Source organism: Pseudogemmobacter sp. TB195, from assembly GCF_058313095.1.
The window spans coordinates 112,045-162,701 of the sequence record NZ_JBZEGG010000014.1; the positions used below are offsets into that span (position 1 = coordinate 112,045).

54 protein-coding genes, 1 tRNA gene, 3 pseudogenes and 2 riboswitches are annotated in these 50,657 nt (G+C 63.2%); of the genes and pseudogenes, 29 read left to right on the forward strand and 29 right to left on the reverse strand.

The window, feature by feature from the left end; translation table 11 throughout:
• Positions 1 to 139: 139 nt before the first annotated feature.
• Both AC4FS3_RS15515 and AC4FS3_RS15520 read right to left on the reverse strand, forming a co-directional pair.
• Complete coding sequence (locus AC4FS3_RS15515) at positions 140 to 607, reverse strand: SRPBCC family protein (RefSeq protein WP_491021310.1); 468 nt, start codon at positions 605 to 607, stop codon at positions 140 to 142.
• Positions 608 to 691: 84 nt separating this feature from the next.
• On the reverse strand, positions 692 to 943 hold the full coding sequence (locus tag AC4FS3_RS15520) for a BolA family protein (protein ID WP_491021311.1): 252 nt from the start codon (positions 941 to 943) through the stop codon (positions 692 to 694).
• Positions 944 to 1,029: 86 nt separating this feature from the next.
• Here AC4FS3_RS15520 and AC4FS3_RS15525 point away from each other — a divergent pair, with 86 nt between their 5' ends.
• From AC4FS3_RS15525 to AC4FS3_RS15545, 5 genes are all read left to right on the forward strand, one after another.
• On the forward strand, positions 1,030 to 1,665 hold the full coding sequence (locus tag AC4FS3_RS15525) for a J domain-containing protein (RefSeq protein WP_198837482.1): 636 nt from the start codon (positions 1,030 to 1,032) through the stop codon (positions 1,663 to 1,665).
• A gap of 93 nt (positions 1,666 to 1,758) precedes the next feature.
• Complete coding sequence (locus AC4FS3_RS15530) at positions 1,759 to 2,208, forward strand: hypothetical protein (protein ID WP_491021312.1); 450 nt, start codon at positions 1,759 to 1,761, stop codon at positions 2,206 to 2,208.
• Positions 2,209 to 2,397: 189 nt separating this feature from the next.
• Positions 2,398 to 3,372 carry a cobaltochelatase subunit CobS gene (gene cobS / locus AC4FS3_RS15535; RefSeq protein ID WP_283177658.1) on the forward strand — a complete coding sequence of 325 codons (975 nt, stop codon included), beginning with the start codon at positions 2,398 to 2,400 and terminating at the stop codon, positions 3,370 to 3,372.
• 213 nt (positions 3,373 to 3,585) lie between these two features.
• Entirely contained in the window at positions 3,586 to 5,454 is a 1,869-nt protein-coding gene (cobT, locus tag AC4FS3_RS15540; RefSeq protein ID WP_491021313.1) for a cobaltochelatase subunit CobT, read from the forward strand.
• A gap of 69 nt (positions 5,455 to 5,523) precedes the next feature.
• Positions 5,524 to 7,317 carry an aminopeptidase P family protein gene (locus AC4FS3_RS15545; protein WP_491021314.1) on the forward strand — a complete coding sequence of 598 codons (1,794 nt, stop codon included), beginning with the start codon at positions 5,524 to 5,526 and terminating at the stop codon, positions 7,315 to 7,317.
• A gap of 13 nt (positions 7,318 to 7,330) precedes the next feature.
• Here AC4FS3_RS15545 and AC4FS3_RS15550 read toward each other — a convergent pair whose 3' ends face one another.
• Positions 7,331 to 7,735, reverse strand: coding sequence for a SufE family protein (locus AC4FS3_RS15550; RefSeq protein ID WP_491021315.1), 405 nt, complete (start codon positions 7,733 to 7,735; stop codon positions 7,331 to 7,333).
• Between the two features lie 152 nt (positions 7,736 to 7,887).
• On the opposite strand from AC4FS3_RS15550, the gene AC4FS3_RS15555 reads away from it, so the two are divergent.
• Complete coding sequence (locus AC4FS3_RS15555) at positions 7,888 to 8,340, forward strand: hypothetical protein (protein WP_491021316.1); 453 nt, start codon at positions 7,888 to 7,890, stop codon at positions 8,338 to 8,340.
• Positions 8,341 to 8,515: 175 nt separating this feature from the next.
• Here the strand turns inward: AC4FS3_RS15555 and rnd are convergent, their stop codons facing one another.
• Positions 8,516 to 9,673, reverse strand: coding sequence for a ribonuclease D (gene rnd, locus AC4FS3_RS15560; RefSeq protein WP_491021317.1), 1,158 nt, complete (start codon positions 9,671 to 9,673; stop codon positions 8,516 to 8,518).
• 274 nt (positions 9,674 to 9,947) lie between these two features.
• Positions 9,948 to 11,000 carry an RluA family pseudouridine synthase gene (locus tag AC4FS3_RS15565; protein ID WP_491021353.1) on the reverse strand — a complete coding sequence of 351 codons (1,053 nt, stop codon included), beginning with the start codon at positions 10,998 to 11,000 and terminating at the stop codon, positions 9,948 to 9,950.
• A 52-nt stretch (positions 11,001 to 11,052) separates the two neighbouring features.
• On the opposite strand from AC4FS3_RS15565, the gene AC4FS3_RS15570 reads away from it, so the two are divergent.
• The gene (locus tag AC4FS3_RS15570; RefSeq protein ID WP_491021318.1) at positions 11,053 to 11,388 is read left to right on the forward strand and encodes a DUF6476 family protein; all 336 of its coding nucleotides are present in this window, start codon (positions 11,053 to 11,055) and stop codon (positions 11,386 to 11,388) included.
• 35 nt (positions 11,389 to 11,423) lie between these two features.
• Here AC4FS3_RS15570 and AC4FS3_RS15575 read toward each other — a convergent pair whose 3' ends face one another.
• Positions 11,424 to 12,191: an alpha/beta hydrolase family protein gene (locus AC4FS3_RS15575; protein ID WP_491021319.1), complete on the reverse strand. Its 768-nt coding sequence runs from the start codon at positions 12,189 to 12,191 to the stop codon at positions 11,424 to 11,426.
• Positions 12,192 to 12,446: 255 nt separating this feature from the next.
• On the opposite strand from AC4FS3_RS15575, the gene rpoH reads away from it, so the two are divergent.
• Entirely contained in the window at positions 12,447 to 13,343 is an 897-nt protein-coding gene (gene rpoH, locus AC4FS3_RS15580; RefSeq protein ID WP_198837472.1) for an RNA polymerase sigma factor RpoH, read from the forward strand.
• Between the two features lie 224 nt (positions 13,344 to 13,567).
• Here rpoH and AC4FS3_RS15585 read toward each other — a convergent pair whose 3' ends face one another.
• Positions 13,568 to 14,302 (reverse strand): HAD-IA family hydrolase, encoded by a 735-nt coding sequence (locus tag AC4FS3_RS15585; protein ID WP_491021320.1) that lies wholly within the window; start codon positions 14,300 to 14,302, stop codon positions 13,568 to 13,570.
• A gap of 85 nt (positions 14,303 to 14,387) precedes the next feature.
• Between AC4FS3_RS15585 and glmU the strand changes: the two genes are divergently transcribed.
• Both glmU and glmS read left to right on the forward strand, forming a co-directional pair.
• On the forward strand, positions 14,388 to 15,737 hold the full coding sequence (glmU, locus tag AC4FS3_RS15590; protein ID WP_491021321.1) for a bifunctional UDP-N-acetylglucosamine diphosphorylase/glucosamine-1-phosphate N-acetyltransferase GlmU: 1,350 nt from the start codon (positions 14,388 to 14,390) through the stop codon (positions 15,735 to 15,737).
• A gap of 4 nt (positions 15,738 to 15,741) precedes the next feature.
• On the forward strand, positions 15,742 to 17,565 hold the full coding sequence (gene glmS, locus AC4FS3_RS15595) for a glutamine--fructose-6-phosphate transaminase (isomerizing) (RefSeq protein WP_491021322.1): 1,824 nt from the start codon (positions 15,742 to 15,744) through the stop codon (positions 17,563 to 17,565).
• Between the two features lie 28 nt (positions 17,566 to 17,593).
• On the opposite strand, the gene AC4FS3_RS15600 is transcribed toward glmS, so the two are convergent.
• The 10 genes from AC4FS3_RS15600 to thiD are packed head-to-tail and all read right to left on the reverse strand — an operon-like array spanning position 17,594 to position 24,936.
• Positions 17,594 to 18,322, reverse strand: a complete 729-nt coding sequence (locus AC4FS3_RS15600; protein ID WP_491021354.1) for an ABC transporter permease — start codon at positions 18,320 to 18,322, stop codon at positions 17,594 to 17,596.
• Positions 18,322 to 19,011: an ABC transporter ATP-binding protein gene (locus tag AC4FS3_RS15605; protein WP_491021355.1), complete on the reverse strand. Its 690-nt coding sequence runs from the start codon at positions 19,009 to 19,011 to the stop codon at positions 18,322 to 18,324. Before AC4FS3_RS15605 ends, AC4FS3_RS15600 begins: the two co-directional genes overlap by 1 nt.
• The gene (locus AC4FS3_RS15610; protein WP_283177648.1) at positions 19,011 to 19,688 is read right to left on the reverse strand and encodes a TenA family protein; all 678 of its coding nucleotides are present in this window, start codon (positions 19,686 to 19,688) and stop codon (positions 19,011 to 19,013) included. Before AC4FS3_RS15610 ends, AC4FS3_RS15605 begins: the two co-directional genes overlap by 1 nt.
• Positions 19,685 to 20,641 (reverse strand): ABC transporter substrate-binding protein, encoded by a 957-nt coding sequence (locus tag AC4FS3_RS15615; protein WP_491021323.1) that lies wholly within the window; start codon positions 20,639 to 20,641, stop codon positions 19,685 to 19,687. Before AC4FS3_RS15615 ends, AC4FS3_RS15610 begins: the two co-directional genes overlap by 4 nt.
• Positions 20,638 to 21,615: a HesA/MoeB/ThiF family protein gene (locus AC4FS3_RS15620; protein WP_491021324.1), complete on the reverse strand. Its 978-nt coding sequence runs from the start codon at positions 21,613 to 21,615 to the stop codon at positions 20,638 to 20,640. Before AC4FS3_RS15620 ends, AC4FS3_RS15615 begins: the two co-directional genes overlap by 4 nt.
• Entirely contained in the window at positions 21,612 to 22,208 is a 597-nt protein-coding gene (locus AC4FS3_RS15625; protein WP_491021325.1) for a thiamine phosphate synthase, read from the reverse strand. Before AC4FS3_RS15625 ends, AC4FS3_RS15620 begins: the two co-directional genes overlap by 4 nt.
• A complete protein-coding gene (locus AC4FS3_RS15630; protein WP_491021326.1) occupies positions 22,205 to 22,969 on the reverse strand; it encodes a thiazole synthase in 765 nt (254 codons plus the stop codon). The genes AC4FS3_RS15625 and AC4FS3_RS15630 overlap by 4 nt, the downstream gene beginning before the upstream one ends.
• Before the next feature lies 1 nt (position 22,970).
• Entirely contained in the window at positions 22,971 to 23,165 is a 195-nt protein-coding gene (gene thiS / locus AC4FS3_RS15635; protein WP_491021327.1) for a sulfur carrier protein ThiS, read from the reverse strand.
• Positions 23,162 to 24,139, reverse strand: coding sequence for an FAD-dependent oxidoreductase (locus AC4FS3_RS15640; protein ID WP_491021328.1), 978 nt, complete (start codon positions 24,137 to 24,139; stop codon positions 23,162 to 23,164). The genes thiS and AC4FS3_RS15640 overlap by 4 nt, the downstream gene beginning before the upstream one ends.
• Positions 24,136 to 24,936, reverse strand: coding sequence for a bifunctional hydroxymethylpyrimidine kinase/phosphomethylpyrimidine kinase (gene thiD, locus AC4FS3_RS15645; RefSeq protein WP_491021329.1), 801 nt, complete (start codon positions 24,934 to 24,936; stop codon positions 24,136 to 24,138). The genes AC4FS3_RS15640 and thiD overlap by 4 nt, the downstream gene beginning before the upstream one ends.
• Before the next feature lie 73 nt (positions 24,937 to 25,009).
• Positions 25,010 to 25,116: riboswitch (TPP riboswitch) on the reverse strand.
• A 140-nt stretch (positions 25,117 to 25,256) separates the two neighbouring features.
• Positions 25,257 to 25,471: riboswitch (cobalamin riboswitch) on the forward strand.
• A 127-nt stretch (positions 25,472 to 25,598) separates the two neighbouring features.
• Here thiD and AC4FS3_RS15650 point away from each other — a divergent pair.
• The 7 genes from AC4FS3_RS15650 (at position 25,599) to nrdF (ending at position 32,987) form a co-directional block, all read left to right on the forward strand.
• Positions 25,599 to 26,849, forward strand: a complete 1,251-nt coding sequence (locus AC4FS3_RS15650; protein ID WP_491021330.1) for an aromatic ring-hydroxylating oxygenase subunit alpha — start codon at positions 25,599 to 25,601, stop codon at positions 26,847 to 26,849.
• A gap of 2 nt (positions 26,850 to 26,851) precedes the next feature.
• Complete coding sequence (locus AC4FS3_RS15655) at positions 26,852 to 27,943, forward strand: FAD-binding oxidoreductase (RefSeq protein WP_491021331.1); 1,092 nt, start codon at positions 26,852 to 26,854, stop codon at positions 27,941 to 27,943.
• 105 nt (positions 27,944 to 28,048) lie between these two features.
• Positions 28,049 to 28,507, forward strand: a complete 459-nt coding sequence (locus tag AC4FS3_RS15660; RefSeq protein ID WP_283177639.1) for a PaaI family thioesterase — start codon at positions 28,049 to 28,051, stop codon at positions 28,505 to 28,507.
• A 647-nt stretch (positions 28,508 to 29,154) separates the two neighbouring features.
• The gene (gene nrdH / locus AC4FS3_RS15665; protein ID WP_092896774.1) at positions 29,155 to 29,379 is read left to right on the forward strand and encodes a glutaredoxin-like protein NrdH; all 225 of its coding nucleotides are present in this window, start codon (positions 29,155 to 29,157) and stop codon (positions 29,377 to 29,379) included.
• A gap of 11 nt (positions 29,380 to 29,390) precedes the next feature.
• Positions 29,391 to 29,828 carry a class Ib ribonucleoside-diphosphate reductase assembly flavoprotein NrdI gene (gene nrdI / locus AC4FS3_RS15670; RefSeq protein WP_491021332.1) on the forward strand — a complete coding sequence of 146 codons (438 nt, stop codon included), beginning with the start codon at positions 29,391 to 29,393 and terminating at the stop codon, positions 29,826 to 29,828.
• On the forward strand, positions 29,810 to 31,936 hold the full coding sequence (nrdE, locus tag AC4FS3_RS15675; protein ID WP_491021333.1) for a class 1b ribonucleoside-diphosphate reductase subunit alpha: 2,127 nt from the start codon (positions 29,810 to 29,812) through the stop codon (positions 31,934 to 31,936). The genes nrdI and nrdE overlap by 19 nt, the downstream gene beginning before the upstream one ends.
• Positions 31,937 to 32,027: 91 nt before the next feature.
• The gene (gene nrdF, locus AC4FS3_RS15680) at positions 32,028 to 32,987 is read left to right on the forward strand and encodes a class 1b ribonucleoside-diphosphate reductase subunit beta (RefSeq protein WP_491021334.1); all 960 of its coding nucleotides are present in this window, start codon (positions 32,028 to 32,030) and stop codon (positions 32,985 to 32,987) included.
• Positions 32,988 to 33,276: 289 nt separating this feature from the next.
• On the opposite strand, the gene AC4FS3_RS15685 is transcribed toward nrdF, so the two are convergent.
• The 3 genes from AC4FS3_RS15685 to AC4FS3_RS15695 all read right to left on the reverse strand — a co-directional run bounded on the left by AC4FS3_RS15685 (position 33,277) and on the right by AC4FS3_RS15695 (position 34,395).
• Positions 33,277 to 33,510 carry a hypothetical protein gene (locus tag AC4FS3_RS15685; protein WP_491021335.1) on the reverse strand — a complete coding sequence of 78 codons (234 nt, stop codon included), beginning with the start codon at positions 33,508 to 33,510 and terminating at the stop codon, positions 33,277 to 33,279.
• Between the two features lie 98 nt (positions 33,511 to 33,608).
• Positions 33,609 to 33,851 carry a hypothetical protein gene (locus AC4FS3_RS15690; protein ID WP_491021336.1) on the reverse strand — a complete coding sequence of 81 codons (243 nt, stop codon included), beginning with the start codon at positions 33,849 to 33,851 and terminating at the stop codon, positions 33,609 to 33,611.
• Positions 33,838 to 34,395 (reverse strand): phage portal protein, encoded by a 558-nt coding sequence (locus tag AC4FS3_RS15695; RefSeq protein WP_491021337.1) that lies wholly within the window; start codon positions 34,393 to 34,395, stop codon positions 33,838 to 33,840. Before AC4FS3_RS15695 ends, AC4FS3_RS15690 begins: the two co-directional genes overlap by 14 nt.
• Here AC4FS3_RS15695 and AC4FS3_RS15700 point away from each other — a divergent pair.
• Positions 34,364 to 34,447 carry a DUF4326 domain-containing protein gene (locus AC4FS3_RS15700; protein ID WP_491021356.1) on the forward strand — a complete coding sequence of 28 codons (84 nt, stop codon included), beginning with the start codon at positions 34,364 to 34,366 and terminating at the stop codon, positions 34,445 to 34,447. The two genes, AC4FS3_RS15695 and AC4FS3_RS15700, sit on opposite strands and share 32 nt — an antisense overlap.
• 129 nt (positions 34,448 to 34,576) lie before the next feature.
• Here AC4FS3_RS15700 and AC4FS3_RS15705 read toward each other — a convergent pair.
• Positions 34,577 to 35,452 (reverse strand): annotated as a pseudogene (locus AC4FS3_RS15705) (packaged DNA stabilization protein); the annotation flags it as partial.
• A gap of 58 nt (positions 35,453 to 35,510) precedes the next feature.
• On the opposite strand from AC4FS3_RS15705, the gene AC4FS3_RS15710 reads away from it, so the two are divergent.
• Positions 35,511 to 35,750 carry a hypothetical protein gene (locus AC4FS3_RS15710; RefSeq protein WP_491021338.1) on the forward strand — a complete coding sequence of 80 codons (240 nt, stop codon included), beginning with the start codon at positions 35,511 to 35,513 and terminating at the stop codon, positions 35,748 to 35,750.
• Positions 35,751 to 35,770: 20 nt separating this feature from the next.
• Here the strand turns inward: AC4FS3_RS15710 and AC4FS3_RS15715 are convergent.
• Positions 35,771 to 35,847, reverse strand: a tRNA-Pro gene (locus AC4FS3_RS15715).
• Positions 35,848 to 36,378: 531 nt separating this feature from the next.
• Here AC4FS3_RS15715 and AC4FS3_RS15720 point away from each other — a divergent pair.
• Positions 36,379 to 37,050, forward strand: a complete 672-nt coding sequence (locus AC4FS3_RS15720; protein WP_491021339.1) for a hypothetical protein — start codon at positions 36,379 to 36,381, stop codon at positions 37,048 to 37,050.
• Positions 37,051 to 37,265: 215 nt separating this feature from the next.
• On the opposite strand, the gene AC4FS3_RS15725 is transcribed toward AC4FS3_RS15720, so the two are convergent.
• The 3 genes from AC4FS3_RS15725 to pdxH all read right to left on the reverse strand — a co-directional run bounded on the left by AC4FS3_RS15725 (position 37,266) and on the right by pdxH (position 39,213).
• Positions 37,266 to 37,739: a DUF192 domain-containing protein gene (locus tag AC4FS3_RS15725; RefSeq protein ID WP_491021357.1), complete on the reverse strand. Its 474-nt coding sequence runs from the start codon at positions 37,737 to 37,739 to the stop codon at positions 37,266 to 37,268.
• A gap of 176 nt (positions 37,740 to 37,915) precedes the next feature.
• Positions 37,916 to 38,461, reverse strand: a complete 546-nt coding sequence (locus AC4FS3_RS15730; RefSeq protein WP_491021340.1) for a cold-shock protein — start codon at positions 38,459 to 38,461, stop codon at positions 37,916 to 37,918.
• Between the two features lie 113 nt (positions 38,462 to 38,574).
• Entirely contained in the window at positions 38,575 to 39,213 is a 639-nt protein-coding gene (gene pdxH, locus AC4FS3_RS15735; protein ID WP_491021341.1) for a pyridoxamine 5'-phosphate oxidase, read from the reverse strand.
• Between the two features lie 115 nt (positions 39,214 to 39,328).
• Here pdxH and fabI point away from each other — a divergent pair, with 115 nt between their 5' ends.
• The 6 genes from fabI (at position 39,329) to trpE (ending at position 46,157) form a co-directional block, all read left to right on the forward strand.
• Positions 39,329 to 40,150, forward strand: a complete 822-nt coding sequence (fabI, locus tag AC4FS3_RS15740) for an enoyl-ACP reductase FabI (RefSeq protein ID WP_092896745.1) — start codon at positions 39,329 to 39,331, stop codon at positions 40,148 to 40,150.
• A gap of 1 nt (position 40,151) precedes the next feature.
• Positions 40,152 to 40,763, forward strand: coding sequence for a LysE family translocator (locus tag AC4FS3_RS15745; RefSeq protein WP_491021342.1), 612 nt, complete (start codon positions 40,152 to 40,154; stop codon positions 40,761 to 40,763).
• Between the two features lie 13 nt (positions 40,764 to 40,776).
• The gene (gpt, locus tag AC4FS3_RS15750; RefSeq protein WP_283177631.1) at positions 40,777 to 41,286 is read left to right on the forward strand and encodes a xanthine phosphoribosyltransferase; all 510 of its coding nucleotides are present in this window, start codon (positions 40,777 to 40,779) and stop codon (positions 41,284 to 41,286) included.
• A gap of 188 nt (positions 41,287 to 41,474) precedes the next feature.
• Entirely contained in the window at positions 41,475 to 42,668 is a 1,194-nt protein-coding gene (locus AC4FS3_RS15755) for an aminotransferase (RefSeq protein ID WP_491021343.1), read from the forward strand.
• A gap of 103 nt (positions 42,669 to 42,771) precedes the next feature.
• Positions 42,772 to 44,652 carry a peptidylprolyl isomerase gene (locus AC4FS3_RS15760; RefSeq protein ID WP_491021344.1) on the forward strand — a complete coding sequence of 627 codons (1,881 nt, stop codon included), beginning with the start codon at positions 42,772 to 42,774 and terminating at the stop codon, positions 44,650 to 44,652.
• On the forward strand, positions 44,649 to 46,157 hold the full coding sequence (gene trpE, locus AC4FS3_RS15765) for an anthranilate synthase component I (protein WP_491021345.1): 1,509 nt from the start codon (positions 44,649 to 44,651) through the stop codon (positions 46,155 to 46,157). Before AC4FS3_RS15760 ends, trpE begins: the two co-directional genes overlap by 4 nt.
• 89 nt (positions 46,158 to 46,246) lie before the next feature.
• On the opposite strand, the gene AC4FS3_RS15770 is transcribed toward trpE, so the two are convergent.
• Entirely contained in the window at positions 46,247 to 46,690 is a 444-nt protein-coding gene (locus AC4FS3_RS15770; protein WP_491021346.1) for a GNAT family N-acetyltransferase, read from the reverse strand.
• Between the two features lie 161 nt (positions 46,691 to 46,851).
• Here AC4FS3_RS15770 and AC4FS3_RS15775 point away from each other — a divergent pair.
• Both AC4FS3_RS15775 and AC4FS3_RS15780 read left to right on the forward strand, forming a co-directional pair.
• A pseudogene (locus tag AC4FS3_RS15775) lies at positions 46,852 to 47,362 on the forward strand (helix-turn-helix domain-containing protein); the annotation flags it as partial.
• A 92-nt stretch (positions 47,363 to 47,454) separates the two neighbouring features.
• Positions 47,455 to 48,249, forward strand: a pseudogene (locus AC4FS3_RS15780) (helix-turn-helix domain-containing protein); the annotation flags it as partial.
• A 29-nt stretch (positions 48,250 to 48,278) separates the two neighbouring features.
• On the opposite strand, the gene AC4FS3_RS15785 reads toward AC4FS3_RS15780, so the two are convergent.
• Positions 48,279 to 48,848, reverse strand: coding sequence for a hypothetical protein (locus AC4FS3_RS15785; RefSeq protein ID WP_491021347.1), 570 nt, complete (start codon positions 48,846 to 48,848; stop codon positions 48,279 to 48,281).
• Here AC4FS3_RS15785 and moaA point away from each other — a divergent pair, their 5' ends adjacent.
• Positions 48,849 to 49,925 carry a GTP 3',8-cyclase MoaA gene (moaA, locus tag AC4FS3_RS15790; RefSeq protein ID WP_491021348.1) on the forward strand — a complete coding sequence of 359 codons (1,077 nt, stop codon included), beginning with the start codon at positions 48,849 to 48,851 and terminating at the stop codon, positions 49,923 to 49,925. It abuts the gene before it with no gap.
• A 189-nt stretch (positions 49,926 to 50,114) separates the two neighbouring features.
• On the opposite strand, the gene AC4FS3_RS15795 is transcribed toward moaA, so the two are convergent.
• Positions 50,115 to 50,285: a hemin uptake protein HemP gene (locus AC4FS3_RS15795; RefSeq protein WP_491021349.1), complete on the reverse strand. Its 171-nt coding sequence runs from the start codon at positions 50,283 to 50,285 to the stop codon at positions 50,115 to 50,117.
• Positions 50,282 to 50,404 carry a hypothetical protein gene (locus AC4FS3_RS15800; RefSeq protein ID WP_283177623.1) on the reverse strand — a complete coding sequence of 41 codons (123 nt, stop codon included), beginning with the start codon at positions 50,402 to 50,404 and terminating at the stop codon, positions 50,282 to 50,284. Before AC4FS3_RS15800 ends, AC4FS3_RS15795 begins: the two co-directional genes overlap by 4 nt.
• Between the last annotated feature and the right edge of the window lie 253 nt (positions 50,405 to 50,657).

Here is a 50,657-nt window from a genome sequence, read left to right on the forward strand (position 1 = left end):
CGATAAGGCTGCGGCGCTGTGGCGGCAGGGGATGCGGTGCTTGTGGCGATCCGCGCCCCGCGCGCCATGCCAGACGTCAGGTCAGACGCGGCCAGCCCCTGTTGTCTCCCTGTCGTCCCCGGGCTGTCACCGCCGGGGATTAAAGCGTCAGCGCAAGCGCTCCCAGCTGATCGGCGGCCGCGCCCCAGCCGTCGTGAAAGCCCATTTTCTCATGCTCTGCCTTTTGCGCCGCTGTGCGGTGCAGCGCATTGGCGCGGTAAAGCGAGCCCGCACCGTCGGGCAGCACCTCCATCACTGCGGTAAAGCCAAAGCTGCCCTCATTCGGGTGCCAGCCGCCACGCATCAGATCGGTCCAGACGAGGCGCCGCCCGGAAACCACCTCAAGCACGCAGCCATGACCCGGCATCTCGCCATGCCCCGGCACATCCATCACCGAACGGAAGGAACCGCCCGGTCGCAGATCCAGGCTGACATCGCGGGTGACAACGGGGCGCGGGGCGAACCAGGCCTCGATCAGGGCGGGCTCGGTCAGACAGCGCCAGATGCGGTCGGGCGCGGACTGAAAGCGGCGCTCGATCCGCAGATCGGTCTCGGGATTGAACTGCATGGCATCCTCCCTGCATATCCACGTGGAGAAAGCCTCGCATATCCGCAGCCGGGGCAGCAGTGCCCCCCGGCCCGTAAGCCGGTTTCAGCCGATATCCAGCGCCAGCGCGTGGATACGCCCCGGAATATCTTCAAGCGCCGCCAGCACCGCGCGATGCCTGGCGATCCGGCTCATCGGCGCGAAAACACCGGCGCGGATGCGCACCGCGAAATGCGTCTCGCCGGTGCCATCATCGCCGGAATGCCCGGCATGGCGATGGCTTTCATTCAGCACCTCCAGCTCATCCGGTGCGAAAGCCGCGCGCAGCTTTGTCTCGATTTCGTCAATCACAGGCATTTTCACCTACCCCCTCTTCAATCCGCCGCTAAATCACCTAAACTTGGCCGCCCGAGTCGGAAAGGCAGCATAAGGCCCTCTATCCAATGGTCAGTAAGAACCCATTCGAATTCGATCTCCGTGTTTCCACGGATAAGAAGCGTAAATCCGCCGGCCGCCGCGCCGGTGTCTCTGCGGCTGCAACCTCGACGCATCGCTGTGACTACCCTGATTGCGACAGAGGCGGCGAGTTCCGTGCGCCGAAATCGCGTGAGCAGCTCGACGAATTTTTCTGGTTCTGTAAGGACCATATTCGCGAATACAACCTGAAGTGGAATTTCTTTGACGGCACCTCGGATGAGGAATTCAGACGCATCGTCGAGAAAGACCGGCTTTGGGAGCGCGAGACCAAGCCGTTTTCCAAAAAGGATGACGGCAATGCCTGGGCCCGGATGGGGGTGAATGACCCGCTGGAGATCCTTGGCGAGAAAGGCACCCGTTCGGCGCCCTCGACCGCCTCGACCGGCGCCACGCGCAAATTGCCGCCGACCGAGAGGAAGGCACTGGAGATCCTAGATTCCCGCGACACCATGACCAAAACGGAAATCCGCAAGCAATACAAAGGCCTGATCAAGGTTCTTCACCCGGATATGAATGGCGGAGACCGCAGTCAGGAAGAGATGCTGCAAGAGGTGGTCTGGGCCTGGGACCAGATCAAGGACAGCCGGCATTTCCGCGACTGAGGCAGAGTTGAAAGCCATCGCCACAGGCTTTTGCGGCCGCAAGCCAAACAAGGACGGGCAGACAGAATGAGCCGAAAGCAGAATGCTGCGGTCATGGCGCTGGCGACCTTGCTTGCGCTGGCGATTCGCGTCGCCTTTTCGGAAGAACCGGCGCGGAATCTGCACTTGATTGGCCTCACCTCGACGCCCTGGTTTCTGATTGGCTTCGCGGCAGTTGCCGCGGCGCTTTTCACCCCGTTCTGGCGGCGGTCCGGCTGGTGGCCGAAGATCGCTTCAACGCTCATTGTCCCGGTTTACGGCGTCAGCGCCATGATCGCAGGGCTCAGCTTCGATCACCTTAGCGCGCCGCTGAGCGGGATGGGCCAGATTGGCGCGAAACTTGCGCCATCGCTGCCCACCGCCATTGCTGAACTGCTGATTGCGTTGCCGAATGCGGCGGCATCGCTCCTCTACCATGAAAGCCTGTCGCTGCTCGTGCTGATCGCCGCCGTTGCGATCTGTGAGTGGTGCCCGGCAGACAGAAACCGCGCTACGCCAGGCTGAGAAAAGGCCGGCGCCCATCTGCCATCCTCCGCTGGCGGGGTTTGCAGAGCTGACGCCTGGGCCATCACCGCTGACGCTTGCCCCAATGCCGGTTACAAGTCTCCCGACCAAAGCCGCTCTTGCACGTCTGTGCGTAATGTTCCATGAACTCGGGACCGCCTGAAATTTGCCCGAAATCTGGACGTAACCATGCCCGAGAATGCGATCAAGCCGACCGAAGAAATCTCTGTCCGCGAGGTGTTCGGCATCGATACCGATATGCGGGTCAAGGGCTTCGCCGATCGCACAGATCGCGTGCCCGAGATCGACAGCACCTATAAGTTCGACCCCGATACCACGCTCGCGATTCTGGCAGGCTTTGCCTATAATCGCCGGGTGATGATCCAGGGCTATCACGGCACCGGGAAATCGACCCATATCGAACAGGTCGCCGCGCGGCTGAACTGGCCCTGTGTGCGCGTCAACCTCGACAGCCATATCAGCCGGATCGACCTGATCGGTAAGGATGCGATCAAACTGGAAGACGGACGTCAGGTGACGAAATTCCAGGAGGGCATCCTGCCCTGGGCCCTGCGCAACCCGGTGGCGATTGTGTTCGACGAATACGATGCCGGCCGCGCCGATGTGATGTTCGTGATCCAGCGTGTGCTGGAGCATGACGGCAAGCTGACGCTGCTCGATCAGAATGAGATCATCACGCCGCATCCGTCCTTCCGCCTGTTCGCAACCGCGAATACGGTGGGCCTTGGCGACACAACCGGCCTCTATCACGGGGTGCAGCAGATCAACCAGGCCCAGATGGACCGCTGGTCGCTGGTCGCCACGCTGAATTACCTGTCACATGATGCGGAAACCGCCATCGTCCTGGCGAAAAACCCGCATTACAACACGGCCGAGGGCCGTAAAACCATGAGCCAGATGGTGACAGTGGCCGACCTTACCCGTACTGCCTTCATGAACGGTGATCTCTCGACCGTAATGTCGCCGCGTACCGTGCTGAACTGGGCCCAGAACGCGCAGATCTTCCGCAATGTGGGCTATGCATTCCGGCTTTCCTTCCTGAACAAATGCGATGAGCTGGAGCGTCAGACCGTCGCCGAGTTCTACCAGCGCTGCTTCAATGAAGAGCTGCCGGAATCCGCCGCCTCGATGGCCATGAAGTAAGAAGAAGACGGGGGGCTGCCTGCCCCCCGCGGCCTTCGGCCTCCCCCCGAGGATATTTTCAGACAGAAAATGAAAGCAGGTTTTCGCATATTTTCTGTCTTTAAATATCCTCGGGGGGAGGGCCGCGCAGCGGACCGGGGGGCAGACAGCCCCCCTCCCCGGTCTGCGGTATTTTCCTTGCATCTCCACCCGCGCCGGTGACAGGGTCCATCCATGAGCAAACCCGCCGATAATCCCGCCGATCCTTTTAAAAAAGCCCTTGCCGAGGCCACGAAAGTGTTGGCCGACGATCCGGAGATGACCGTTTCCTATTCGGTCGACCCGCCCGGCATGAACCGCGATGGCGTCCGGCTGCCGCAGGTTTCGCGGCGTATGACGCGGGATGAGGTAATGCTCGCCCGTGGCACGGCGGATGCTTTCGCGATGCGGCGCAAGTTTCATGATGAGAAGACGGCGGCGAAATATGCGCCGGTCGGACAGCTGGCCCGCGATATTTACGAGGCGATGGAGACCGCGCGCTGCGAGGCGATGGGCGCCCGGGTGATGCCCGGCACGGCCACCAATATCGATGCAAAGATCGGCCAGGAAGCGGATCGCAAGGGCTATTCGCAGATCGCTTCGGCCCAGGATGCACCTTTGCCGGTCGCGGCGGGCTACCTGGTCCGCGCGCTTGCCACCGGGCGGAAATTGCCGGGCGGCGCCGAGAATGTGATGTCGCTCTGGCGCGGCTTTATCGAGGAACAGGCCGGCGGCACGCTGGGGAACCTCGATGAGGTGCTCTCGGATCAGTCGGCTTTCGCGCGGCTGGCGCGCCAGGTGATCCAGGATCTCGGCTATGGCGATCAGCTGGGCGATGACCCGGATCGCCCCGATGACGACGAGGCCGGCGACGAGGCCGAAGAGGATCAGGACAGCCCCGATCAACAGGAGGGTGAAGAGGAGCAGGGTGAAGAGGCAGAGGCCTCGCCCGAGCGGTCCCAGGAAGAACAGCAGGACGAATCTCAGGCTCAGGTCCAGATGGACGACAATGCCGAGATGGAGCTTGGCGATGAGACCGAGATGCCCGAGGGCGAGGCGCCGCTGGAGCCGCCGCCTCCCGCCCCCCATTCCGATGCCGATCCGAATTACACCGTCTACACGACTCAGTTTGACGAAGAGATCCGCGCCGAAGAACTGGCGGAACCGGCAGAGCTGGAGCGCCTCCGGGCCTATCTCGATCAGCAGCTTGACCCGCTGAAAGGCGCAGTGGGGCGGCTGGCGAACAAATTGCAGCGGCGTCTGCAGGCGCAGCAGAACCGCTCCTGGCTGTTTGACCTTGAAGAGGGCGTACTGGATGCCGGGCGGCTTGCACGGGTCGTCGCGAACCCGACCACGCCGCTTTCGTTCAAATGGGAAAAGGATACCGAGTTCCGCGACACGGTGGTGACACTGCTGATCGACAATTCGGGGTCGATGCGCGGGCGGCCGATCTCGATCGCGGCGATCTGTGCCGATGTTCTTGCCCGCACCCTGGAGCGCTGCCAGGTCAAGACCGAGATCCTCGGTTTCACCACCCGCGCCTGGAAAGGTGGCCAGAGCCGGGAGAAATGGCTCGCCGAGGGTCGGCCGCAGCAGCCGGGCCGGCTGAATGATCTGCGCCATATCATCTATAAAAGTGCCGATGCGCCCTGGCGGCGGGTGCGGCCCAATCTGGGCCTGATGATGAAAGAGGGGCTCCTGAAGGAGAATATCGACGGCGAGGCGCTGGAATGGGCGCATCGCCGGATGCTGGCGCGCCCAGAGGCGCGGCGGATCCTGATGGTGATCTCGGATGGCGCGCCGGTTGACGATTCGACCCTGTCGGTGAACCCGGCGAGTTTCCTCGAGAAACATCTGCGCGATGTGATCGCGATGGTGGAAAAGCGCCGCGCGGTCGAGCTGATCGCGATCGGGATCGGCCATGATGTGACGCGCTATTATCAGCGCGCGGTCACCATCACCGATGTCGAGCAACTGGCGGGGGCTATGACCGAGCAGCTGGCGGGGCTGTTTGACAAGGATCCGCGCGCTGCCAAACGGGCGGGGATGCGGAAAACCGGGTAAGGGGGCGCTGCCCCCGTCCCGTTCCGGGACTCCCCCGGGATATTTAGAGACAGAAAATGGAGCCTTTCCATGTTTCAGAGCTTTGACAATCCGGCCTCACCGGAAGCGGGGCCGGGGCGGCTTGCTGCTTTGCGCGGGGAGATGGCGGCGGAGGGGCTTTGGGGCTTCATCGTGCCGCGCGCCGATGCGCATCAGGGGGAATATGTCGCCGATTGCGATGCGCGGCTGGCCTGGCTGACGGGGTTCACCGGATCGGCCGGGTTCTGTGTGGCGCTGACGGATCGGGCCGGGGTCTTCATCGACGGGCGGTATCGGACCCAGGTGAAGGATCAGGTCGATCAGGGCCATTTCACGCCGGTTCCCTGGCCGGAAATCCAGACCGGTGAGTGGATCCGGGGCACTGCTGTTGCTGGCGTGATCGGCTTTGACCCCTGGCTGCATACGCGCGATGAGATCCAGCGGCTGGAACGCGCGCTTGAGGGCAGCGCTGTGACGCTCAGGCCCTGTGGCAATCTGGTCGACCGGATCTGGGCCGACCGGCCCGGCGCGCCCTGTGTGGCAGCCTTCGCGCATCCCGAAGCGCTGGCCGGCGAAAGCGCCACCGACAAGCGCCACCGGATCGGGGCGGCGCTGGCCGCGCGCGGTGAGGCGGCGGCGGTGATCACCCTGCCCGATTCGATCTGCTGGCTGCTGAACATCCGGGGCGGCGATGTGCCGCGCAATCCGGTGGTGCAGGCTTTCGCCGTGATCTTTGCCGATGGCCGCCTCAGCCTCTTTGCGGAACCCGCGAAGTTTGATCCGGAGCTGCGGGCGATTCTGGGCCCAGAGGTCACGTTGCGCCCACCCGCCGCTTTCGCGCCGGCGCTGCGCCTGCTTTCCGGCCCGGTGCGGCTTGATCCGGGATCTGCACCGCTGGCGGTCTGGTCTGAGCTGGAGGAGGCTGGCATTGCGGTCAGCGCAGGTCCCGACCCCTGTCTTCTGCCGAAGGCGCGCAAGAACGCGATCGAAATTGCGGCCACCGCCGAAGCGCATCTGCGCGACGGTTCGGCGGTTTGCGAGTTTCTGTGCTGGCTCGATGCCAATGCCCCCGGCGATCTTACCGAGATCTCGGTGGTCGGAGCGCTGGAAAGCTTTCGCCGTGCGACCAATCTTCTGCATGATATCAGTTTTGATACGATCTGCGGCGCCGGCCCCGATGGCGCGATCATCCATTACCGGGTGACGGAAGATACCGACCGCGCTTTGAGCCATGGCGAGTTGCTGCTGGTGGATTCCGGCGCGCAGTACAAGGATGGCACCACCGATATCACCCGCACCATCGCGATTGGCGATCCGGGTAATGAGGCGCGCAATTGCTATACAGCAGTGCTGCGCGGCATGATCGCGGTCTCGACCGCGCGCTGGCCGCGCGGGCTTTCGGGGCGCGATCTCGACCCGCTGGCGCGGCAATTCCTCTGGACGCGCGGTCTCGATTACAATCACGGCACCGGGCATGGGGTCGGCGCGTTTCTTTCGGTGCATGAGGGGCCGCAGCGGATCTCACGGATCTCAGAAGTTCCGCTCGAGCCGGGGATGATCCTCTCGAACGAGCCGGGCTATTACCGCGAGGGGGCCTTCGGCATCCGGCTTGAAAACCTGATCGTGGTGACAGAGGCCCCTGCCCTTGGCGACAACCGTGACCAGCTTTGTTTCGACACGCTGACCCTGGCGCCCTTTGACCGAAGGCTGATCCTTGCCGCACAGATGTCAGCGGAGGAGCGCGCCTGGCTTGACCACTATCACGCAAGGGTGCTTGCGCTGATCGGGCCGCGCGTCACCGAACCGACCCGCGAATGGCTCAAAGCCGCCTGCGCGCCGCTCTGATACGCGGCGCTGATCAGCTGCCGGCAAGCAGGCGGATCCGTTCCACCATGGCGTGCAGCCCGTTAGAGCGCTGCGCGGAGAGGTTTTCCTTCAGCCCGATCCGCGCGAATTCCGCGAGCGCATCGACTTTGAGCACCTCGGCCGGCGTGAGGCCCGCGTAAAGCGCGTGCAGGATGGCGATCAGCCCGCGGACGATCATCGCATCCGAGTCGCCCTGGAAATCGAACCGCTCCGGGGTGATCTGCGGGCGCAGCCAGACCTGGCTCGCGCAGCCCTCGACCTTATAGGCGGGAACGTGGAAACTGGCATCCAGTGCCGGCATCGCCTTGCCCAGCTCAATGACATGGCGATAGCGCTCTTCCCAGTCGTCCAGGAATTCCAGGGTCTCGGCAATTTCCTCGAATGCGGGCGTGGCCATGGCGGTTCTCCTTCTGCCCGACTGGCCTAGCCGCGTGCGCGGGCAAGGTCCAGAGCGCTCATTGGACAACGATGCGGGCAAGGTTCTGCTGCGGCGGCTTTTCAAAGCGCGACTTTCGCGATACCGAAGGGATGGATGATGGAGAGTGACGGATGATCCGCAAAGCGACCGCTGTTTGCCTTTTGCTGACGCTAGCCGCCTGTGGCGGAATGAGAGACAGCCGGCTGAACCCGTTTAACTGGTTCGGGACATCAGAGCCTGCGGAAAAGGTGGTGATCGAAGAGACGCCTCAGGACCAGCGCGAACGGGTCCAGACGGTGCTTGATATGAAAATCGAGCAGGTCTCTTCGGGCGCAATCGTCCGGGCGACCGGGCTGACGCCGACCCAGGGCTGGTGGGAGGCGTCGCTGGTGCCGCAACCGGTAACGCCGGAAGGTGTCCTGGTGCTGGATTTCCGCATCTCGCCCCCGTTCAAGGCGCAGCCCGCCAATACGCAACGCTCGCGCGAGGTGACGGTGGCGCTGCACCTGTCGAAGATCAGGCTGGCCAATGTGCGTAAGATCGTGGTCCAGGGCGCGAATGACGCCCGTTCCGCCGGTCGCTGATCGCGGATGGGGGCTGCCTGCCCCCACGGCCTTCGGCCTCCCCCGGGGATATTTTCAGACACGTGAAAAGAAAGCGTCTTTCATCTGTCCCTAAGTATCCTCGGGGGGAGGGCCGCGCAGCGGACCGGGGGGCAGACAGCCCCCTTCTTCTTTTGTCGCAGTTCCAGGCCGATGATCAGATCCGGATCGTACGGATTTCGGTGCCTCTGGCGGTCAGAGCGATTTCGCCTTTGCACAGGCGCAGTGCCTCGTCACCGAAAACCTCGCCGCGCCAGCCTTTCAGCGCTTCGACATCGCGCTTACCTGCGGCAATTGCATCCAGATCCGACGCGGCCGCGATCAGCCGGGGCGCCACGCCCAGCTGTTCGGATTTTGCTTTGAGCAGCACCCGCAACAGATCAGCCAGCGCGCCGTTGGTCTGCGGCTGATCGGGTTGCTGCACCACCTTGGGCAGATCTTCGGTCCGCGCTTCCATCCCGGCCTGGATCGCTGCGAGGATTCCCTCGGCAATCTCAGGCTTTCTGCCCTCGCGCAGCAGGAGCCGCGAGCGCCCGAGTTCCTCCATCGAAGTCGGACGGGTCGAGGCGAGTTCCAGCAGCGCATCATCCTTCATCACCCGCGAGCGCGGCACGTTCTGGCCCTGCGACCAGCTCTCGCGGAATTTCGCCAGTTCGCGCACAATGGCCAGGAACCGCCCGGATGAGGTGCGGGTCTTGATCCGCTTCCAGGCCTCATCCGGATGCACCGTATAGGTGGCCGGATCGGTCAGCACAGCCAGCTCTTCCTCGACCCAGGGGGCGCGGCCGTTTTTCTGCAATTGCGCCGCCAGCCATTCATAGATCACCCTCAAATGGGTGACGTCGGCCAGGGCATATTCCTTCTGTGCCTCGGACAAAGGCCGGCGCGACCAGTCGGTGAACCGCGAGGTCTTGTCGAGATTGGCCCGCGCGATTTTCCTGACCAGCGTCTCATAGCCGACCTGCTCGCCGAAACCGCAGACCATGGCAGCGATTTGCGTATCGAACAGCGGCACCGGGAAGACACCGCCTTCGACGAAAAAGATCTCCAGATCCTGGCGCGCCGCATGGAAGACCTTCACCGTCGCCTCATGGCGGAAGAGGTCATAAAGCGGCTCCATCGACATCTCTTCGCCGATGATCGGGTCAACGAGGACCGCGTCTCCGTCCTTGCCCGGCAGCGCCATCTGAATCAGGCAGAGCTTTGACCAATAGGTACGCTCGCGCAGGAATTCTGTGTCGATGGTGACATAGGGGGCTGATTTGGCCGCTGCGCAAAATGACGCAAGCTCTTCGGTCGTGGTAATGGTGCGCATCTGTCCTCGCGTTTGCGGGGGCGTCCCGCCGGTGATCTGACGACAGGAACGGGGCCGGCCGCAGAATTTCGATCCGCGTTCCACTTGCCCCGGTCAGTCTGCTCCTGCCGCATTTTCTGCGCCAAAGCGTCAGTCTCTGGCCGGGAAAAGGCCTCAGGCGCAAAACCTGAAAGAAACCGGAATTTCCTTTTTCTAATCGCCGCAAACCTGATTGGAAAGAGGAATAGCATCCGCCTCCCACCGCCGGTTTTTTTTCGGGGATGCGGAGCCGCCCTCAGCCGGGCGCCCCCGCCGCACGCAGCGCCCCGAGCAGCGCCGCCATATCTTCGGGCAGGTCGGAGCGAAACTCCAGCCGCTCACCTGTCACCGGATGGTCGAACCCGAGGCTTGCCGCATGCAGCGCCTGGCGCGGAAAGGCGGCGGCGGCCTGCGCGGCCTCACCGAGAAGTTTCTCCGACAGTTTACGCCGCCCGCCATAGGTCGGATCGCCGATCAGACCATGGCCTGCCCAGGTCAGATGCACGCGGATCTGATGGGTGCGCCCGGTCTCGAGCCAGCAATCGACCAGGGCCGCCTGGCCTGAAAACCCCTCGACCACCCGGGTCCGGGTCACGGCATGGCGTCCCTCTGGCGGCCAGGTCACCGCCTGTTTCTGACGGTCGTTGCGGTGTCGGGCGAGGTTCGTCGCGATCCGGATCACGCCGCCGGGTTCAAAACTGACCCCGCGCGTGCCGCGCAGCCTCGGATCCGACCCTTCCGGCACGCCGTTGCAGATCGCGAGGTAATGTCGCGTGACCGTATGGGCTTCGAACTGCGCCGCGAGCCCGTGATGTGCCCGGTCGGATTTCGCCGCGACAATCAGCCCCGAGGTCTCTTTGTCGATCCGGTGCACGATGCCGGGGCGGCGTTCGCCGCCGATCCCCGAAATGCGGTCGCCGCAATAATGCAAAAGCGCATTGACCAGGGTGCCCGAAGGCGTGCCGGGCGCCGGATGCACCACCATCCCCGCCGGCTTGTCGATCACGATCAGATCGTCATCTTCCCAGATCACCGTCAGCGGAATCGCTTCGGCAAGGGTTTCCACCGCCTCGGCCGGGCCTATACGGATCTCCCAGACCTCGCCTGATGCCGTCTTCGCCTTCTGATCGGTGACCACCACCCCCGCGCGGCTCACAGCGCCCGCCTCGATCAGTCGCGCGAGCCTTGAGCGCGACAATGCCGCTTCCTCTGGCACAGCGGCGCTGAGCGCCTTATCAAGGCGCGGCGCGGCATCCGGGCCGAGGGTGACGGTGATCAGCCCGCCCTGAGCCGGGCCTTCCGGGGCCATACCCGCAAGATCGTCGTCGTCGAGGAAAGATTCAGGTGTGAAAGGTTCAGTCATGGCTCAGGCCCCGAAGGAGAATGCGGAAGAAATTGCGCTGCCGCCCTCGCTGCGTTTCCTGAAGGCGCTGGTGATCGTGCTGATGCTGAGCATGATCGCCGGTGTCATAACCGTGACCCTGCTGCTTGTCACGCGCCTGCGCGCGCCTTTATCCGATACGCCTGCGGTAACAGCGCCCCTGCCCGCCGCCTTGCAGCTGCCTGCGGGCGAGGTCGCGGCCTCGGTGGTGCCCGGCCCGGACTGGATCGGCGTTGTCACAGGCGCGGGCCGCATCCTGATCTTCAACCAGGACGGCAGCCTGCGCCAGGAGATCGAGGTCATGCCCGCCCCCTGACCGGCGCAACATGGCGCTCAGACGCGGCGAAAGGATCACGCCAGCCCCACCGTCTCAAGATAGAGATCCATATGCGGCTGCCACAGCGCGGGTTTGAACAGAGCCGCATGACCGGCCTTCAGGGCGAAAAACCGCCCCTGCCCGCCTGCGGCGCGAAAGGCCTCGAAATTGCGGCGGCAATGGGTGATGCGGTAATACTGGTCCTGAGTGCCATGCAGCCAGAGCGTCTCATGCGCCCCGCCAGCCCCGCGCGCGAACAGCATCGGGTTGACCTGGTCCAGCGCCGGACAGGCCCGCCCCAGCCAGCCGCCATTGAAATTGACCGCACCACGAAACAGGCCTGGCCGCATCCCGGCAAATGCAATCGCGAGGATACCGCCGCGCGATACGCCGCCCGTCACCATCCGCCCGGGGTCGATATCCGGCCACTGTGACAGCCCGCGCATCACCGCATCAAGGTCCTCAACCGCCCGCTCGAACCCCGCAAGCGCAACCTCTGCCTCACAGGAATAGCCCGAGCCATCGGCGGCAAGCCCCTCCGCGTAGCGCCCTCCCGATTTCCCACGGCCGCGCCGCTGTGGGAAGGCCACCATCCAGCCCCGGGCGGTGAAATAGCCACTGATCACCGCCGGGCTGACCGTGCGCCTGAACAGGACCGGGCTCTGCCCGCTGCCGGTCGAGCCATGATTGAACACCATCACCGGATACGGCCCGGGCCGCGATGGCCGTGCCACAACGACTTCCAGCGCCACCCCCGGCTCGCCTGCCGGCAGCATCACCTTTGACATGCGCGGCTTTTCCACTCTGACGGCTCCTTCCCTGTTTGCCGGGATTTTCTGACCCTGGTTCTGGCCCGGCGCGCCGCGCGACACCATCCCCCGCCCGCACCCTGACATTCCCGTGAACCGATCGACACAATTCTTTTTATCGGGATCCAAACGCCCCATCTCACGTTCATCTTCCACAGATCGCTCCCTTGTAAGGAGGGTCCCTGGATCATAAGTCAAATCATCCTCCGGGGGCTGATGGCACCGGAAGTGAAAACAGGGGGCAAATGCATGAGCACCTATACCAACCTTCCCGCACCGAGCCCGGAACAGGGTCTGAACCGCTATCTCCAGGAAATCCGCAAATTCCCGCTCCTCGAACCCGAGCAGGAATATATGCTGGCCAAGGCCTGGACAGAACGCCAGGACAGCAAATCGGCGCATCAGCTGGTGACCTCGCATCTGCGGCTCGCCGCCAAGATCGCCATGGGCTATCGCGGCTATGGCCTGCCGCAGGCCGAAGTGATCTCCGAGGCCAATGTCGGTCTGATGCAGGCGGTCAAACGCTTCGACCCGGAAAAAGGCTTCCGGCTGGCAACCTATGCGATGTGGTGGATCCGGGCCTCGATCCAGGAATATATCCTGCGGTCCTGGAGCCTTGTGAAAATGGGCACCACCTCGGCACAGAAAAAGCTGTTCTTCAACCTGCGCAAGGCCAAGGCCAAGGTCGGCGCGCTGGAAGAAGGCGATCTGCGCCCCGAAAACCTCGCCCAGATCGCAAAGGATCTCTCTGTCAGCGAAGATGAAGTGGTTCAGATGAACCGCCGCCTCTCGGGGTCGGACGCCTCGCTGAATGCTCAGATCGGCGGCGATGGCGAAGGTGCCACGCAATGGCAGGACTGGCTCGAGGATGAAGACAGCGATCAGGCCGGCGACTATGCCGAAAAGGATGAGCTCGACACCCGCCGCGAGATGCTTTCTGAGGCAATGTCGGTTCTGAATGACCGCGAGAAAGACATCCTGATGCAGCGCCGCCTCGCCGATGAGCCGGTCACGCTTGAGGAATTGTCGGAAAGCTACGGCGTCTCGCGCGAACGCATCCGCCAGATCGAGGTCCGCGCCTTCGAGAAACTGCAGGCGAAAATGCGCGATCTCGCCCGCGGCAAAGGCATGGCGATCCCCGCCTGACCTCTGGCCTCGCACTGAGCAAAGGCCCGGCCCCCGCGCCGGGCTTTTTTCTGCCTGAAACGCAGCCCTCCAGGATAGCCCCTGCCAAAAGACTGCGCTCGTCGGCAATCTTCCACAGCCCGCCCCCATTCCGGCAACATAAAAGCCGGCCCCTCCTCCCGCCTTTCATCTGTCCCTAAATATCCCGGGGGTGAGCGGCAAAGCCGCGAGGGGGCTGGCCCCCTCTACCCGATCAGCCGCGCCACGATCCCCGGCAGATCCTCATAGCGATCAAGCAGCGCATCCGGTGCCAGCCGCGCGATCCCCGCGCCCTCAGGTCCGAATGTCACCAGAACCGAAGGCACCCCCACCGCGCGCGAGGTTTTCAGATCGGTCTCGGTATCCCCGATCAGCAGCGAGCGCGCCACCACCCCGCCGGCCTGTTCCACCGCCAGATGATAGGGTGCCGGGTCGGGCTTTCGCACCGGCAAAGTATCGGCCCCCACCAGCGCGCCGAACAGATCGCGCACTCCAAGCTGGCGCAAAAGTTCTTCTGCCAGCGCGAAGGGCTTGTTGGTGCAAACCGAAACCTTATAGCCGGCCATGCGCAACGCCTCCACCGTCTCGACCGCGCCGGGATACATCCGCGTCTGCACCGCAATCGCCGCGCGGTAATGGCGCAAGAGCTCGGGATAGAGCCGCTCCATCGCCGCGTCTTCCGGCACCTCCCGCCCCAGCCGCCCGAACCCAAGCCGCAGCATCGCCCGCCCGCCATGAAACGCGGTCAGACTGTCGGCTGATGTCAGCGGCGCGCCTTGCCCCATTTCGGTGAAACAGGCATTGGCCGCGGCCAGCAGATCGGCGCTGGTATCGGCGAGCGTGCCGTCCAGGTCAAAGACCACGCAGGCGCCATCGTCACGCGTTCCATGCCGGCGGGCGCCTTCCGGCGTTTTCCCGGGCGAAAGCCGATCTTGCAACATGCCGCAATCCTCTGTGACCGCCGCCCCCCTTGGCGGGCCTGTCTGGCTTCGGTAGAACGGCCCTTAAACAAAAGGAAGGGGCAGAATGCAGGTCTCGCTCATCATCCTGGCGGCAGGCCAGGGCTCGCGCATGAATTCGGATCTTCCGAAGGTCCTGCATAAAGTCGCGGCGGCACCTCTTTTGCATCATGCGATGGCCGCCGGGGCCACGCTCTCTCCGGTCGCGACCATCGTCGTGGTGGGACATGGCGGCGATGAGGTCGCGGCATCGGCACTGAAATTCGACCCTGATGTGGTGATCACCCGCCAGGAAGAACAGAAAGGCACCGGCCATGCGGTCGACCAGGCCCGGGCAGCACTTGAAGGCCAGCCGGGCGATGTGATCGTGCTTTACGGCGACACCCCCTTTATCCGTGCGGAAACGCTCGAGGCGATGCTTGAGGCGCGGGCCAGGAATGCCGTGGTGGTGCTCGGCTTCCAGGCCGCAGATCCCGGCCGCTATGGCCGCCTGATCACCGAAGGCGACAGTCTCGAGCGGATCGTCGAATATAAGGACGCGAACGAGGCCGAACGCGCGGTCACGCTGTGCAATTCGGGCGTGATCTGCGCCTCGGCGAAAGACCTCTTCGCGCTGATCGCGGAAATCGGCAATGCGAATGCCAGCGGCGAATATTACCTCACCGATGTGGTGGCGATCGCGCGCTCGAAAGGCCTCACCGCCACCGTGGTTGTCTGCGACGAGGCCGAGACGCTCGGCGTCAATACCCGCGCGCAACTGGCCGCAGCCGAAGCCGCCTTCCAGTCCCGCGCAAGGGCAGAGGCACTGGAGACCGGCGTTACGCTCACCGCGCCCGAGACCGTGTTCTTCGCGCTCGATACCATCATTGGCCGCGATGCGATCATCGGCCCGAATGTTCTGTTCGGCCCCGGTGTCACCATCGAATCCGGCGCGGAAATCAAGGGCTTTTGCCATCTTGAGGGCTGCCATGTCTCGCGCGGGGCTGATGTCGGGCCGTTTGCGCGCCTGCGCCCGGGCGCCGAACTGGCGGAAGATGTCCATGTCGGCAATTTCGTCGAAATCAAAAACGCCATCCTCGACGAAGGCGTCAAGGTAGGCCACCTGACCTATATCGGCGATGCCGATGTGGGCGAGTTCACCAATATCGGCGCGGGCACCGTCACCTGCAATTATGATGGCGTGATGAAACATCGCACCCGGATCGGCAAACGCGCCTTTATCGGATCGGACACGATGCTGGTCGCACCGGTTACGGTGGGCGATGACGCGCTGACGGGATCGGGCTCGGTGATCACCGAAGATGTGCCCGCCGGCGCCGTGGCTCTGGGCCGCGCGAAACAGGTCAGCAAACCCGGTCTCGCCCTGAAGCTGATGGAAAAACTTCGCGCGATCAAAGCCGCGAAGAGCAAAGGATAATCCCATGTGTGGCATAGTTGGTGTTCTGGGCAATAACGAAGTGGCGCCGCTGCTGGTCGAGGGGCTGAAGCGGCTAGAATATCGCGGCTACGATTCCGCCGGGATCGCCACGGTGAACAGCGGGCGGCTGGACCGCCGCCGCGCGGTGGGCAAGCTGGTCAATCTCTCGGATCTGCTGGTGCATGAGCCGCTGGCGGGGAAATCCGGCATCGGCCATACCCGCTGGGCGACGCATGGCGCCGCGACGGTGGTGAATGCGCATCCCCACCGGGCGGGCGGTGTGGCGGTGGTCCATAACGGCATTATCGAGAATTTCCGTGCGCTGCGCAGCGAGCTGGCGGCGGATGGCTATATCCAGGAATCCGAGACCGATACCGAAACGGTTGCGCTGCTGCTGAAACGCAGCATGGACAAGGGCGCAACCCCCATCGAGGCCGCGCGTGAGACCCTGCCCCGGCTGGAGGGCGCCTTCGCGCTTTGTATGCTGTTTGAGGGCGAGGATGATCTGATCATCTGCGCCCGCAAGGGCAGCCCGCTCGCCATAGGGCGCGGCGAGGGCGAGATGTTTGTCGGATCGGATGCGATTGCGCTGGCGCCGATGACCGACCGCATCACCTATCTTGAAGAGGGCGACTGGGCGGTGCTGACCCGCAAAGGTGCCGAGATTTTCGACGCCGCAGGCCGCCGCGCCAACCGGGCCGAGACCCGCATCCAGCTCGGCGCCACCCGGGTGGAAAAGGGCGGCTACAAGCATTTCATGGCCAAGGAAATCGCCGAACAGCCGGTCGTGCTGGCCGATGCCTTGCGCCATTACACCGGATCAAGCGCCAGCCCGGCGCTGAACCTGCCCGAGGGTCTCGATTTCACGGGTATCGACCGGGTGGTGATGGTGGCTTGCGGTACGGCAAGCTACGCCACCCATGTCGCGAAATACTGGTTCGAACAGATCGCCGGCATCCCGGCGGAAATCGATGTCGCCTCCGAATTCCGCTACCGCGAGCCGGTGCTCTCGGACCGCTCGATGGCGCTGTTTGTCAGCCAGTCGGGCGAGACCGCCGATACCCTGGCCGCCTTGCGCTATGTGAAGGAAAAAGTGGCGCAGGTGGTCTCGGTCGTGAATGTGCCGACCTCGTCCATCGCGCGCGAAAGCGATCTGGTGCTGCCGATCCTTGCGGGCGCCGAGATCGGCGTCGCCTCGACGAAAGCGTTTTCCTGCCAGCTGATGGTGCTGGCGCTGATGGCGCTGAAGGCCGCCGCTGACCGGGGCCGGATCACGGGCGAGGAGCTGACCGCGCGCATCGTCAGCCTGCGCAATCTGCCAGGCCTCCTGAATGCGGCGCTGGCGCTGTCAGACCAGATCTCGGCGGTGTCGAATGAGCTGGCAGAGGCCCGCGACATTCTCTTCCTCGGGCGCGGGCCGATGTATCCGATGGCGCTGGAAGGTGCGCTTAAGCTCAAGGAAATCAGCTACATACACGCTGAAGGTTATGCATCTGGCGAGCTGAAACACGGGCCCATCGCGCTGATCGACGCCAATGTGCCGGTGATCGTGATGGCGCCCTCGGACCCGCTCTTCGACAAGACGGTGTCGAATATGCAAGAGGTGATGGCGCGGCATGGCAAGGTGCTTTTGCTGTCGGATGCGGCGGGCATTGCCCATGCCGGACAGGGCACCTGGGCGCAGCTGACGCTGCCCGAAGTCGACCCGGTCTGGGCGCCGATCCTTTACGCGGTGCCGGCGCAGCTGCTGGCCTATCATACCGCGATTGCGAAAGGCACTGATGTAGACCAGCCGCGGAACCTTGCGAAATCGGTGACGGTGGAATGACCGGCGGGGCCGAAAGCCCCGCCCTCTTTCAGCCGGCATATCGCTCCAGCCGGGCGGCAAGCTGCCCGGCGACCAGGCGCTGGAAGCCCAGCGACAAGGCGACGACCAGCGCGAGGCTTGCAAAGACAAGGTCGATCCGCATCCGGCCATTCGCGTGCAGCATGACCGCGCCAAGCCCCTCTGATCCGCCGACCCATTCGCCGATCACCGCCCCCACCGGCGCCAGCACAGCGGCAAGCCGCAGCCCCGTGGCCAGGTCCGGCAGCGCCGACGGCATCCGGATCCGGATCAGCATCGCCCATCGCCCCGCCCCCATCACCCGCGCCAGATCCAGCCGCGCCTGGGGCACGCGGGTCAGCCCGTCATGAAAGGCGCTTGCAACCGGGAAGAATGTCACCAGCGCCACCACCGCCAGTTTCGGCGCCATTCCATATCCCAGCCAGAGCGTCAGGATCGGCGCCAGCGCAAAAATCGGAATGGTTTGCGAGACCACGACCACCGGGCCAAGCCAGCGCCGCAGCCGCCCGGACGCCGCCATCTGCAGCGCGAGCCAGCACCCGATCACCGCGCCAAGCGCGAAACCCGCAAGGGTCTCGGTCAGCGTTTTCAGGAAAGCTGTCGCAAGTACCCCCTGATGGGTCCAGAGCGCCCGGGCCACCGCCCCTGGTGACGGCAGCAGAAAGGGCGGCAGGCCGGTGGCAAGGATCACCCCCTGCCAGAGCGCCAGCAGAACCAGAACGGTAACAGAAATCCGTATCATGCCAGCGCCACCAGCCGCCGGGTCAGCGCAGTCGCGGTATTCTGAACCTCTGGCGCGTCGCTCGGACGCGGTGTCCGACCTGCGGGGGCTGTGATGTCCTCAAGACCCGCCGGCGTCATCAGAAGGATCCGGTTCCCGAGCCGTGCGGCCTCGACCGGGTCATGGCTGATCATCATCACGGTCCGGTCGCGCAACAGGCGCGCCGCAAGATCCTGCATCCGGAGCCTCAACCCGATATCCAGCGCCGAAAACGGCTCATCCAGCAACACCAGCGGCCGGTCCTCCATCAATACCCGTGCCAGTGCCACCCGCTGCCGCTGCCCGCCCGAGAGCTCGGCCGGGCGCTTTGCCGCATGGGGGGCAAGGCCGGTCTGTTCCAGCACTGACGCGAGCCGCGCGCGGTCCGGCGTCTCGCGGCGCAGCGTTGCGCCCAGCGTGATATTCGCCGCCACCGTGGCCCAGGGCATCAGCCCCGGATCCTGTGCCATCAGCGCGACCGGCATGCGGCCCGTGATCTGACCGCGAAACTCCGCTCCGACCGGCAGCCCGCCGATCAGCCGCAAAAGCGTGGTCTTGCCCACGCCCGACGGGCCGAGCAGCACCAGCCATTCGCCCGCCGCAAGCGCCAGCCGCAAGGGCGGGAAAAGGCGCTCGCGGCCGATCCAGGCCTCGCCCGAAAGCCGCATCACGTAAGGCCCGCGCGCCAGAACCCCGCCTCAAGCCGCGTCGCAACACGGAAATGACGCTCTAGCTGGCGCCAGCGCGGCAGGGTCTGCGCGGCCTCGCCCAGCCGGTCGCGGAGGGCCATGTCAAAAAGCGCCCCCGCCTCGCGGCAGATCTGCTGATAGGTCTCGCCGCCATAGGTCCCGATCCAGTCGCGATAGGGCGTTTCACCAGCGGTTGCGATCAGCCGCGCGCCGATCTCGCCATAGCCCAGCACGCAGGGCAGCAGCGCGGCCAGCAGATCGAGGAAATCGCCGCTCAGCCCGGCATCCAGCACATAGCGGGTATAGGCCAGATTGCCGGTCGCCTCTTCGGTGGCGGCAAGATCTGCCGCCGATATCCCGGCTGCCGCGCAGAGCCGGATATGCAGCGCCATCTCGTGATGAAGAAGTCCGTGGACCGTCGCGCTGGCCGCCTGCATCTCGGCCAGATTGCCGGCCTTGACCACGGCAAGCGACCAGGCACGGGCGAAATGGATCAGGAAAACATAGTCCTGGCGCATATAGCTGAGAAAATCCGCGCGTGGCAGCGAGCCATCCTGCAGCGCGTCGAGAAAGGCGTGCCGCGTATAGGCGTTCCAGTCCTCGGGACAGGCGGCACGCAGGGCGGCAAATCCGGATCCGTAATCAGGAAGGCTCATTCTGCTGCCCCCGGGTCAATCGCCAGGCGCGAGACCGGCAGGATGCTGTCTGTCAGACCCGATTGCTGCAAAAACGCTTCGAATCTCGCATAGCGCCCATGATCCAGCGCCGCCGGTGAATGGGCGAAACGCGGCAATGTGTCGGCCCAAGCTTTGGTGTTGAGCGGGTCGGACAGATCCGGCGCGGTGGCGGCAAAAGCCTCGAATGCGGCCTCGGGGTGGTTGATCATATAGGCCGTCGCGCGCTCGATCGCGGTCAGGAAGCGGGTCACGCGATCCTGGTCAAACCCGGTACGGGCCACAAAGATCAGCTCATCATAAGCGGGGATCCCGGCCTCTTCGGGGTAGAAACAGCGCCCGTCGCCGCCGGCAAGCTGCATCTGCGTCAGTTCGAAATTGCGAAACGCCCCGATGACCGCATCAACCTGGCCGGTCAGAAGCGCGGGCGTCAGCGACCAGTTCACATTGACCAGTTCGACATCCCCCGCCGTCAGCCCGGCGCTGGCCAGCATCCCCGACAGCAACGCCGATTCGACGCCCGAAACCGAATAGCCGATCCGCTTTCCCTTAAGATCGCCAAGGCTCTGCACCGGCCCGTCTGCCGCCACCATCAGGCAATTGAGCGGGGTGGCAATCAGAGTGCCGACACGAACCAGCGGCAGCCCTTCATGGACCTGGAGATGCAGCTGCGGCTGATAGGAGACCGCCAGATCGGCCTGGCCCGCCGCGACCAGTTTCGGAGGCTCCGTCGGGTCGGCAGGCGCGATGATCTCGACCTCAAGCCCCTGCTCTTTGAAAAAGCCCTTTTCCCGGGCGATGATCACCGGGCCATGGTCCGGGTTCACATACCAGTCGAGGATCAGGGTCATACGGTCCTCTGCCCGGGCGGGCCCGGTCAGCGAGACAGCGGTCAGCGCGACAGCGGCCAGCAGGGCCAGGGCGAAACGGGTCATATCTCGGTCTCCGTCAGGGGCGGATCGGCGATCAGCGCGATCTCATTTGGAAAAATCGGGTGGAGCTGCGCCGCCGCGCGCCAGGCCCGGAGGCCGGAGCGGCAGGCGAGTACGATGCGCTCATGTGGCGCGGGCGTGGCCCCCGTGATCTGGTCAGGCGCGAAGCGATGGGCATCCGGGGTGACGCCAAGTGGCGCCTCGGCGCGGTCGCGCAGCTCGATCACGTAATCGCCGGGGCGGATCGCAGACCTGGCGATGAAAGGGAAAGCCGTCTCCGGCTCGGGTGCTGTGTCAAAGCGAAAGCTGCTGAACCGCCAGCCCGCCATGTCAAAGCGGATCAGCTGGCCAAGCGGCGATGGCGTGATCCCCGCCAGATGCGCCAGCGCCATCTGCGCCATGAGCGTGCCGAGCATCCCCACCACCGGACCAAGCACGCCGGCACTGGCGCAGGTCGCAAGGGTTTCCGGCAGGTCGGGGAACACCGCCCTGAGCGAAGGCGCACCGCCGCAAAACCCTCCGACATAGCCCGAAAGCCCCAGCGCCGAGGCCGATACCAGCGGCTTCCCGGCGCGGTGGCACAGGTCGGAGAGCAGATAGCTCGCGGCGAAACTGTCAGCGCAATCGAGGATCAGATTGGCCTCTGCCACCAGGTCGGGCGCATTTTCAGGATCGCAATGCGCGACCAGCGCCGTCACCTGACAGTCAGGGTTCAGCAGCCGCAGTGCATTTGCGACAAGTGCGGCCTTCGGCGCGCCGATCCCGCCTGCATAAAGCGGCTGGCGGTGCAGGTTGCTTTCCTCGGCGCGGTCCGGGTCGATCACGGTGATACGCCCGATTCCGGCGCCGGCCAGATATTGCAGCGCCGGCACGCCCAGCCCCCCGGCCCCCACGACCAGCAGATGCGCCTGGGCGAAAGCCGCCTGCCCCCCGGCCCCGATCCCGGGCAGCAGGGTCTGGCGCGCATAGCGGCTCATGCCGTCACCTCAAGCCAGTGCCGCACCTGTGCCTCAGGGTCGGGGTTCAGCGTGATATCGGTCACCACCGAAACCAGATCCGCCCCGGCGGCAAAGGCCTCTGCCGCGCGCGCAGGCGTCATCCCGCCGATCGCCACCAGCGGCATATCCCCGATCCGCGCTTTCCAGACGGCGAGCTTTTCCACCCCCTGCTGATGCCATTTCATCTGTTTCAGGATCGTCGGCCAGACCGGACCCAGCGCGATGTAATCCGGGCCCAGCGCCAGCGCGCGCGCCAGTTCTTCTTCATCATGGGTCGAGATACCGAGCCGCAGCCCGCCGCGCCGGATCGCTTCAAGATCGGCGGCATCAAGATCCTCCTGTCCGAGATGGATCCAGTCACAGCCTTCCTCGATTGCGAGCTGCCAGTGATCATTGACCACAAGGATCGCCTGATGCGCGCGGCACAAAGCCTGCGCTGCGCGGATCTCAAGGCGCGTCTCGTCAGCGCTGCGATCCTTGACGCGCAGCTGCACCAGCCGGACCCCAAGCGGCAGCATCCGCGCCACCCAGGCAGCAGAGTCGAAAATCGGATAAAAACGCGGCAGGGTCATGCGAGAAACGCCCTCCCCACCACCGGCGTCGAGGGCGCGGCCATATCGCGCGGCTCCATCGGCTGCGCGAGATAGGCCGCCCTGCCCGCCCGGATAGCGCCGGCCATGGCCCCGGCCATCCGCGCCGGATCACCGGCCTTCGCCACCGCCGTATTCAGAAGCACCGCATCAAAGCCCAGCTCCATCGCCCGCGCCGCATGGGAAGGCAGCCCGATCCCGGCATCGACCACCAGAACCTGATCGGGAAACTCTGCCCGCAGCACGCGCAGCCCATATTCGTTCATCAGCCCCCGCCCCGAGCCAATCGGCGCGCCCCAGGGCATCAGCACCTCACAACCGGCCTCGACCAGGCGCGCACAGACGCCAGGATCCTCGGTCGTATAGGGAAAGACCTTGAACCCGTCGGCAATCAGGATGCGGGCGGCTTCAACAAGGCCGAAGACATCAGGCTGCAGTGTATCGGTATGGCCGATCACTTCGAGCTTGATCCAGTCTGTCGCGAACAGCTCGCGCGCCATATGGGCCGTGGTCACGGCCTCTTTCACCGTATGGCAGCCGGCGGTATTGGGCAGAATCTTCGCGCCAAGATCTGCCACAAGCGCGCGGAAGTCACTGCCACCTCCCTGCTCGCGGCGCAATGAGACCGTAGCGATCCCGGCCTCAGAGCTGCGAAACGCCGCTTCCAGGATCTTCGGCGAGGGATATTGCGCCGTGCCCAGCATCAGCGAGCTTTCAACAGCAGTCCCGTAGAATACCGGCATCTCAGCCCCCCTGCATGGCGGCGAGAACCTCGACCCGGTCGCCCTCTTGTATTTCTGTTTCCAGCCGCGCGGCTTTGGCGATGAAGACCTCATTCACCGCAGTCGCCACGGCCGGGCCAAAGCCCTGTTCCTCAAGCAAAGCGGCCAGGGTTCTCGCCCCGGTCTGCCTTGCCTCTCCATTCACGAAAACTCTCATATCCTCACCTCATCCATGAACTCGGGCTGCGCGCCGGTCTCGATATGTTCCGCCACCATCCGCGCGCAGGCGGGGGAGAGCAGGAAGCCGTGGCGGTAGAGACCATTGGCAAAGATCACATCCCCCCGGCGCCGGATCCTGGGCAGGTTGTCGGGGAAAGCGGGGCGCGCGTCAGAACCGGTCGCGATCAGCTCGGCCTCGCCAAAACCGGGATGGATCGTCCAGGCCGCCGCCATCAGCTCCATCATCGACCGCAGCGTGACCGGCCCGCGCCATCCGCTTTCGATCATCGTGGCGCCAAGCATGAAATGCCCGTCGCCGCGCGGCACGATGTAAAGCGGGATACGCGGATGCAGCAGGCGGACCGGGCGCGACAGGCTCACGCCCTCGCAGCGGATCAGCAGCATCTCACCACGCACGCCGCGCAGATCGCCAAGACTGTCCCGAGCCGCCAGCCCCCGGCAATCGATGGTAACCGGCGCCCCTGACGGCTCGGACGTCACCACGATCCCCCGGGCCGCGAGACGGCGGGCCAGTTCGCCAAGCGCCGCGCGCGGGGCGAGATGCGCTTCGGTTCTGAAGAAGAGCCCCTCACGGAAACGGCCTGCCAGATCGGACTCAAGCTGCGCGATCCCGTCCCCGCCAATGGCCTGGTGCCCTTTGGTCAGCCGCGCAAAACGCGCCAGATCGCCCCGGTCACGCGGATCGGCCAGAACCAGCGTCCCGGCCCCGGTAACCAGCCCGGTATGGGATTGCCACCAGGCGGCCGCGCCGGCCCCAAGCCGTTCAACCGGTTCCTCTGCCGATTCCGCCTCGCAATATGGCGCCAGCATACCACCAGCCCACCAGGAACAGGCCTGCGGCCCTGGGCCGCCGGCCGGGTCAGAAATCGTGACCTCATGACCGCGCGCCGTAAGTTCGCTGGCCATCACAAGGCCCATGACACCGGCCCCGAGAATATGGACGCGGCTCATGATTGCGGCCAGAGCGCGTGGAAATGATGCACCGGCCCATGGCCGGAACCGATTTGCAGCGCATCCGCCGCCCGGATCGCCCCCTGGAGCCAGCGATGCGCCCGCGCCACCGCATCGGGGACAGCCATCCCCTGCGCCAGCCCGGCCGCAATCGCTGCGGCATAGCTGCATCCTGTGCCATGCGTATTTTTGGTCTGCTGGCGTTCTGCCGTGAACACATGGGATACAGGGCCGATCAGCAGATCGCGACACGCTGCCCCCCCGGCATGACCGCCTTTCATCAACACCCAGGCCGGCCCGAGCGACAGGAGCGCGCGCCCCTGCGCTTCCTGCGCCTCATGGCTGCTGGCCGGGGCCTCGCCCAGTAGATCTGCCGCTTCGGGCAGGTTCGGGGTCAAAACCGTCGCGAGCGGCAAAAGCGCCTCGCGCAGTGCTGCGACAGCCTCGGCCGCGAGCAACCGGTCACCGGATTTTGCCACCATCACCGGATCAACCACCAGGGCCAGATCACGCCCTTTCAGCGCCGCCGCCACGGTCGCGACCAGTTCCGGATCGCCCAGCATCCCGATCTTCACCGCACCCACGGCAAGATCATCGAACACCGCCTCCAGCTGCGCCCGGACCAGCCGCGCTGGCAGGGCCATCACCGCGGTCACCGCCCTTGTGTTCTGGGCCGTGATCGCGGTGATCACGCTGGCGCCATAGACGCGCATTGCCGCGAAACTTTTAAGATCGGCCTGAATCCCCGCGCCGCCGCCGGAATCAGACCCCGCTATGGTCAAAGCTATCGCCGTCATCATGCCCCCAATGACCGGCGAAAAGATTTGGGGAGACTGGTGCCCGGGCAGGCCGCAACGGGCCGCCAGAGACACAATCAGACCACCCGTTCCCTCCGCCGGTATGAACCGGATCAGGTTCGATGGGTTAGCCTTGCGGCCTCTCAGCCCCGGTTTCCCGGGACACCCCAACGAGTAAGTTGCCCAATCGTTAAGCGCCGCGTTTTCGTTTGGCAACCGGCAAAATCCCGCTTTCTGCGCGAATGAGGCTGCTTACAGGGCCGCTGTCTGTTCCGCTTTGCGACATGTCGCAAACAGACAATCCCGGCCGCCGCACTGTGATCAATTCAGCCTCGCAAGGTGCCGCTGGCGACAGCGGAGAATTGGGAAGCCGGTGCGGCCCTGCAAGGGGTCAAAGCCGGCGCTGCCCCCGCAACGGTAGAGGCTGAGAGGCGCGATAAGGACCACTGGGCGGAGGAGCCCGGGAAGGTATCGCGACCAGGGTTGAAAAGACCGCTCGCCAAGCCCGGAAACCAGCCTTGCACGAGATGTCGAGCCGCGGTGGGCGGCGAAGCGGCAACCGGCTCGCGGGTCCATCCCCGCGCGGGCCCTTCGCCGCCTGTTGTCCACCGCACGTCAAACCTGCCTGTGCGACCCGCCCGGGCTAACGCGAAGGACAGCAAATGCTGAGCCAGTCCGAAACCCTTTCCCGCCTGCTGGCACGCCGGAGCGGCTATGCCTTAGAGCGCGATTTATATTGTGATCCCGGGGTGTTGGAGGCCGATCTTCAACATCTTTGGTATCGTGAATGGCTCTTTGCCATTCCGGGCTGCGAGCTGGAGAAACCCGGCGCCTTTGCCACGCTGCAGATCGGCGCCTATCCGGTGGTGATCATCAAGGGCAAAGACAATCGCATCCGCGCGTTCCACAATGTCTGCCGCCATCGCGGTCAGCGGCTTTGCGCGAAGACCAATGGCGCGACCACGAACCTTGTCTGCCCCTATCACCAATGGACCTATGACCTCGAGGGCAAGCTCATTTTCGCCCGCGATATGGGCGAGGATTTCGACCCTTCGAAATTCGGGCTGAAGAAGGTGCACTGTGTCGATCTTGGCGGCATGGTCTTTATCTGCCTTGCCGAAGTGCCCCCTCCCATTTCCGACCTCGCGCCGAAGCTGATGTCGTATCTGGCCCCCTCGGGCCTTGCCGATGCAAAGGTCGCTTTCAGCTCGACCATCGTCGAAAACGGCAACTGGAAACTGGTGATCGAGAACAACCGCGAATGTTATCATTGCGGCGGCGCGCACCCGTCTTTGTGCCGGACCTATTCCGACAACCCGCGCATGACGGCGATGGAGGGGCCTGATTCGGCCTCGCCCGACATTATCGAACACTGGAAGCGCTGCGAGGCGGCCGGCCTGCCCTCGCGCTTCACCAACCATCCGCAGATGCAATGGCGGCTCGCCCGCATCCCCCTGCTGAACGGCGCCGAAAGCTATACGATGTCGACTAAGGCGGCGGTGGCGAAACGCATGGGCACCATGCCCTTCAACGATGCCGGCAGCCTTCTGTTCTTTCACTACCCGAACAGCTGGAACCATTTCCTCGGTGATCACGCCATCGTCTTCCGCATCCTGCCGATCAGCCCGACCGAGACGCAAGTGACCACGAACTGGCTGGTCCATAAGGATGCGGTCGAGGGCGTCGACTATGATCTCGAAACCCTCACCCGCGTCTGGCTCAACACCAATGACGAAGACCGCCAGGTGGTCGAGGAAAACCAGAAGGGCATTCTCTCTCCCGCCTATGAGCCCGGGCCCTATTCCCCGATCCAGGAAGAAGGGGTGATGCAATTCATCGACTGGTATGCCGGCATCATGACGGAACGCCTTGGCCCCGTTTCCGGCACCGGCCCGGCACTGGCGGCGGAATAAAAATGGGAAAGCAACAACTTAACTGGTCTGTGAAGCCCTGGGATGATGCAGAGCATCTTGAATGCGCCATGGTCGTGCCCGAGACGCCGGATACCGCCACCTTCACCTTCCGCGCGCCCTCGGGCGCCTGGTTTGACTATCAGCCGGGCCAGTTCGTGACGCTCGACCTGCCGGTTGATCCGAAAAAAGGCGCCAGGGGCAATGTCCAGCGCACCTATACGATCTCGTCTTCGCCGTCGCGTCCGCTGTCGATCTCGGTCACGGTGAAAGCCCAGGCGACGTCTGTCGGCACGCGCTGGATGCTTGATCACCTGAAGCCGGGGATGAAGATCAAGGCTTATGGCCCGGCGGGGATCTTCAGCTCGCACCGGCATCCGGCAAAGAAGCATCTCTTTATCTCGGCCGGATCGGGCATCACGCCGATGATGTCGATGACGACCTGGGCCTGGGATTCGGGCGAGATGCCCGATATCGTCTTCGTCCATGCGGCAAAGCGGCCATCCGAAATCCTGTTGCGCAAGCGGCTCGAAGGGTTTGCAGACCGTGTGCCGGGGCTGAAGCTGCGCTTTACCGTCGAGGAAAGCGACCCGTTCCAGACCTGGACCGGCTATCAGGGGCGGCTGAGCCAGATCATGCTTGGGCTGATGGCGCCGGATTATCTGGAGCGCGAGGTGTTTTGCTGCGGGCCGGAGCCGTTCATGCAGGCGGTGCGCGACATGCTGGTCTCGCTCGGCTTCGATATGGAACATTACCATCAGGAAAGCTTCGGCGCGCCGGTGTCGACGGAAGCCGACGCCCCGGTGATCGACGATGTGATCCCCGATTCCGAGGCCGGTGCGCAGATCACCTTCGCCGCCTCAAACGTGACCGCGCCCTGTTCCGAGACCGATACCGTGCTCGCGGTGGCGAAACGCGCCGGGCTGAACATCCCCTCGGGCTGTACCTTCGGCCTTTGCGGCACCTGCAAGGTGAAAAAGACCGCAGGCGATGTGCATATGGTCCATAATGGCGGCATTTCGGATGACGAGATTGCCGAGGGCTGGATCCTTGCCTGTTGCTCGAACCCGATGGGCAAGATCTCGGTCGAGGTCTGAGAGCCGCGCGGCCTCACAGAAAATAACGCATCGGCAGCCTTGCCGGTGCGTCTGAGACGGGTACTCTCCCCGCCGGTCACCACGCGCAGATATGGGAGAACACCGATGGCGAAACCGATCCTGATGGACAGAGCCGCGCTGAACGACTTTGTCACCCGCGATTTCGGCCAGGTGGCAGCGGATTTCACCGTCGATGCCGTAACCGATCAGGGCATCCGGTTGCGGCTGCAAGTGGCCGAGCGCCATCTGCGCCCGGGTGGCACCGTATCCGGCCCCACGATGTTCGCTCTTGCCGATGTGGCGGTCTACCTTGCCATCCTGTCGAGGATCGGGCCGGTGGCGCTGGCGGTCACCACGGGATGTTCCATCGATTTCATGCGCAAGCCGGCCGCCGGGCGCGGGCTTTACTGCGATGTGCGGCTTTTGAAACTTGGGCGCGTGCTGGCGGTGGCGGATGCGCTGATCTTCTCGGACGGGGTCGAGGATCCGGTGGCGCGGGCGAATATGACCTATTCCATCCCGCCCGCCCCCGCGTCCGCACCCCCGGCCGCCCCGGCTGCCTGAAACACCGCGAACCAGGAACCGGCCCCCGGCTCCTGCCCCCGGCCCTGCCGCCTTCGAATCAATCTGGTGACGACCCGGCGGGCGCGACCGGCGCCTGCAGTGCCTTCCGTTGGGTCAACCGGCTTATCCCCAGAGATGTGCACCATTCTGTCCACGACGCGGCACGATCAGGGGCCGCCCCTGCTCCTGGATATTGTGCAAGGCGAAATTTTGTGCAGCCCGAGTCTGTGGGTTTAGAGGCACACATTTCCCCCCCGCGCCCCCGGCAAAGCAACGATTTCCTCTGATTTCAGCGGCTTTTCAACTCTGAGTCGTTCCCGTCACGGGTAGCATTTCAATAACACAAGATGTTGACAGCAGAGCAAATCAGGGATCAATATGCAGATGTTCCGGGAACAAACCTGCAGCCTGCGACGCGTCCGAAATCCGGGGAAAACCGGGCATTTCCGGGCGCAGCCAGCGGCAGGAACGGCCAGGGGAAACTCCGGGGGGAAACCTCCGGGAAGACCATAGCCGCGGCAGGATCCCAGGGCAAAGTGAAGGCAACAAAACCGTGCGACGGGCGCGAGGACATCACCCGGCGGAGGCTTTCCGCTGGCCGTTTCTCAGCGAACCGCAGCCACATGGGACAGTAGAAGGATCAGGCAATGACCATCACCGTTTACTCCAAACCCGCATGCGTTCAGTGCACCGCAACCACCCGTGCGCTCGATGCCAAAGGCTTGTCCTATTCCATTATCGATCTGACCGAAGATGCCGATGCGATGAACCGCGTTGTGGCGCTCGGCTATCGCCAGGCCCCTGTCGTCATCGCCGGTGACGCGCATTGGGCGGGCTTTCGTCCCGATATGATCGGCCGCCTCGCCAGCTGAGGGGTTTGTCCGTGCCCGGGCTCGTCTTTTTCTCATCAGCCTCGGGCAATACCCTGCGTTTCGTCATGCGCTTAGAAGAGATCAGCGCCGGCCGCTATGGCACGACGCTGCGTATCCCAATATCCCCGCAGGATCCTATGCCGGATCCGGGCGGGGATTTCGTTCTGATCTGCCCGACATTCGCCGATGGCGAGGGGCGCGGCGCGGTCCCGAAACAGGTGATCCGCTTTCTCAATGACCCCGACCGGCGCGCCGGTCTGCGCGGTGTGATCGCCGGGGGCAACCGAAATTTCGGCCAGACCTACGCTCTTGCGGGCCGGGTTATCGCCAGTAAATGCAGTGTGCCGGTTCTCTACAGCTTCGAGCTGGCCGGCACGGAAACCGACATCGCCCGCGTCCGGCGCGGGCTTGATCTATTCTGGGGGATGGAATGCTCGACAATGGCGTGAAGCCGGCGCTGGACTACCATGCGCTGAACGCGATGCTGAACCTCTATGACGGAGAAGGCAAAATCCGCTTCGACGCCGACCGCATGGCGGCGAAGCAATATTTCCTGCAACATGTGAACCAGAACACGGTTTTCTTCCACAATCTGGATGAGAAGCTGCGCTATCTGGTTGATGAAGGCTATTACGAGCCCGATGTGCTGGATCAGTATTCGCGCAACTTCCAGCGCCAGATCTGGGATGCCGCCTATGAGAAGAAGTTCCGCTTCCCGACCTTCCTTGGCGCGTTCAAATATTACACCAGCTACACGCTGAAGACCCGCGACGGTCAGCGCTTCCTTGAGCGTTACGAGGACCGCGTGGTCATGGTCGCGCTCGCGCTCGCGCGTGGCGATGAGGCGCTGGCGATGTCCTTCATGGACGAGATCCTTTCGGGCCGCTTCCAGCCCGCGACGCCGACCTTCCTGAACGCAGGAAAAATGTCGCGCGGCGAGCTGATCTCGTGCTTCCTGCTGCGGCTTGAAGACAATATGGAATCGATCGGGCGGTCGATCAATTCGGCGCTGCAGCTGTCGAAACGCGGCGGTGGCGTGGCGCTGATGCTGACGAACCTGCGTGAGGCCGGCGCCCCGATCAAAGGGATCGAAAACCAGTCCTCCGGCGTCATCCCGGTGATGAAACTTCTGGAAGACAGCTTCTCCTACGCGAACCAGCTTGGCGCACGTCAGGGGGCCGGCGCGGTTTACCTCAACGCCCACCACCCCGATATTCTGCGCTTCCTTGATACCAAGCGCGAGAATGCCGATGAGAAGATCCGCATCAAGACGCTGTCTCTTGGCGTGGTGATCCCGGATGTGACATTCGAGCTCGCGAAGAACAACGAGGATATGTATCTCTTCTCGCCGCATGACGTGCAGAAGGTTTACGGCGTCCCCTTCTCGGAAATCTCGGTCACCGAGAAGTATGATGAGATGGTCGACGATAAGCGCATCAAGAAGCGCAAGATCAACGCGCGCGAGTTCTTCCAGACCATTGCCGAGATCCAGTTTGAATCCGGCTATCCTTATATCATGTTCGAAGACACGGTGAATAAGGCGAACCCGATCCACGGGCGCATCACCATGTCGAACCTCTGCTCGGAAATCCTGCAGGTCAACGAGGCGTCGACCTTCCACGAGGATCTGAGCTATGATCACCTCGGCACGGATATTTCCTGCAATCTCGGCTCGCTGAATATTGCGGCAGCAATGGACGGCCCGGATCTGGGCAAGACCGTCGAAGCGGCCGTGCGCGCCCTGACCGCCGTGTCGGAAATGTCGGCGATTGACTCGGTCCCGTCGATCCGCCGCGGCAATGATGAAAGCCATGCCATCGGGCTGGGCCAGATGAACCTGCATGGCTATCTGGCGCGCGAGCATGTGCATTACGGCTCGCCCGACGGTGTCGAATTCACCAGCGTCTATTTCGCTGCTGTCGCCTATCACGCGATCCGCACCTCGAACCTGCTGGCGCGCGAACATGGGCAAAGTTTCAGGGATTTCGACAAGTCGAAATATGCCGATGGCTCGTTCTTTGACAAATATACCGGGCGCGACTGGCTGCCGGTTTCGGAGAAGGTCACCGCGCTGTTTGAGGGTGTGACGCTGCCGACCCGCGCGGATTGGGAAGCGCTGAAAGCCGATGTCATGGCGAGCGGGCTTTACAACCGCAACCTCCAGGCCGTGCCGCCGACCGGGTCAATTTCCTATATCAACAACTCGACCAGCTCGATCCACCCGATTGTGGCGAAGATCGAGATCCGCAAAGAAGGCAAGATCGGGCGCGTCTATTACCCTGCCGCCTTCATGTCGAATGAGAACCTGGAATATTACCGCGATGCCTATGAGATCGGGCCGGAAGCGATCATCGACACCTATGCGGCGGCGACCGAACATGTCGATCAGGGCCTGTCGCTGACGCTGTTCTTCCCATCTGAAGCCACCACGCGCGATATCAACAAAGCGCAGATCTATGCCTGGAAGAAGGGCATCAAGACGATCTATTACATCCGGCTGCGCCAGACCGCGCTGGAAGGGACCGAAGTGCAGGGCTGCGTTTCCTGCACACTGTAAGGACTGGTTGAGCTGCGCGGGGGCCCTGCCCCCGGACCCCCGGGATATTTTCAGACAGATGAAAGGTTCTTCCGCGATGAAGGATCATGTGATGCCGAAGACCATTTTGAAAGCGATCAACTGGAACCGGTTGCAGGATGAGAAGGACCTGGAGGTCTGGAACCGTCTGACGGTGAATTTCTGGCTGCCAGAGAAGGTGCCGCTGTCGAATGATATACAGTCCTGGTCGACTCTGCGCCCCGAAGAGCGCGAGCTGACGATCCGGGTGTTCACCGGGCTGACGCTGCTGGATACGGTGCAGTCGTCAGTAGGGGCGATCTCGCTGATGCCCGATGTGCTGACGCAGCATGAAGAGGCCTGCCTGACCAATATCGCGTTTATGGAATCGGTCCATGCGCGGTCCTATTCCTCGATCTTTTCGACCTTGTGCTCGACAAAGGAGATTGACGATGCCTTCCGCTGGTCGGAGGAGAACCCGCATCTCCAGGCCAAGGCGCGTATTATCCTTGAGAAATACAAGGCCGGGGAAGATCCGCTGAAGCGCAAGATCGCGAGCGTCTTTCTCGAGAGCTTCCTGTTCTATTCCGGCTTTTATCTGCCGATGTACTGGTCGAGCCGTGCAAAGCTCACGAATACTGCCGATCTCATCCGCCTGATCATCCGCGACGAGGCGGTGCATGGCTATTACATTGGCTATAAGTATCAGCGCGGTCTGGAGAAGCTGACCGAGGCCAAGCGCGAAGAGCTGAAGGATTTCGCCTTTGCCCTGATGTTCGACCTTTACGAGATCGAGCAACGTTATACCGAAGAGCTTTATGACGGCATCGGTCTGACCGAGGACGTGAAGGCCTTCCTGCATTACAACGCCAATAAAGCGCTGCAGAACCTTGGCTATGAGGCCTTGTTCCCGCCCTCGGTCTGCGAGGTCAATCCGGCGATCCTTGCGGCGCTGTCGCCTGACAGTGAAAACCATGACTTCTTCTCGGGCTCTGGTTCGAGCTATGTGATCGGCAAGGCGGTTGCGACCGAAGACGAAGACTGGGACTTCTGAGACCGTGGTCTCAGGACGTCTGCCCCCGGCCCGGACATCCGAGGATGGGCCGGGGAGACAGCGATGGCGCGCGCGCGACCAGCGCCGGCTCGTGCATGACATCGACGTTAATGACCCACTCGGCCTGGTCGGCGGCCAGATCGCATCGGCCTTGGTCAGCGAGGCATCCGCCCCAAACAGGCATGGTTCATGCCCCGGCCCGAAAATGGCGCCAGAAGCGCAGTCGCCGCCCCGCCCATGAGCTGGTGAATGGTGGCGGTCAGGCCGCGATCGGGAGGGCGTAGATCAGTCAAAGGCGCCTCCTGCGCGTCGGGGGGGGTGCGAGGTTCAGCCCAGGCACCGCCGGCGCGGCCCGTGGATCATCCTCGATCACCGCATCGATGCGGTCTGGTCCAGCACAGGATACCGGGATGGCTTCCGGATCTACCGGCGGCTGCCAGACCGCGATCAGGGCTTGCGCGCGGGCGGCGCCGGGCACATCGGCGCCCCAGCCCGTCACCATGCGGAAGCGACGAACTTTCACGGAAGCGCAACTGCCACGCAGTGTGAAGCTGGCGGATAAGCATGGCAAGATAGCGGTACAGACCCACATCGTAATTGCGTTTGTCGCTCCCGCCTTGATCACCCACATTGTACCAGCAGAAACCGCAGTAGATGATTGGTTCGGCGAAAATCTCCAAGATCACGTTGAAAGGCATTAACCGAATCCTCGCCGATCACATCCAGAATGCTGATCGTATTGTCGCCAGTGGTGGCAGCCATGACGCCAGCATTCCAGCGATCGACAACACCGTGATCCAGTTCATAGGCGCAGACCTCGGGAAGTCGCGAGGCGCTTATCTGCGGCAGTTCACGCAGCGACATTGCCGCCCCCTTTCTGTGAGCCCAGCTGAGCGGGCAGTTCATCGCGATCAACCTTTGGCCAGTCGAAGGACTCGCGCGCCTCTTCAGGCGTTGCGATAGGCTGCTGCCCGCCGGAGCCGAGAGCCTTCGCCCAGAAATCCATCTGCGCCGTCATCGACCCGCGCAGCAGGCCGCCGGGGTTGAACTTGGCCTGATAGATCTCGGCCTCAGCATCGGTCAGCAGATCGCGCTCAATCGCCTGCTGCCACGCCTCGAACCATGGATTGAGGCCATACTGCACAAACATCTGGCCCAGAACGTCGATGCCTGAACCCCATGATGTGTCATCGACGCTGAGCAGAGGACGCGGGACGCCAAAGGGGCGCGCAATCTCCTCTATCTGCATCTTGCGCTGCTCGACCGTCTGCGAATCCCGCGCTGTATTTGCAGCGGTCCCGAGCTTCATCCCCTCTTCGAGAACCACCGACTTGCCCGCGTTTTCCGCGCCTTCGCGCGATGCCAGGCTGCCCGCGCTGCGAGGTCGCAGCTTCGCCTGCTGGTGCAAGCCGGGGGAACCTTGCCACGCCGAGACGCTGATCGAGATCGCCAATGGCTGACCTCACTTACGCCGTCCTGACCCGGATGATCTGGATCGATGCGCGCCTGATCGGCGCTGGCACCATTGGCGGCAGGATCTGGTCACTGCCTTCGGCATCAGCCAGTCTCAGGCTGCAATCGATTTCCGGTCATACCGCGCCATCAACCCTAGCCGCCTTACCCATGACCGCCAGGTGCGGACCTATCGCGCTGTGCCGGGATCGCTTCCGGCCTATCCGACCGCGTTGCGCATACCCGAGAAGGCGCTCATCATCATCAAGGATCGCCCCGCCATCGCTCTGCCGGTCCTGCCCGACGCGGGGGAACAGCTCGAGCCGGCTCACCACAAAGGGACGGCTGTTCGCCACCGGCAGGGACCGGGCCCGGCGGATCAGGGGTGCTTCGAAATCGGCACAGCGCGAAACCGGCCGCGCGATCTTGCCGGTATCGGTTCCGACATACCAGTCGCCGCCGAATTTCACCGAGACGCGGGCCTGCCATGCCGCATCATCCGCCCCGCGCTCGTGCCATTCACCGGTTGCCAGATCATAGCACCATGCCGGCGCATTGCGGAAAATCACGCAGATCAACCCGTGCCCGCGGCGCTCGTAGAAGAACATGCGCTCCGGGCTGCTTTCGGTCAGCGCCACTTCAACCGGCGGGGTCGAGATCGGCACCAGACTGCCGCCCCAAAGGTAAATCCGGCCATCAGATGACACGAAAGACAGACCGTTCGGCAGCAGCGTCACCAGCCCGTAATCCGCCAGACCGGTTTCAATATCCCCGCCGGGGATCCGCTGAAACGCATATGGGCCCGCCTGCCCCGTCCGCGCCCATTGCTCAAGGCTGTCCTCTTTGAACAGCATCAGGATATCGCGCCACACCACGCCCCGAATGATCTGCTTGTCTGTGGTCTCGGCCGAGGCGAAATCCAGCCCGTTAAAGCTGGAAGGGTTCACCAGCGCCGACCACTGGAACCGCCGGCCGTTCCGCTCCGTCAGGATCGTGTAGCCGCCGAGATACGAGACAGCCCTACACGCACGAGAATTATCTCGGTGATGCCGTCAGCGAATGGCGCGAAAGATGGGGCTGAGAAAGGACCTCAGGCTCTACGATGCGCGAGGGACGGCTGCAACGAGACTTCTTGAAGCCGGCGCAGATCTCAAAGAGATCGCGACCCATATGGACTGGTCAATAAAGCACGCTGCCGAGGTGATCGAGCGCTACGTCGCGCTATCTCCGAACATGACAGATGGGCTTGCAGAGAAGCTGCGCGAGGCCGAAGCGCGAACGAAAGTGCAAACCGAGGTGCAAACCGTATAGGCTTGGAGGGTGCTAAGTGCTGGTCGGGGCGGAGAGATTCGAACTCCCGACCTACGGTACCCAAAACCGTCGCGCTACCAGACTGCGCTACGCCCCGAACTGGCAGTCAGATAGCGGTTTCCCACCGGCAGGGAAAGCCCCGATTGCGATAAAAATGCGTTTTGCACCATCAGCTTCGGATCTGTGGCGCAAGTCATGGCACAGGAAGGCTGACGGCCGCACCTCTTTAGCCGAAACAATGCGCACAGGAAGCTCTGCATGCACCTGTTGGAAGCCTGCTCATACAGCAATACGCGTAAACCTTCATTTCCCGCACCACCAGACGAGATCGAAATATAAGATACTGAATATATGAGATAATATCCTCAGCTCGGGGCCTTCTTCATGTTGCAGGCGACCTGACAGGCAGCTGTTTCAGTCCGGCGCTGAGCAGGTTGTTTTATACTGTATCAGAACCTCCGACCGCTCATCTGCCCCGGCTGCCGGGTTTGGCCTGCACGAAACGCTACCTTCCGTTTATGCTGCGAGCAGTTGCTGCAGTCTGGCCATATTTCCTGCGGCCAGCGGCATGCAGAAGTGAGCTCTTGCGCATTAGACGCCGCGAAAGGCAGTTTGAGCAGCACCTGCAATGGCTTTTGCCTTGCCGAAAGCCTTTACTATCCGTTTGCTGTGCCGGATGAGCATGGAGAACAGTTCGGTGGTGCTGACCGCTGACGAACTGACGAGTGCCAAGGTCACGCCCGACACTCTGCACGAGCACCTTGGTCCCTGCATCCCAGGGGTGGATCCTGGGGCCGCCGCTCCATTGGAGGCGGCAATGCACTGGCCTGAAACGGGCAGGCCTGCTCTGGGCACGTTTCCGTGCAAGCCCCGCCCTGAGGATCGGAGCGGCGCGGATTGCTTGGTCGGGCGCTATGTTGAAGTGCAAAGGTGGAACGAACTGTCCGTTTCGGGCGAGAACACGGTTCCGCCGGGGCCCTGGCAGTGGATCGCGGCTTACCCGGCCTATCGGTTCAGCCTGCGCGAAGTGGTCCGGACCGTCGAGCTGCATGGCGAATGGCGTACGCCTCTGGCGCCCATGGCAATGAGGTTTGGAAAGGCAAGGGCTGGCAAGGCAGTGACAGCTCACGGCCAGGTGGAACACATCCTGATCAACCATGCCGCCCCCTTTGGCCGCGTCGGGCGCAGGATTTCGCTGCGGTCTGACAACTGCCTTCGCCACCGGATCCGAACAGAAGGCGCCTTCGCTTTTCAGATCCGCTGCGAAAAGCCCGCGCCGGTCGCGGCTACACGGCACTGAAAGAACAGCGCCCTCATCGCCTCCGCTTCGACGCGCCGCCGCAGGCGGCTCGGGGCGGATCAGGATCTTCAATACACCGCCGCCCGGATCGGGCTGATGCCGCATGCAAGCCGGCAACGTCACTCAGATTTTAAGGCAGGCCTCGCAGATAACTCTGCTACGCGTGCGGGAAAGACGGTGCGTGCGGGAAAGACGGGTCTGAGGCTGCGACACGGTCAGCGGCAGGGCCAGGCACCAGCGCGGATCAGCGGATGGCGCATCTCGCTGCCCGGAACGATTCCGGCCTTCTTTGCCAGACCACCATTGATCTCGAGCACATAGAGAACATTGTCACCGCCCGGAATCGGCGTCTCATCGCCCGGGACGGCGTTTTCATGCACCACCGTCACCCGCCCCTGAGCATCTGCGAAAATGATGTCCAGCGGGATCAGCGTGTTCTTCATCCAGAACTCGGCGCGACGCGGTGTCTCATAGATGAAGAGCATCCCGGCCTCGGGCGCGAGGCTTTCGCGATACATCAGACCCTGAGCGCGGCTGGCGGCCGTGTCGGCGATTTCAACGGAAAAACTCTGGCGTTCCCCCTGCCCTTCTTTCGCAGGCGGGCGCAGGTCGATGCGCGACAGGGAACAGCTCTGCGCCGCTTGGGCTGCGCCGGCAAAAGGCAGGCCAGGTAAGGCCTGACCGCTCAAAATCACCCCGGCCAGGATGGCCGAAAGCACAGCACGGGAGATCCCGCGACGCCTGTGACCAGACGCGTCGCACCCCGGCGCTGCAGCCAGATTGTTGTCCGAATTTTTCAGGGGGATATTCGTGGATTGCGACAAGACTGTCCAGCAGGGCGGCAGCACCGCCACCGCCCCCGCCGTCATCCGGCTTCGCCCGCCTGGGCGACGATTGCACGTTCCCAACTCAGCACCTGCACTGCCATTCTGCCGCGCCGGCCCTCAATTACCTTGAGCGCCACCGCCTCGCCTGACATCAGATCCGCAAAACCAGAGACCCGCAAGACCTCGATATGGATGAATATGTCTTCCGCCCGCCCGAAAGCATTGGCGAAGCCAAATCCTTTGGCCTTATCGAACCATTTTACACGTGCAGGCTCCATCGGCAGAACGGATAAATCCGCTGCCGAAAGTTCACCCGCCAGCTCCCCCAGGGGCACAACAGGCCCTTCCGGAGGTTCAATCGCAAGAACTTCAACCGCTTGTACACCGCGTGGTGTAGTCTGGATCCTGACTGTGACCCCTGCTCCATCCGCGACTGAACTCTGCCCAAAGTTGCGCAGAACATTCGCGTGCAACAGGATATCGGCATTGGTAATATCGCTGACGATGAAGCCAAAGCCTTTAGCCGGATCAAACCACTTCACCCGGCCCTGCAACACCTGCGTGGCCTTATCTTCTTCAGTCATAACAAGGACTATCTCCCCAGATTAAGCCCTTTTCGGTTGATGAAGGCTTAACCCCGCCTGATCAAGAGGAAATCGTATGATCAGACAGAATTGTTTACCTTTTCCCGCGATTATCAGGGGTTGAGCCTGAGGACTGTCCAATCGCCTGAACCGCTTGCAACCTTTTCGCCGCCCTCCACATCGCCCCCCCCGATGCGGCTCCAGCGGAACCGGTCATGCAGGCGGAAGGCGCCATCTGCCCAGAATTCGATCTCCAGCGGCGTGATGCGAAATCCGCCCCAGAATGGCGGGCGCGACGGAATCGGCCCTTTCGTCACGGTAACCTTTGCCACTTCGGCCATCAGTGCCTCACGCGAGGACAAGGGCTGTGATTGCCGGCTGGCCCAGGCGCCAAGCCGGCTCGTCAGGCTGCGGCTCCGGTAATAGTCATCGGCCACCCTGCCTTCCTCGCGCGTGACCGTGCCGCGCACGCGGATCTGCCGGCGCAGGCTTTTCCAGTGCATAACGAAAGCCGCCTTGCCCGAAGCCTCGATCTCGCGCCCCTTTACCGAAGTATAATTTGTATAAAAGACAAAGGATTCGGCCGCGATCTCCTTCAGCAGCACCATGCGCACATCCGGGAGCCCGGCCTCGTCGACAGTCGCCAGAGCAATCGCATTTGGATCATTCACTTCTGACGCTTCGGCCTCGGCCAGCCAGCTGCGCGCGATCGCAAAAGGATCGTCGCCTTTGAATATTCCGGTCCGTTCCATCGATGCCCGCTCCTGTTCTTACGTCAACGGTAACGGTCTCCCGCCCTTGCGGCAGGCCGCCTTTCCGCCTAAACGTCAACGCTATCAAACCGTAAAGGTGTGCGAGGGACCAGGAATGTCAACCGGACTGATGGCTGGCAAACGCGGGCTGATCATGGGCCTTGCCAATGACAAATCGATTGCCTGGGGCGTGGCCCAGGCACTGGCGGGAGCGGGGGCAGAACTTGCCTTCTCTTACCAGGGTGAAGCGCTTAAAAAACGGGTTGAGCCACTGGCTTCCAGCCTGGGTGAACCGCTTCTGTTCGAATGTGATGTGGCAAGCGAAGAATCGCTCGATGCTTTGTTCGACGGGCTTAAGGCAAAATGGGGCACGATTGATTTCGTGGTTCATGCCATTGGCTTTTCCGACAAGAATGAATTGCGCGGGCGTTATGCCGATACAAGCCGCGCCAATTTTGCAATGTCGATGGATATTTCGGTCTATAGCTTTACCGCTGTGGCCCGGCGTGCGGGGGCAATGATGGGACGGGGCGGCGCCATGCTGACCCTTACCTATTACGGCGCCGAAAAGGTGATGCCGCATTACAATGTGATGGGCGTGGCCAAAGCGGCGCTGGAGGCATCGGTGAAATATCTGGCCGAAGATTTCGGCCGCGACGGGATCCGCGTCAATGCGATCTCGGCCGGGCCGATCAAGACGCTGGCGGCTTCCGGCATTGGCGATTTCCGCTATATCCTGAAATGGAACGAGCTGAATTCGCCCCTGCGCCGCAATGTGACCCAGGAAGAGGTCGGGAAATCCGCGCTCTATCTGCTGTCGGATCTGGGCAGCGGCACCACGGGCGAGAACCTGCATGTCGATGCGGGCTATCATGTCGTCGGCATGAAGGCGATTGATGCGCCCGATATCGACGTTGTGACCGGCAAGAAGGACTGAGATGGGCCTCAGCGCATTCCTCGCAGCCTATGTCCTGCATCTGATCGCCGCGGCCTCTCCGGGCCCGGCGGTTCTGATGACGGCGCGAACGGCTGTGACCGAAGGCATGCGCACGAGCTTCTTTCTCGCCTGCGGCATCGGCTTCGGGGCGGTGTTCTGGGCACTGGCAGCGCTTTTCGGGCTGGCGGTGCTGTTCAGGCTCGCCCCGGCGCTGTTTTGGGGGTTCAAGATCCTGGGCGCGCTGTTCCTTCTATGGATCGCGTTCAATATGTGGCGTCACGCGCCCGAACCCCTGGGCGATAACAGTGATCATCCACCGCGTGGCGCGCTGGCCGCGCTCTGGCTTGGGCTTGCCACCCAGTTCTCCAATCCCAAGGCCGCGGTGTTTTTCGGCGCGATCTTTGTCGGCACCGTGCCGCCGGGCACCACCTGGCCCTGGCTGACCGCGCTTTTGATCGCGGTCTTCCTTAACGAGGTGCTCTTTAACCTTCTGATCGCGCGGCTCTTCTCGCTTGAGCGGACCCGCCACGCCTATGCCCGGCTGAAAACCGTGATTGACCGGTGTTTCGGTGGCATACTCGCCCTTCTCAGCTTTAAAATCGCCGCTACCTGACCAGAGGACGCCAATGGCCGCTGACCGCCTGCCACATGAGAAAGGGTTCCATATCAGCTGGGACCAGATTCACCGCGATGCGCGGGCTTTGTCCTGGCGGCTGGATGGCAAGGGCCCGGGCGAAGGCGGCCAGTGGCGCGCCGTGGTCGCGATCACACGCGGCGGGCTGGTGCCGGCCATGATCGTGGCGCGCGAGCTCGATATCCGCGTGATCGATACGATCAGCGTGAAAAGCTACAACCACCAGGCGCAGGCCTCGGCGGTGGTGACCAAGTCACCGCAGCCCGAGCTGATGCAAGACGGCTCCGGCATCCTTGTGGTCGATGATCTCGTCGACAGCGGCAAGACGCTGGAGCTGGTGCGCAGGCTTTACCCGAAAGCGCATTTCGCCACCGTCTATGCCAAACCGCATGGCAAGCCGCAGGTCGACACCTATGTCACCGAGGTCAGCCAGGACACCTGGATCTTCTTCCCCTGGGATATGGCACTGCAATATGTGCAGCCCTATCGCGGCACCGACTGATCGGGAACGGGGGCGTTCCGCCCCCTCTGGCGCCTGAAAGGCGCAATTCACCCCCTGAGAGTATTTGGATCAAGAGGAAATCCAGCCTCTTCCTCTTGATCCAAATACTCCCCTGGGGAGGCCCGAAACGGGCCCGGGGGGCAGGCAGCCCCCCGCTCCATATCAGCCAGCAGGCACAGGAGCCGGCCATGTCTCTTCCCCTCAATCCAAATCTGGGTGCAACCGAACTGCCGCCGGTGATGGAGGCGCGGCGCTGGATCCAGGGCAAGAGCTTTCCCGCGAACCGCCCGCTGATCAATGTAAGCCAGGCCGCGCCACTGGAGATCCCGCCGCTGGAATTGCGCCAGGCCATCGCCGATGCCGCGCTGAATGACCCTGACGCGCATCTCTATGGGCCAGTTCTGGGCATGACGGCGCTGCGCGAAGAGATCGCGGGCCAGTTTTCCCGCGCCTATTCCGGCACGATTACTGCGGACCAGGTTGCGATCACCCAGGGCTGCAACCAGGCTTTTTGCGCCACCCTCGCCGCGCTTGCCGGCCCGGGCGACGAGGTCATCCTGCCCACGCCATGGTATTTCAATCATAAAATGTGGCTGGATATGAGCGGCGTGACCACCCTTGTGCTGGAAACCGGTGCCTCGCTGATCCCCGACCCGGCAGCAGCTGAGGCGCTGATCGGGCCGAAGACCCGTGCCATCGTGCTGGTCACGCCGAACAATCCCGGCGGTGTCGAATATCCGTCGGCCACACTCAGGGCCTTTTATGATCTTGCCCGCGCGCATGGCATCGCGCTGGTGATCGACGAGACCTATCGCGATTTCGACAGCCGCCATTCGCCGCAGACCGGCGGACGCCCGCATGATCTTTTCGAAGATCCCGCCTGGGGCGAGACGGTGATCCAGCTTTACAGCTTTTCGAAAGCCTACCGGATGACCGGCCACCGGGTTGGTGCGATTGTCGCCTCTGCAGCACTTCTCACGGAGATCGAGAAAATGCTCGACACCATCGCCATCTGCCCGAACCAGCTGGGCCAGACCGGCGCGCTCTGGGGGATGCGCAACCTTGGCCCCTGGGTCGAGGGCGAGCGTCAGGAGATCCTGAAACGGCGCGCAGCCATGGTCGAAGGCTTCAGCGCCCTGACCGACTGGGTGCTGATGGGATGCGGCGCCTATTTCGCCTGGGTGGAACACCCGTTCGATCTCGCCTCGGATGATCTGTGTCGCCGGCTCGTGGATGACTGCGCCATCCTGATGCTGCCCGGCACCTTCTTTACGCCCAAAGGGTCCGAGGCCGGCCGCCGCCAGATCCGCATCGCTTTCGCCAATATCGACTGCGACGGCATCGCCGAAATGTTCCGCCGGCTGCGCGACTTCAGACCCTGACACGCCCGATTAACGCCTCCCGCGAAAGCGTGACGCCCCTGCCCTTGCCCCACACCCCGCTTGCCCTTAGACAGGCGCAAATGTTCTGACCGGAGCCCGCGACATGGCCAAAAGCCCTGATGATCAGCCGAAGAAGAAGAACAAGGGCACCTCGGCCCTGACCTGGCTGATGACCGGCATGCTGATCCTCGGGCTTGGCGGCTTTGGTGTCAGCAATTTCGGCGGCACCATCAATTCCATAGGCTCGGTCGGCAAGATCGACATTCCGGTGCGCGATTACGCCCAGGCCGTGCGCGACGAGGCGGCAAAGCTGTCGCAGCAATTCGGCACGCAAATCCCGGTGCAGCAGGCGATCGGCTTTGGCATCGACCGCCAGGCGCTTGCGGGCCTCGTGACCCGTGCAGCTCTGGACAATGCGGCGCTTTCGGCAGGGCTCTCGGTGGGCGACGCGACTGTCGCGCAGGAAGTCATGAAAGAACGGGCCTTTATCGGCAGTTCCGGCACCTTTGACCGTAGCGTCTACCGCGAGGCGCTGAGCCGTGCCGGCTGGCGCGAGGCCGATTTCGAGGAAAGCCTGCGCCGTGACGCAGCCCGCGCGCTTTTGTCCGGCGCGGTGACCGGCGGCTTTGCCGCGCCCGGGGCCACCACCGATGCGATCTATAAATGGGTGGCAGAGCGGCGCGGCTTCTCGCTGATCCGGCTGACGGAAACCAGCCTCACCACCCCTTTGACCGACCCCGATGAGGCGGCGCTGAAGGCCTGGTATGACGCCAATATCGCCGATTTCACCCGTGGCGAATCAAAGCGGCTGCGCTATGCGGTTTTGCTCCCGGAAACCATCGCCACTGGCCTGCCGGTCGATGAGGCTGCGATCCGCAAGATGTATGATGCGCGGATTTCGGAATTTGTGATCCCGCCGCGCCGGCTTGTCGAGCGGCTGGTCTATCCCGATGAGGCGGCGCGCGAAGCAGCCCTGGCGCGGCTGACGTCCGGCGAAGCCACTTTCGAGGATCTCGTCACCGCGCGCGGCCTGTCGATGGATGCGGTCGATATGGGCGATGTCTCGGAGACCGAACTCGGTTCGGCGGGGGCCGAGGTCTTTGCCGCAGCCGAAGGCGCAGTTATTCCGGCAGAAACCTCGCTTGGCCCGGCCCTCTTCCGCATCAACGGCGTGCTGCCGGGCGAAGAGACCACATTTGAAGAAGCGCATGACGATCTCGCCCAGGAAGTGAAGCTGGAAGCCGCACGCCTTGAGATCAATCATAAGATCGACGAGATCGACGACCTCCTTGCCGGCGGTGCCAGCCTTGATGAGCTTGCCACCCAGACCGGGATGGAACTCGGCCAGATCGATTATGTCGCCACCGGTCCGGGCGCGCAGACCGGCAACAAGCTCGAAGGCTACCAGGCCTTTCGCGCATCTGCCGGTGCCCTGAAGCAAGGCGATTTCCCCGAAGCGGTGACGCTGGACGACGGCGGTGTCGTGGCGCTGGAATTCGTCGAGATGGTGCCGCCGACCCCGATCCCCTTTGACGAGGCGCGGACTGAAGTGCTGGCGGCGCTGCAGCAAAGCAACCTTCGCGCCGCACTGGATGCGCGCGGGCTGGAACTGAAAACCGCCGCCGAAAGCGGCACTGATTTCGCGACGCTGGGCACGGTCGAGACCGTGGCCGAGACCTCGCGCGACGGGGCCACGACGGAAAACATTCCGGCCTCGGTGCTGGAAGCCGCCTTCGCGATGAAGGCCGGCGATATCCGGCTGATCGAGGAAGGCAGCTTTATCGGCCTGTTGCGGCTCGATCACGTGACCGCGGCTGCGGAAACCGGCGATGAGGCCGAAGCGCTGAAAGCCGCGATCTCGTCGCAGCTGGAACAGGCAGTCGCGCAGGATGCTTTCACCGCCTTCACCACCAGTGTGGCGGATAAAGCGGGCATGACCCTTAATCAAAACGCCATCAACCAAGTGAATTCGGGCCTGCAATGAAACTGGAACCCTCTTTCGACGCCTTCGAGAAAGCCTGGGGAGAGGGGAAAAACCAGCTGATCTGGGCCCGGCTTGCTGCGGATCTGGATACGCCGGTCTCGCTGATGCTCAAGCTGGGCGAGGCGCGCAAAGACACGTTCATGCTGGAATCGGTGACCGGCGGCGAGGTGCGCGGGCGCTATTCGATCATCGGCATGAAGCCCGATCTGATCTGGCGGTGCCGGGGGGAAGCCTCCGAGATCAACCGCTCGGCGCGGTTTGATCCGGATGGGTTCACCGCGCTGGAGGGCCATCCGCTCGACACGCTGCGTGCCCTGATCACCGAATGCCATATCGACATGCCCGATGATCTGCCGGCGGCATCTGCCGGGCTCTTTGGCTATCTTGGCTATGACATGATCCGGCTGGTGGAACATCTGCCGGATGTGAACCCGGATCCGCTTGGCCTGCCCGATGCGGTGCTGATGCGCCCCTCGGTCGTGGCAGTGCTGGACGGGGTGCGCGGCGAAGTGATCGTGGTGGCGCCGGCCTGGTATGAAAAGGGCGTCACCGCGCGGGCGGCCTATGCCCAGGCGGCTGAGCGGGTGATGGATGCGCTGCGCGATCTTGACCGGGCGCCTGCCGTACAGCGCGAGATCGACGGTGTGGCGATTTCGGGCGAGCTGACCTCGAATTTCAGCCATGACGGCTATAAAGCAGCGGTCGCGAAAGCGAAGGATTATATCCGCGCCGGTGATATTTTCCAGGTCGTGCCGTCGCAGCGCTGGACGATGGATTTCCCGCTGCCACCCTTCGCACTTTACCGCTCGTTGCGGCGCACGAACCCGTCGCCGTTCATGTTCTTCTTCAATTTCGGCCCCTATCAGGTGGTCGGTGCCAGCCCCGAGATCCTGGTGCGACTGAGGGATGGTGAGGTGACGATCCGCCCCATCGCCGGCACCCGCAAGCGCGGCGCGACGGTGGAAGAGGATAATGCGCTGGAGGCCGATCTGCTGGCCGATCAGAAAGAGCTTGCCGAACATCTGATGCTGCTGGATCTGGGGCGCAATGATGTGGGCCGTGTGGCGCAGATGGGGACCGTGCGGCCGACCGAGAAATTCGTGATCGAACGCTATTCGCATGTAATGCATATCGTCTCGAATGTGGTGGGCCAGATCCGCGAGGGCGAGGATGCTTTATCTGCCTTGCTGGCGGGGCTGCCTGCAGGCACGGTCTCGGGCGCGCCGAAAGTGCGGGCGATGGAGATCATCGACGAGCTGGAGCCGGAAAAGCGCGGCGTCTATGGCGGCGGCTGCGGCTATTTCGCGGCCAATGGCGAGATGGATTTCTGTATCGCCCTGCGCACGGCTGTCCTGAAGGATGAGAAGCTGTATATCCAGGCCGGCGGCGGCGTGGTCTATGACAGCGACCCCGAAGCGGAATACCAGGAAACGGTGAACAAATCCAACGCCCTGCGCCGCGCCGCGCAGGATGCCGGGCTGTTCACGCGGCGCGGCAACGGCTGAGCCTGTGGCTGATGGCAGAGGCGGGGGGCCAGCCCCCCGCGCGCGTTCCGCGCTCCCCCGGGATATTTCAGGACAGAAAATGAGGCTCTTCAGCGCGAATAGCGGATGAAGGGCGTGACTTTTGCAATGCGGTCATAGAGCTGGCGGGCGGTGGTATTGAACTCCTGCGTCAGCCAGTAGACGCCGGGGGCGCCTTTTTCATCGGCGATCCGGTAGACCGCTTCGATCAGCTTGCGCCCGAGGCCGGTGCCGCGCGCCTCGGGGGAGACATAGAGATCCTGCAGATAGCAGACATTCTCGATCTTCCAGCCATGGCGGTGGAAGAGGAAATGCGTGAGCCCCATCGGCCTGCCATCGACCAGCGCGATCAGGCCCGAGAAATCCTGCGGATCATCGCCGATGAGGCGGTCAAAGCTGGATCGGTACACCTCTTCCGGCACCGAGGTTTCGTAGAAACTCAGGTAATCGGCCCAGAGGCGGCGCCACTCGGGTTCATCAGAGGCGCGGAGCGGGCGGATTTCGATCTGTGCCATGGGCTGGGTCCTCGCTGGAATTCACCCGCCCACCCTGCCCCTGCCCGCCCTGCGATGGGCAGCGCCAGATTCTGCGGGATGATAGCGCCAGCAGCCGGCGAATCCGCTTGACCACCAATCTTTGCAAATGGATCTTGCGATTTGCAAATACGGAGCCCGATATGGCCACGCAAAAACTCTATGCCGGGGTCAAGCTGCGCGAGATCCGCGGGCGGCTGAGCCTGACGCAAAAGGCCTTTGCCGACAAGCTTGGCGTTTCGCTGCCCTATCTGAACCAGATGGAGAACAATCACCGCCCGGTTTCGGCGGCGGTGGTGCTCGCGCTGGCGCAGGAATTCGGGCTTGATGTCACCGAGCTGACGGTGGGCGAGAGCGAGCGGCTGGTTTCCGATATGCGCGAGGCGCTGGCGGATCCGGTCTTTACGGCGTCAAATCCCCCGCTGGCGGATCTGCGGCTGGCGGCCTCGAATGCGCCGGCTCTGGCGCGGGCTTTTCTCGACCTGCACCGTGCTTACCGGCAAAGCCATGAGCGGCTGGCCTCGCTTGATGAGGCATTGGGGCGCGAGGATATCGGCCTGAAACCGAGCCCCTGGGAAGAGGTGCGTGACTTCTTCCATTATTGCGACAATTATATCGATGCGGTCGACCGGGCCGCCGAGATCTTTGCCGGATCAGGAGAGCCAAAGCGCGACGTGGTACGGCTGGCCCAGGATCTGCTGCGCCAGCGCGGCGTCTCGCTGCATTATGAGACTGGCGTGCCGGTGCGCCATTACAACCCGTCAACGCGGCGGCTGGTGATCTCGGGCCAGGCCCAGGATGCGACACAGCGGTTTCAGCTTTTGCACCAGCTGGCGCTGATCACCCAGAATGACCTGCTGGAGGCGACGCTGGATCTGGCGCGGTTCTCGACACCCGAGGCGCGCGATATCGCCAAGATCGGGCTCGCGAATTACTTTGCCGGGGCCGCACTTTTGCCCTACCGCGCGTTTTTGCAGGCCGCACGCGAGACCCGCCACGATCTGGAGCGGCTTGCTGATCTCTTTGGCGCCTCGATTGAGCAGGTGGCGCATCGGCTCTCAACCCTGCAGCGGCCAGGCGCCAAGGGCATCCCCTTCTTCTTCGTCCGCGTCGATCAGGCCGGAACCATCACCAAGCGCCATTCCGCGACGCGGCTGCAATTCGCGCGGTTCGGCGGCGCCTGCCCCTTATGGAACGTACACCAGGCCTTTGAAACGCCAGGGAAATTCCTGCGCCAATTTGTCGAGACGCCGGATGGGGTGCGCTATCTCAACCTCGCGCGCGAAGTTTCGAAACCCGCCGGCGCCTTCCTCGCGCCGGTGCGCCGCTATGCGATTGGCCTCGGCTGCGAGATCCAGCATGCGCCGGATCTGGTCTATTCAGACGGGCTTGACCCGCGCGGGCGGTTCGAGCCGATCGGGATTTCCTGCCGGATCTGCGAGCGGATGAATTGCCACCAGCGCTCGGTGCCGCCGCTGGAACGCCGGCTCAGGGTCGATCCGAATACCCGCGATCTGCTGCCCTATGAGATTGCCGACTAAAGGAGATTGCCGACCAAAGCCCATGCGGCTCAGTTGCCGTAAAGCGTCAGCTCGGGCAGGCCGGTCAGCGGCAGGCCAAGCGCCTGATAGGCCGAAAGCGACATCAGCGCGCCACCACTGCCCGGGCGCAGTTCAACCGCGAGCGTTTTCCCGCCCGGGGCCACGACCCGGCCCTGACCTTTGGTCTGGACCAGCACGCTTTGCACCCAGAGGCCGGTTTCAGCGGGCGGCCCGAGGGCCACCACGGCCTTGCCCAGTTCGCGTTCGCCCGAAGCGACCGGTTTCGCAAGGGCCGCCGCCTTTTCCGCATCCGAGGTTTTGTCCAGCGCCGCAGCGCTGTGACCGCTCGCCCCGAGCGCGGTGGTCGTGACCGTCGGCGCGAATTCGGTCGCAAGGCCCGGATTCGCCGCAGGGGCCTTGCCACCCTTGCCGAACCCTTCGAAAACGGAACATCCCGGCACAGCCAGGGACAACGACAGGAGGAGAAGGGCGCGTTTCATCATAACGCCAGAATAGGCGTCCCGCCCCTTGCCTGCAACTCCCCGATTGGCCTGCGATTGCGGCTTGTGGCACAGGCCCGCCGCCCCTACTTTAAGCATATGAACAACCCGGCCCCGCTCATCGACCCCTTCGCGCGCGCCATCCGCTATCTGCGGGTCTCGGTGACGGATCGCTGTGATTTCCGCTGCACCTATTGCATGGCGGAACATATGACTTTCCTGCCCAAGGCCGAGCTTCTGTCACTGGAAGAGCTTGACCGGCTTTGTTCAGGCTTTATCAGACTTGGCGTCTCGAAGATGCGGGTGACAGGCGGCGAGCCGCTGGTCCGTCGCGGCATCATGACGTTTTTCGAAGCGATGGCGCGGCATTTGCAGACCGGCGCGCTGGAAGAGCTGACGCTGACCACCAATGGCAGCCAGCTTGCCCGTTTCGCGCAGCCTCTGGCCGATCTGGGGGTGAAGCGGATCAATGTCTCGCTCGACACTTTGGTGCCTGAGAAATTCGCCGCCATCACCCGTTGGGGGCGGCTGGCCCAGGTGCTTGACGGCATCACGGCCGCAAAGGCCGCCGGGATGCGGGTCAAGATCAATACCGTGGCGCTGAAGGGCTTTAACGAGGACGAGCTTTTCCCACTTTTGGACTGGTGCGCCCGCGAAGACCATGACCTCACCTTCATCGAGGTGATGCCGATGGGCGAGATGGGCGAGGAAAACCGCCTCGACCAGTACTGGAGCCTGCGTGCGTTGCGCGCCCGGCTGGCGGAACGCTTCACACTGACCGATCTGCTGGAACGCAGCGGCGGCCCGGCGCGCTATGTCCGGATCAATGAGACCGGGCAGAAGATCGGCTTCATCACCCCGCTCACGCATAATTTCTGCGAAAGCTGCAACCGGGTGCGGCTGACCTGCACCGGCGAGCTTTATATGTGCCTCGGCCAGGAGGATATGGCCGATCTGCGCGCGCCGCTGCGGCTCCATCCGGACGATCCGGCGCCGCTGGAAGCCGCAATCCGCGAGGCGATTGCCCGCAAGCCCAAGGGCCATGATTTCGACTATGTCCGGCAGTCAGACGGCGCCGCCCTGGACGGCTCTCCCCCAAACGATGCCTCCCCGAACAGTGCAAAGGGTCTGATCCGGGGCCAGATGAGCCGGCATATGAGCCATACTGGCGGCTGATCCGGTTGGGCGTCGGCCAGGTCCCGCCGCTATCCCTTTACCACATATAAAATTCCCCCGTTCGACAGCACGAGGGAGAGCTGCCGGACGAGGGAAAGTCTGAGGCGGATTCCCCCGCCATTCAGGACCGGTTGTGAAATCGTTATCCCAACTGCAAAAGCGCCAAGGCGTTGCCTTCGGAGGGCGATGTTATTTGGTCAGGATCAGCTTGCCCTGGCGCGTGATGCGCAGGGTATAAACCTGGCCATCCAGCACGATCTTTGCCAGGGACCCACCATCTGTCAGAACACGCGCGTCATGCACCGGGGTCGTGTCATTTTGCAGCCAGGGGGTCAGGGGGGCCTCGGTATGGGCGTTCATTTCACTGCCCCTACCCGTTCGATCAGAGCTTCCAGTGCCGCCGAAGGGGCCGTTCCGGCCGCTGCCTGGCGCAGCATCTCCGCCAAAGGAAGCCGGTCGCCCGTTGCAGGTCGGGTCATGGTCTTCTCCATCGCCTGTGAGAGAGTTTATGGCTGCGCTCACAAGGAGCCTGGCTGATCTGCGGACATTCCTGACTGATTTACTTTGTCATGTCAAGCAAGGATGTCATCGGCGTTGTTCCAGAAGTCCTCGGTGTAGCGTTGTTGTAGCGTGACAGCGAAAGCTGCAGTGTTTGATGGAATGCCCCCACTGAGTGGTCCGGTTTGAATGTTAGTGCATTGTCGGCCTGTGGTCCATTTGCACGAAGGTCTC

Coding starts and splice junctions, on each gene's coding strand:
- rpoH (WP_198837472.1), top strand. CDS start 12,447: ATGAGCACCTATACCAACCTTCCCGCACCGAGCCCGGAACAGGGTCTG.
- AC4FS3_RS15610 (WP_283177648.1), bottom strand. CDS start 19,688: ATGAGCCTTCCTGATTACGGATCCGGATTTGCCGCCCTGCGTGCCGCC.
- AC4FS3_RS15760 (WP_491021344.1), top strand. CDS start 42,772: ATGGCCAAAAGCCCTGATGATCAGCCGAAGAAGAAGAACAAGGGCACC.
- AC4FS3_RS15710 (WP_491021338.1), top strand. CDS start 35,511: ATGGGGCTGAGAAAGGACCTCAGGCTCTACGATGCGCGAGGGACGGCT.
- AC4FS3_RS15520 (WP_491021311.1), bottom strand. CDS start 943: ATGCCTGTGATTGACGAAATCGAGACAAAGCTGCGCGCGGCTTTCGCA.
- AC4FS3_RS15785 (WP_491021347.1), bottom strand. CDS start 48,848: ATGCTTAAAGTAGGGGCGGCGGGCCTGTGCCACAAGCCGCAATCGCAG.
- pdxH (WP_491021341.1), bottom strand. CDS start 39,213: ATGGAACGGACCGGAATATTCAAAGGCGACGATCCTTTTGCGATCGCG.
- thiD (WP_491021329.1), bottom strand. CDS start 24,936: ATGACGGCGATAGCTTTGACCATAGCGGGGTCTGATTCCGGCGGCGGC.
- AC4FS3_RS15690 (WP_491021336.1), bottom strand. CDS start 33,851: ATGTCGCTGCGTGAACTGCCGCAGATAAGCGCCTCGCGACTTCCCGAG.
- AC4FS3_RS15620 (WP_491021324.1), bottom strand. CDS start 21,615: ATGAGCCGCTATGCGCGCCAGACCCTGCTGCCCGGGATCGGGGCCGGG.
- AC4FS3_RS15615 (WP_491021323.1), bottom strand. CDS start 20,641: ATGACCCGTTTCGCCCTGGCCCTGCTGGCCGCTGTCGCGCTGACCGCT.
- AC4FS3_RS15770 (WP_491021346.1), bottom strand. CDS start 46,690: ATGGCACAGATCGAAATCCGCCCGCTCCGCGCCTCTGATGAACCCGAG.
- AC4FS3_RS15630 (WP_491021326.1), bottom strand. CDS start 22,969: ATGCCGGTATTCTACGGGACTGCTGTTGAAAGCTCGCTGATGCTGGGC.
- AC4FS3_RS15745 (WP_491021342.1), top strand. CDS start 40,152: ATGGGCCTCAGCGCATTCCTCGCAGCCTATGTCCTGCATCTGATCGCC.
- nrdH (WP_092896774.1), top strand. CDS start 29,155: ATGACCATCACCGTTTACTCCAAACCCGCATGCGTTCAGTGCACCGCA.
- moaA (WP_491021348.1), top strand. CDS start 48,849: ATGAACAACCCGGCCCCGCTCATCGACCCCTTCGCGCGCGCCATCCGC.
- AC4FS3_RS15720 (WP_491021339.1), top strand. CDS start 36,379: ATGGCTTTTGCCTTGCCGAAAGCCTTTACTATCCGTTTGCTGTGCCGG.
- trpE (WP_491021345.1), top strand. CDS start 44,649: ATGAAACTGGAACCCTCTTTCGACGCCTTCGAGAAAGCCTGGGGAGAG.
- AC4FS3_RS15565 (WP_491021353.1), bottom strand. CDS start 11,000: ATGGCCCCGGAAGGCCCGGCTCAGGGCGGGCTGATCACCGTCACCCTC.
- fabI (WP_092896745.1), top strand. CDS start 39,329: ATGTCAACCGGACTGATGGCTGGCAAACGCGGGCTGATCATGGGCCTT.
- rnd (WP_491021317.1), bottom strand. CDS start 9,673: ATGCGCACCATTACCACGACCGAAGAGCTTGCGTCATTTTGCGCAGCG.
- AC4FS3_RS15625 (WP_491021325.1), bottom strand. CDS start 22,208: ATGACCCTGCCGCGTTTTTATCCGATTTTCGACTCTGCTGCCTGGGTG.
- AC4FS3_RS15755 (WP_491021343.1), top strand. CDS start 41,475: ATGTCTCTTCCCCTCAATCCAAATCTGGGTGCAACCGAACTGCCGCCG.
- AC4FS3_RS15525 (WP_198837482.1), top strand. CDS start 1,030: ATGGTCAGTAAGAACCCATTCGAATTCGATCTCCGTGTTTCCACGGAT.
- AC4FS3_RS15555 (WP_491021316.1), top strand. CDS start 7,888: ATGATCCGCAAAGCGACCGCTGTTTGCCTTTTGCTGACGCTAGCCGCC.
- glmS (WP_491021322.1), top strand. CDS start 15,742: ATGTGTGGCATAGTTGGTGTTCTGGGCAATAACGAAGTGGCGCCGCTG.
- AC4FS3_RS15730 (WP_491021340.1), bottom strand. CDS start 38,461: ATGACTGAAGAAGATAAGGCCACGCAGGTGTTGCAGGGCCGGGTGAAG.
- thiS (WP_491021327.1), bottom strand. CDS start 23,165: ATGAGAGTTTTCGTGAATGGAGAGGCAAGGCAGACCGGGGCGAGAACC.
- AC4FS3_RS15550 (WP_491021315.1), bottom strand. CDS start 7,735: ATGGCCACGCCCGCATTCGAGGAAATTGCCGAGACCCTGGAATTCCTG.
- glmU (WP_491021321.1), top strand. CDS start 14,388: ATGCAGGTCTCGCTCATCATCCTGGCGGCAGGCCAGGGCTCGCGCATG.
- nrdE (WP_491021333.1), top strand. CDS start 29,810: ATGCTCGACAATGGCGTGAAGCCGGCGCTGGACTACCATGCGCTGAAC.
- AC4FS3_RS15800 (WP_283177623.1), bottom strand. CDS start 50,404: ATGACCCGACCTGCAACGGGCGACCGGCTTCCTTTGGCGGAGATGCTG.
- AC4FS3_RS15795 (WP_491021349.1), bottom strand. CDS start 50,285: ATGAACGCCCATACCGAGGCCCCCCTGACCCCCTGGCTGCAAAATGAC.
- AC4FS3_RS15640 (WP_491021328.1), bottom strand. CDS start 24,139: ATGAGCCGCGTCCATATTCTCGGGGCCGGTGTCATGGGCCTTGTGATG.
- cobT (WP_491021313.1), top strand. CDS start 3,586: ATGAGCAAACCCGCCGATAATCCCGCCGATCCTTTTAAAAAAGCCCTT.
- AC4FS3_RS15530 (WP_491021312.1), top strand. CDS start 1,759: ATGGCGCTGGCGACCTTGCTTGCGCTGGCGATTCGCGTCGCCTTTTCG.
- AC4FS3_RS15585 (WP_491021320.1), bottom strand. CDS start 14,302: ATGTTGCAAGATCGGCTTTCGCCCGGGAAAACGCCGGAAGGCGCCCGC.
- AC4FS3_RS15655 (WP_491021331.1), top strand. CDS start 26,852: ATGGGAAAGCAACAACTTAACTGGTCTGTGAAGCCCTGGGATGATGCA.
- gpt (WP_283177631.1), top strand. CDS start 40,777: ATGGCCGCTGACCGCCTGCCACATGAGAAAGGGTTCCATATCAGCTGG.
- AC4FS3_RS15650 (WP_491021330.1), top strand. CDS start 25,599: ATGCTGAGCCAGTCCGAAACCCTTTCCCGCCTGCTGGCACGCCGGAGC.
- cobS (WP_283177658.1), top strand. CDS start 2,398: ATGCCCGAGAATGCGATCAAGCCGACCGAAGAAATCTCTGTCCGCGAG.
- AC4FS3_RS15605 (WP_491021355.1), bottom strand. CDS start 19,011: ATGCGGCTTTCGGGCGAGGCCTGGATCGGCCGCGAGCGCCTTTTCCCG.
- AC4FS3_RS15545 (WP_491021314.1), top strand. CDS start 5,524: ATGTTTCAGAGCTTTGACAATCCGGCCTCACCGGAAGCGGGGCCGGGG.
- nrdF (WP_491021334.1), top strand. CDS start 32,028: ATGCCGAAGACCATTTTGAAAGCGATCAACTGGAACCGGTTGCAGGAT.
- AC4FS3_RS15515 (WP_491021310.1), bottom strand. CDS start 607: ATGCAGTTCAATCCCGAGACCGATCTGCGGATCGAGCGCCGCTTTCAG.
- AC4FS3_RS15570 (WP_491021318.1), top strand. CDS start 11,053: ATGGCTCAGGCCCCGAAGGAGAATGCGGAAGAAATTGCGCTGCCGCCC.
- AC4FS3_RS15660 (WP_283177639.1), top strand. CDS start 28,049: ATGGCGAAACCGATCCTGATGGACAGAGCCGCGCTGAACGACTTTGTC.